Source organism: Anaerobacterium chartisolvens, assembly GCF_003337415.1.
Lineage (GTDB): Bacteria > Bacillota > Clostridia > Acetivibrionales > DSM-27016 > Anaerobacterium > Anaerobacterium chartisolvens.
In genome coordinates, this window is record NZ_QPJT01000004.1 from 173015 (window position 1) to 230685 (window position 57671).

Genomic DNA, 57671 nt, shown 5'->3' on the forward strand with positions numbered 1-57671 from the left:
AAGAAGATTTTTATAATAATAATTATCAAGGAAATAATCCGCTTCTTCATTAACTAAAAGCCCGCACCATATAGCAAGAAAGTTTGTCTGTAATGTAATGCTTTTAGAAGCAACAGTACCATTCATACAATCCACAAAAGCTTTCCTCTCTTGATCCCACAAATGACTCCTAATGGATTCTTTAAGCCTCTTCGAGGCCATTTCATATTTTTCCGCATCCTCCTTGAATCCCAATTCTCTTGACATCTCAATAAGATTGCTCAAAACCTTAAAATACAAAAAGGAAATAGCCGATACCTTGTCCTTTTTTTCAATTAAATCCGTCCAATCTATAAAGCACCACCATCCTTCACGGTCAGCGCGGCTGAACAAACCCGTTTCATCCACCTGCGCCTCAAACCATGCGGCAAGCTTTTTAATATTTGGCCACAATTCCTTTATGAAATCCAAATCTCCTGAATAATTCCAATAGTCATAAGCTCCGATCAGCCAATAAGCACAAAAATCCGGGAGCAGAAAATTGTTTTTTTCCGGGCCTGTCCCGGGAATAGATCCATCCTTGTTTTGAATCCTTGCTCCCTGAACCAGAGATTTTCTCAAAAGCTTTGTATCTCCAAACACATGATAAATTACCTTTGCCATAACCACCGCATCCACTACCCAAAGAGCTTTTTCACGCCATGGACAATCCTCCGGGTGGTCCTGACTGTTTAGTATGGTAGTATATTTGCTTGTTTCCCAAATTTGATTCAGAACAGACTCGCTGCTTTCAAAATATCCTTCCTGTCTGAATTTGTAGCTTACTTTTTCAAAGGTTAATGAGCTGAATTTTATGGGTGCAGGCGTTGCGGCAAAGGTTGTTTTAATGAATCGGCAAGCTCTTCTTCCAAATGGCATAAGTCTGTTTTTTCCCTTTTTAAATATAAACGTCTCCATATGCTGCAATTCTAAAGATTCACCGTAGGATACCTTCATTACACCGCCCTCCGGCGCTTCTATCTCAAAAATCGGCCTGCCTACAACCTCACGCTCAAAATCCCATACCAACGCAGGAAATGCCCCTGCTTTCGATGCGTCAATACTTAAAAAGGTATTTTGCGAAGCATTTTCCTTCAGTATCACCTCTAAATTGCTTATAACTCCAAAGTTATCCTCTGATCTCAGGATGCTTATGGGCTTAACCTGCTCATAATTTAAAAAAGAAATCTCACGTGAAATCAGCCTTGGCCAGGGACTTTTATCATTCTGTGCCTCTGATAATATTTTTGCGTTGTCCCATCCCCAATCATTATACGATAACCCCATCCATCCGTCTTCGTTATTGGCATCATAAATTTCCTTGTATCCTCCCCACCTATGCAGCCGCTCAGTTTTTGTCATATACGTTGGGGATATACGGCATTTCCAAGCTTCATCCGTTGATAGCACCGTCTCTTCATATTTGTTTATTTGGAGAATAAAACCGGCTTCACCCTGCATCTGATTGGTGACGATGTCTGTATTGCCAAAAAAGTAGCACATTACAGTGACAATATTTTTGCCGCATATAAGCATATCGTCTGTCAGCTCATATGTGTCATAATACTGCCAATCACTATCACATGGAGACGGCCCTCTTCCAATATGCCTTCCATTAATACTCACAACATATTCATTTCTTGCGGAAACATGAAGCTTCAACGCCTCTGTCGTATTTTCCAATTCAAATTCTTTCCTGAATTCCATGTATATGTTTTGGCTGTGTTCTTCTTTTTTATTCCATATCCAATTTGCATCCCACTTAACACACAATACGCTTCCCCCCTCATATGAAGATTGCCTTTTTAAAAACCGCCCGTTGAGTGTGTCCCCCCATACGTTTCCCGAGCATATTTTACGGTTGAATCCTTTTTGAAGTAGCTACGGTGATACACCTGAAATCATTGATTACTTTTTCTGTCCCGACCCCTTCCCGGTAATTTCCCACGGCGGTATAGAAATGATATAAAATACCGTTATGGTATACAACCGCCGGCTTGTGTGCATGGATTTCATCCAAATCACCGGGGCCGCCGTTGGGAATTATGGGGCTTTCCGCTTTCTCCCAATGGATTAAGTCATCGGATACCGCAAGCCCCTCCTGAGAGTGCTGACAGTCATAACCGAAATAAAACATGAGCCATTTGTCCTTATATCTTAAAACACAAGGGTCGGAATTAAACCTGCTGTCCCAGCCGTTTTCACTGATTCTCACTACGGGGTTGGAATCCAGCCTTTCCCAATGTACCAGATCGCGAGAGGTTGCCACACCTATCTGTTCAGTCCATGCTTCCTCACAATTCTTGGCATTGTAAAACATATGAAACCGATTGTCATGCTCTACGATGCACGATTTGTACAGCCCTCCTCTTTCCCACTCTGCCCCGTCCCTCCAGGTAAACACAGGTTTATCCAGCCTGTTCCATTTCAGAAGTGTTTCATCCTCCGTCCATGCAAATCCTATCTCGGCAGGCCCTGCCTCATACCCAGTGTCGGGATATGAGTGGTAGATCATCCAGTACCTATTGTCGATTTTCTTTAAAACAGGTACATCAAAAAGATTGTCTGTGTCTTTTATGATCCACGTACCCGCACAGCCGACATTATCCCAGCGATCAGAAGCTGTTCTTTCCAGAATCGTCCCCTTGTGCTTCCAATGGATCAAGTCAGTACTCGTAGCAAGGGCTGTTTGGTATCCTGTGCCATCAAATCCGACATACATCATATGAAACATATCTGAATGGTAGAATATGAAAGGGCAATCAACCGCTGCGCTGTCAAAGGCTCCGGCAACTCCCGAGCCTGCCAGAACCGGTTTGCCTAATTTATAGGGTGTTTGCAATTCCTCAAATTTAGTGGTTAACATATTTTGCATTTTAAAAGTCACTCCTTTTATTGATTATCATGATATCTACATAGCGATAAAGATTTTACATGGAGGATATAACTTAATGGAAGAAATTTTTTTGACCCGTAAGGAATACATCTAAGAAAAGTGCCTGATGACAGACCCGGGAGACATTTCCCCGCAAGGCATCTTTTCGTTGCTATTAAAAATTTCTGTAAGCAATTATATCCTCTATGTTTGTAAAATCTTTATCGCGTCCTATATAATATGTGTTTTTTTAGATGCTTTCAGGCTTGCAGCTCCCTGAATTCCGAGGCTGTTTTTCCGGTATACAGCTTGAACACCCTGCTGAAGTAAAACGGATCTTCATATCCCACCGCTTCGGCAATATCCTTAATTGACATCATCGACTTTTCTTTCAGCAGCTCCTTGGCCTTGTTCATCCGAAGTTCAATTATATAGTCATTGGGAGTTCTCCCTCTCACCTTTTTGTATTTCCTTCCAAGGTATTGGGGCGCAAAACCAAAAACATCCGATAGCATTTGCAGGTTAATTGGTACGGTAAAATTAATTTTTATATAGGCATCGATCCTGTCAATGGCATCATCCTGCTCGGTGTTTGGGCAAGCAGTTGTCGGCTTGCTGTAAAAAAGCTCCTCTGTCAGGCAGGATAGATTTTCAAAAATGCCCTCATAGCTGATCGAGCACGTGATTATTTCATTCAATTCCATATGAATGTCAACCATATGGTTGGTCAGATTCAGCTCAGGAATTTTACAGAACAGAGTGAAAATTTGCTGTAGTATTTTTTCAAGGATATATTGGCGGCATTTTCTGTCCTCACAAATAGCTAAAAGGCTTTTCAGATTGCTTTTAAAATTATCCGCCTGCAGCATTGCAATTGCAGTATGGAAACTATTTTCCCAGGAAGGGTGTAAAATATCGTGATCGCTCTTTTTGATTACCTCTGCCGCGGGGGACTCCTGTATATATTGAGAAAAGCCAAAGCAAATATCTCTTTTTAAAATACCCTGCAATTTGCGAATCCTTGCACCCACCTGCATTATATCCTGAAACACAAGCGATACAAGCGCTGTCACGGGAGTGCCGTAGGAAGCCAGCAAAAGGTAGATTTCTTTTGAAATCATGCTTATATCAATATTTGAACCGCTTTTTGAGCCCAATAATAATATTTTTTCATTATCATGCTCTCCGTCTGTAATCCAAAAACGGCATCTATCCTTCACATTTTTTCCAATGATCTCCTCCATATTGTTCCTTGCCCAAAATTCCTGTCCGGGAGTCAGCAGCGGGGAATGGTACGAGCAGTACGAGCCCGCGCATATCAGCATACAGGCGTAGCTCTGACCGGGAAAAAGATCCGTGATATACAGAGAAGGGGCTCCGTCTCCCCCGGAAGCATTGTTTCTTATAATTTGATCCAGAACGGTTGTCTCCCGGTCTTTTATGGTTTGATATATTCTATGGGCGATTCTGTTCAGCAGCTCCTCCAGAACGTCCAGATTAATCGGCTTAATAAGGTAATCGAAGGTACCATGCGAAAAAGCCCTTTTTGCGAATTCAAATTCCGCATATCCGCTCAGAACTACAGGAATAGGCGCAGGCTTCATGTGCATCAGCTTTTCAATCAGTGTCAGTCCATCCATTACAGGCATTTTAATATCTGTAAAAACAACATCCGGCTTCAATTTTTCGGCAAGCTCAAGGGCATCCTCCCCGTTGGGCGCCTTTCCAACAACGTGAAAATCTGAGTGCAGCTCTTCAATCATTTTTGCTACAGCGTTCAAAATCGGAGGCTCATCCTCTACGACAATGACTCGGATCAATTAATTCACCTTCTCCAGTCAGCTATTTTCCATTTAGCTATCCATTACTTGATTCATTTATTTTATAAGGGCCGCCGATTCTAACCGATGTTCTTATCCCCGGCTCACTGTTAATCTCAAATATTAGCTTGTCCTTGTAAAGCATATGCAGCCGGCAAAAAATGTTGGACAAGCCCATGCCTCCAATACTTAAGCCATACGGTGCCTTCCCCTTCTGAAATTCCGACCGGTATTGGGAGATTTGATGTTTTATTTCCATCAGCTCCCCCTCACAAAATCCAACGCCATCGTCCTCAATTTCCAGCGTCCAGAGCCCCTTTTCCAGCCATCCTCTGATGCTCAGGTGCCAGGGGGGTCTTTTACCTGAAAACCCATGGTTGTAAGAATTCTCCACCAGAGGCTGCACAATGAGCTTCGGCACCTCAATTCCGTGTAAGCCCTCTTCGACAAAGAGCTCATAATGAAGCTGGTCGGCAAATCTCCATTTGAGAAGCTCCAGATAATTTGCTGTGTGGGACAATTCATCCTTAATTGTAATACTCATGCTGTCCTCAGTTGCTATATATTTCATCATGTCTGCCAACTGCGTACATATCATTACAATTTTTCTGCTGCCGAGTTCAAAGCCCGCCGAGCTAATAACCATTAATACATTATAGATAAAATGCGGATTCATTTGTGCCTGCAGCGCCAAAAACTGTGCCCTGGCTTCATTTTCTTTCGCTTCTATGGTCTGCTCCATGGACTCCTTCATCCGGTTAAGCGTTCTGTTAAAAACATCATGAAACATCAGTATTTCATTATTTGTTTTATCGTTCAGAACGATGGAGAAATTCTCCAGAGACAGAGCGTTGAGCTGCTTGCGCATTTCTCTTATCGGTGTCGTCAGGTATTTTGAGATGAGGTACAGGATGCTCAGTGAAGCTAAAGCAAAGAGAATTCCTGCAATCAGGAAAATATTGCGGAACAGGTTTACAGGCGACATAAAAGTAGTTTCCGGCTGTGTCAGAATAACAGTCCAATTTGTATATTCGGAATGCTTTGTATAAACCAAGTTCCGGATTCCAGAGGCTGGAAACTCAACAACAGCTCCATTTTTACCTTTCAGGAGGTTGTAAAAGGACAGTTCGCCGGTGTCGTAACGTTGGTAAGGATAGATGGCATCTCCCTTTTCATTCAATATCACAATATCGAGATCCTGACCGTTATACGAGCTGCATAATTTTTCAATTTCCTGATAGGGAAGCTGCACTTCTATATACCCCAGATGCTTGTTTGCGGTATTAAACGTATTCATAAGATTTCTAATCAAGGATATTTTTAAGTCTCTCTTATCCTTTACCCACCAGTCCATGTGTGGCGGCAGAATAATGAACTTGTCCTGATACACAGCCAGCTCGTTAATCCACGAAGAGTCCTTTAAAGATTCCTGCAAGCCTGTGAAGGTTGCGGGATACGCGCCGGAGGATATATAACTCAGATTATTATTGAAAAGGGTAATCTTCCTGTCAAAAAGCTTGTAAAAATTATAGGAAACCAGTATATTCCTAATCTTCTTGGAGCTCTGTATATTATAGTCAAAATAATTACCGCTGTCTTTGCCGAATTCGAGAGCCTCCTGCATAATATCCTGAATGTCATTGTTAAAGTAGACCTGCATACACATTCTGTCGATTTCAAGCACCGAAGCATCCAATAACGAGGATATTTTATCAATGCTTTGCTCCATGTTCTTGGCGGACTGGCTTCTAAGGATGCTTGACATATAACTGTTGGAAATCAATATAAGGCAGGTCAGCAGAACAATAATGAAGCAGGAGTAGTACATGAACATTTTTTTCTGAAAGCTTATGTTTCCGAGCATGATATACTCCTTGAGCCTGTCGTTTTCTGATGTTTGGGCAATAATCCCGCCTACTATTATTATAGATACGGTACCGGATCAAGTCAATGGCCGTTCCTGGGTGCATAAAATAAAAGTGAAGAAAAAAGTTCCAGTAAATAATTAACTCACCCCTAGCCCCTCTCTTTGCAAAGAGGGGAATTGATTTTTCTTCTCCCCCTCTTTTGCAAAGAGAGGGGGCCGGGGGGTGAGTATTATACCATTTATTCCTCAATATTATTCACCTATATTATATACATCCCCTCAGGGATTAATTAATCCCTGAGGGAACTGTTCATCATGGGTACGCTTCAAACTCCGTGACACCACTGTAGGACCCACTCTGGTGTGTAAACACAACCCTTATTTTGTGGGTGGAGACAGATGTGAACCTTACCTCATTTTGTGCATTGGCTGCCGGCAGTGCAGGTGATTTGATCTGGCCTGCACAGTCCACCCAATCCGTTCCGTTCCAGTACTGAATATTATAGCTTGAAGGCACCTTCACTCCTCCGCCGTCGTCATACAGGCAAAGCTTTACCAAGCTTACAGCTTTTGCAGTGCCGAAATCGACCTGCAGCCAGTCTGTGGAGTTACCCGAGCTGTAACATGTCCATCGGTCACGGGTTGTGTCGTTATAGGATATTACCCCGTTAACAGCCTGCCAGATATTATCCTCATAATATGTGTATGACGCCGATATCGCGGGATATCCGCCACCTATTGAATTCAGCGCCAAATTATTTCCGTACACCTCAAATTCTGTAACACCGCTGTAGGACCCGCTCTGGTGTGTAAAAACAACCCTTATTTTCTTGGTTGAGACAGATGTAAATGTTACCTCATTTTCGGTATTGCCGGCCGGCAGTGCAGGTGCTTTGACCTGACCCGCGCAGTCCACCCAATCGCTTCCGTTCCAGTATTGAATATTATAGCTTGAAGGTGCCTTTACTCCTCCGCCGTCGTCATACAGGAAAAGCTTTGCCGAGCTTACCGTCTTTGCCGAACCAAAGTCAACCTGCAGCCAGTCTGTGGAGCTGCCGGAATTATAACGATAACATGTCCATCTGTCACGCGGTGTGTCGTTATAGGATATTACCCCGTTAACAGCCTGCCAGACATTATCCTGATAATATGTGTATGACGCCGATACCTCAGGATATCCGCTCCCCGCCGAATTCAGCGCCAAATTTACTGATACCGGCTCTGATACCGAATTGTTATTGCTTAAAGTGGTTGTAGGAGAATACGCATTAATAAAGCCAATCCCCGGCATTGGATAATAAGTGTTATTTGTTATGGCACCGTATCTGTAATCATGTCCGCCGTTATTGTCATAAATTTCATATCCGCTTGCAACATAAGCGTTTTGATTATTATTGTTAAATGTGCAGCTGTCAATGGTACAATAATCACTATACCAGTCGGTATTTGAATTGTGGAATAAATTGATGCCAACACCGGCATTGTGATGTATATTGCAATTAATAAGTGTCACATTATGACAAGATAATTCATAGTCTATGCCGCACCCGTCGGGATCGCTTCCCTGCCTCTGCTGATAACCGAATTCACAGTCCTTTATGGTATAATTCCACAGTACCCCCAGCATCAAAGCCGTTGAGCCGCAGGTTATTTGTCTGCTGCCGTTGTACAGGCATATACAGTCCTCCATTGTGCCGCCATCGGTTTCAGAGATGACATTGCCGTAAATACCGTTATATTCCATCAAGCATCCTTTGATATTAACGTTCTTCTTTATTACAGTCGGTCCCAGATTAATCAGGAAATTCTGACATGATACCATAAGTGAGCCCGCATCATAGGTACTGCAATCTGTTACCGTAACACCATCCACCATGATATAGTCGGGGCGTTCACTGCTTACGGTTCCTCCAATGGCTATGCCCGCCGAGAATTGTATGCCCAGAAAAGCAGAGGACGGGTGAAATTGATCAACACCGTATATGTCGTGGAAATGGCAATTATCAATTACCAGCCCGGCATGTCCGAAGGAATCGTTGTAATTGAACCATATCCCCATGGCGGAATTACCGATATCCAGATTGGATATTGTAAAATAGGATGCATCATTCACCTTGACACATAAATCCGATGTTGTGTTATTTCTTATTATGCCCGGCTTGCTGCCTGTGCCATAGGAAGAAAGCACAATCGGACTTCCAGGCGAACCCGAGCTGTTGCTTATGGTGAGTGTTTCATTCCAGACATCACCACAGCGCAGTAGTATCTGATCCCCTGCTCCGTATGTCATAGCGCCAACCTTTTCCAGGGTTTTCCACGGAGCGCTTGAGCTTGTACCCGCATTGCTGTCACTGCCGGTTGAAGAGCTTACATAATAGGTTGTGCCCATTGCATAAGCCTTATTCACCCCAAGCATGGCAAATAAGCCTACAGTCATAGTGAATAGCATAAAAAGACCCAGTACCTTTTTCATTACACGAACCCCCTATATTTTTATTATTTATCCAGTGAACAAAGCAGGCCGCACATTCCGTCACTCCTTTATGCTTTTATTGCACCTGCCGTCATCCCTGAAATAATATACTTTTGACCAAGAATATAAATAATAAACAAAGGAACCAATGTCACTACAATATCAGCAAATATAACATTCCATTCATTGTAAAGCGTCCCATAAAAGCTATACACCGTCATGGGCATGGTCCACTTATCCGGCGATGCAAAGTACAATTGATTTGTCACATCATTCCATACTCCAAGGAAGTTAAATATTCCGATTGTAACGGTAACAGGCTTCAACAGAGGGAATATTATTTTAAAGAACATATGAAAGCCTGAACACCCGTCAATCACAGCAGCCTCATCCAGTCCCCTTGGAACTGTGGAAATGTATCCGCAGTACAGAAAAACGCTAAAAGGAATAACACCGGCTGCGTTGACCAAAATCAGGCCATGATACGTATTAATCATTCCCATAAAGTTCAACACCAGATATGTGGGTATTACGGCACTGGGTACGATAATTCCCAACACAAAAATCACATACAGGATGCCTGCGATTTTTTTCCTCGACCTTGAAATGTAAAACGAAGCCATTGACGCAAAAACAACAGAAATAATTACGGTTGAAAAAGATAAAATAATTCCGTTTAACAAGCCTCTAACCGCTTTCGCTTCGGCAAAGACTCTTACATAATTTTCAAAATGAAATTGCTTTGGAAGCCAGATTCCAAATTCAGCTACCTCAGTAATGGACTTTACTGAGTTTACAAGAACCATCCATAAAGGCACCGTGAACAGTATTGCAATAAAAATCATTACTATTTCGAGAATATAGTTGCCTACACTTTTTTTCATTACAGTTCCACTTCCTTTTTACGCATCCATCCGATTTGAAAAAAGCTTACCAAGCTTATAAAAATTGTAAATACCAGACCTACCGCAGCGGTATAGCCTATCATTCCCTGACCGAAATATCTGAACAGGAAAGTTCCCACAACCTGCGTCGCATCATTCGGGCCGCCGTTTGTCAGCGCAAATATGCTTCCAAATACCTTGAGCCCCGCAATCAATCCCAATGCCGTATTTACCGTAAGAGAAGAAAATATTAACGGCAATGTTATTTTGAAGAACTTCTTAAACTCATTTGCTCCGTCTATTACCGCAGCTTCATAATAGTCCTTCGGTATTGCCTGAATGCCCGCAAGGAAGATTGCCATCAGCATTCCTGTTCCAATCCATATATCCATCACACAAGCGGCATTCATAGCATACTTCACATCTAAAAGCCATGGCTTTGCCAATGCTCCAAGCCCTATTCCCCTTAGAAACAAATTAAGAAGACCTCTTTCAGGGTGGTAAATGGCATTGAAAATCAAAGCAACAACAACAGTACTCACCATGATGGGAGAAAATATTATGGCTCTGTATATATTTGTAAATTTGAGCTTTCTATTTAATATTACAGCAAAAGCAAGTCCTAATGAAACCTTTAAAACTGTTGTTACGACGGTATAGTAAATGGTGTTCGTCAAAGCCTTAAAGAAGACCGGATCTGTAAACATCATCTTAAAGTTGTCAATGCCATTGAACTGTGGATTATTGAAAAAATCAAGAGACCAATCTGTAAACGCAACAAATATCTGAGCTATACAAGGCAATATGAAAAAAATCAGATATATTGAAAATGCAGGTACAACAAACGCCAGAGTATACTTACTATCTTCCAATTTTTTTATTCCCAATCCGCATCACCTTTCATGCCTTACATGCCTTGCCCATGCAAGGCATGTAAGCTGCCATTCAATTAATTTTTGCTGTTACCATCCGGGTGTTCTCTTTGATTTGTTCAGATCCGCCATCTTCTTGTACCACTCCTCATTAAGAGCAGACTTTATAGGTTTGCCCAAGAGCATAGTCTGTACACTATCCTGGAAGCCCGGTCCTACATCAAAGGAACCAAAATACTCATCCATTGTCTGGTTTTTCGTAGGAAGCCCTTGTTCGACGTAGCCTTCCATTTCCGAATCCCATGAGCTCTTTCTGGTATCCACGTTCAAAGGATACGTACCCGGAGCAACTTCTGCAACGGCACCTGCAACCACAGGAGTCATAACATATTTTATAAATTCCTTTGCTTCATTTATATGCTTGGACTTCTTGGGAATAGCGAAACCGTTTTGAGGGCCGGTACGTGTAACCGCCTGATAATCGTCACCCAGCGATATCGGCATAATTCCTAAGCTGGGCATTTTGTCGGCATAATCCTTGCTCAATATTCCGTAGCACCATGATCCATTGGCAAACATAGCCACTTCGCCGTTAGCTACCTGCTTGAGACCATCCATACCCGTTGCAGAAGCATAATCCGACTTAAAATACTTTTTCAAGTCAACAATACGCTGATAAGCGGCATTAATTTCCGGGCTTTCAGAAGGATTCAGCTTATTGGCAGCGATGTTTTTAGCTATATCAGGATTTTTCTCATACAAATAATGATCACCGATCAAATCCCATATAAAGGCGGCATTATCCTTATTCGCAGGCTGGATAGGGGCTACACCGATTTTTTGAATTGCTTCACACGCCGCAAGCAAATCCTCATAATTCTTAAGCGGGAGTGAAACACCGGCCTTTTTGAACACATCCTTATTATAGATTGCACCTAAATAGGATAAGGCTCCAACGGGTGCCACCACCCATTTCCCATCACTCTCTCTCGTACAAAAGCTATCTAAGCCCGGTCTAATCTGTGTTATCCACTCTTCGCCATCCAAGGGCTCAAGTAAATCCAAAGGTACGTTACCCTTACGGCTTGCATATGTGGCGATAAAATCAGGAACATCACCTGTCGCAAGCTTGGTCTTTATAACATTCATAAACTGATCATCGGGATATAACTGCTGCTCTACTTTATTCCCGGTTCCTTTTTCATAAAGAGAAATACCTATAGATACAGCGTTCTGGGCTGTTCCCCAGTTGTTAAAGGTGGAGAAAGTCAGGGTAATGGGTTCCTTTTTTTCCGTATCTGTGCTTACGGAATCGGTTGAAACGGAGGCATCTGTTGACGCAGTTGTCTGTGTTCCTCCTGAAGAGCTCGTATTGCCACAGCCTGCAAAAGAGGCTATCAGCACAGAACATAAAACTACCGATGTTACGGTCCTTATCAATCCATTTCTTCTGATAAACATATCCAAATCTGTTCCTTTCTCTAATAAATTTCTATTTATCTATACTTGTTAATGTAGAGATCTCTCATAGTTTCATTATAAAATGAATCAGCTTGAATAGAAATGGACTATTCATTCCAGTGTGCATGTATTTTTAATACATTATAATGTTGTTTTTTGGGTATTAATAGAAAATGGCAGTTTTTCAGATTAGCATAAAACTAATATGAAAAACCGCCATTTATTTTCGCCTTGTTGTTTTACATATTGTAAATCCTGTAAAGCATTATTGCCACTTCCGCCCTTGTGGTGGTTCCCGTAGGGTTCAGATTCTTTCCGCTTCCCTGAATAAAGCCAAGTCCCACAATGGTTGAAACGTCTTCCTTTGCATAAGAGGCAATTTGGGATGAATCCGCAAATTTACTCAGGTCTGCCGCTTTGACATTTTGTACGTTTATCCCCGCTGCTTTCAGTGTTCTTACGGTAAGAGCCATCATATCCTGTCTTGATATCTGCTTTTCAGGCGAGAAGGTGTTATTTCCGCCGCCCTGTGCTATTCCAAGCTTTTTGGCAATTCCCAGTGCTTCATACCATCTGTCTTCCTTAACGGTATCGGAAAAGTTGGTGTCAAATCCGGCGTTGAGGTTAAGGGTCTTAACCAGCCACATCATAAATTCTCCCCTTGAGATGTTCTGATCGGGAGCAAAGCCGCCGTCTGACGCACCTTCAATTATTCCCTTAGATGCAAGCACCTCTACGGGCTTTATAATCCATGGGTATTTCGTTATATCACTATAAGTCTTTCTGGTAAATCCGACTGCGTATTTGCTGAAATGTGTCGTCGTAAACGTGACCATTTTAGATTGTGGGTTGTATCTTCCATTAGGAACGGGAATTGCATTACCGCTGCCGTCTATGTACCATACCACTATGTGCTCGGGAGCCTTCAGCTCCTCTGCGGTGGGTACATAGGGTATGGATATTTCAACAGGCACGTCGGGGTTGCTCCATGAGATTACTTTGCCATCGGCATTAAGACTCAGATCGATAACGGGGCTGTCACCTATAAGTGACTGTGTTACGGAATCAATACCGTCCTTGCTTGCTCTGGACACTGTTAATGAAATATTCTTTGCACCTTTTATGTCGGAAGCATCAAGCATTCTGCAGGGAGCGGTAACAGCGCCGAAGCCTGTGATGATCTGCACAGTCTCATTTGCGGAAGCTTTAGTGAATACTTCGGCGGGGAGCTGCTGCACATATGCTTTTGCCTTTTTGTCTTCCGGTATCTCCAATACTATTGTTTTATTTCCATCGGCATTGGGCTTTGCCATCCCAAGTGCTTTTTTATAAGCATCCATATCAACGAAAGCCTTGCTTTCACCTGTAGCAGAGCTGTACTGAGCCTTTTGGGCAATCCTTGCCTCCCCGTTTTTACCAGGAGCTATGTCCGGCTGTTCAGCAGGAGGTACAACAGCGGGAGGAGGAGTACCGCCGACATTATCGCCGCCAATATAAGGCGGGTTACCCTCATCGGACTGATTTGAAATTGTTACCACAAGTGAAGCGGTTATACCTGACCCGTCTCCGGCTGCCGCCACTACCTTTACTTTGCCGTCGGATTTGGCTGTAAGCAATCCGTTTGTAGATATAGTTGCCTTATCGGTAATAGAGCCATTTTCGTTGGACACGGACCAGATTACCGACTTGTCGGAGGCATTATCCGGAAGTATATTAGCCGCAAGCTGAAGCGTGCCGCCTTTTGAGCTTATTGCGCTCCCTCCGCTTATGGTTATGCTTTGCACGCTTACTTTATCCGGAGCCTTTTGTACCCTGACCTGTACTGTAACAGGCTCAATTGGTATCAAAGAGTCCTTAACGCTGAAGGTGCATTGGTATGTGCCTTCTTCAGAGGGGAACGTTATAACTGGATTCTGCAGGTCTATATCAGGTATGGAGAGTACCGTTTTGTCTCCTGATTTGAATTCCAGAGTGTTTCCTAACTGTTTAGGGTCTTCTAGATTTAATATCCTATATACATTATTGTTATATGAGTCAAATATTCCTAAATTTCCTGTCAAATCCATTTGAGAGCCCGGGAGATAATATGGGCTATCTAAATTAAGAACAGACTTGAATTTAGCATCAAGGTAAATGTCATTATTTTTATTGGTATCCACAGGAATTGAATAAGTATAGTAATAGTAGCGAATAGTTCCTGAAGACCCACTACTTCCAGTAGAAGGAGGAATAATGTCTGAATCCTTATGATTTTCAATAAAAGGAACAATAATGTCTGAATCCTTATAATTTCTAGCAAGAGTTTCAATGCTGACACTTTGATTTCCAAGTTTACTTATGTATAAGGGTTTTTTTGTATCGGAAGTACTAGATAGACTAATGTATGAATCGCTAAACCCTTCTAAGGAAGGAAGGAAAATTGATTCTGCCCATGGTCCTTCATTATCCTCCCCCTGCATGTTTATTTTTAGTTCGGAGACATCTTGAGCTGTAAAGCTTATAGAATTTTGAGTGCTGGATAAGTTGCAATTTTTTCTGAACAAGGCATAAGTATGGCCTTGATCTTCAGCCTTTACCCTTATATTGTAGCTGCCTTGGGGAACTGATGGAACAGCACAGTGATACATTTCTTCGGCTAAAACACTCGATCCGTCATCGCAAATATAGTTTAATTGTATAAGGATCGTGTTGAAAAGATTATCTTTAAAATCTACATCTATGTTCAAATCCACAAAGCTTCCATCACGCTTAAGAACTATCGATTTTCCCGCATCGCGTTCTTTCACAGTAGCCTTGTGTAATGTGTAGCCATTCCATATCCATATCAGATAGGTATCTGCGATGTCCCAGTCCAGGCCGCTGATTACTACTGTGCTTTTAGCAGGCGAAGAATTTCTATCGGCATTTTCAATATGGATCATAGACTTATTCCAAATTTCAGATCTGTCTATGGCCGTATAGGAGGAATTTCCCTTCTTATAATATATTTTGACATTACTTATTGCTATCCCATGTAAATTATCCTGAGATTCAACTGTAAATGGAGCAACCTCATTAGAGTCCAAGTCAATAACAGCAAAGACATAACTATTCGGGGAAACACCTGAATATTTTGAAATATAGATATAATAGGGCTGTCCCTCCGTAAGCTCCTGTAATATGCTAAGTTCAGTTTTCTCTTTGATGCATTGTCTGTCTTTATCGTATATTGATGCTTTTAGATTTGTTGGGCCTGTCTTTTTTATTAAAAACTTTCCGCTTTTCTCCGGCACAAATCTGAAAACATCAATATCCTCTGAGATCTCAAAGTTACCACTGATATATTCGTTGCTTTTTATATCCGTGGCGGTATCAAATTCGTTTCCGTGATCATCTTCGGCATAAAAGCTTATGTTCAGAGTATATTTTGCAGTGCTGTATTGATCCTCCTTGAAGTATTGATCCCCAGCGTATTGTTCATCGTTGCATATCTTGATAAAATATTTTTTACTTTTCTTCAGACTGCTTGTTGTAGTAAATTGAAAATTACTCCACCTACCATTTGTACTATTAGTAACTAAGTTTCCTAAATCATCATATAAGTAAACATGTAAATATGAAGAGCTTTTACGTGTTGCTTGAATTTTATAATGACCATCCTCTAATGGTGAGAACTCAAAAAAGTCAATATCCGAATAAAAGTCCAGAAAACCCTCAATCTTGTTGTTTTCCTGCAACAGATGGGCGGTGTCTATATCATCACCAAAATCGTCTGTGACCTTTTTTACAGACAGAGTATAATTTAAAATCTGGCCGCGTGAGTATACTTTAATGTAATACTTTTTATTTTTATCTAAAGCCTTTACTATGGGAACATGCAGTTTGTCGGTTGCAGACACAATTTCAATACCGTTTTCATCGTATAAAGTGGAAGACATCCTATATGTATCTCCTCCAAAATCAATGCAATAATACCCCGCTTCTTCTGTTATAAAACTGAAATAATCGCGGTCAGACCAGGTCTCAAGATTGCCTGAAATTGACTGGTTCAGATTAATGCTCTGGGCGGAAGAAATGTCATTCCCATAATCATCCTCCATGTAATCAATAGCTATTTTATAATTAGCTGTGTCATAAATATTATTATTTACCAATTTAAAATATAAGGTTTGATTTTCGCTTAATGTGCTTATGGCATATATACTCTGGTAATTATATTCTATGGAAAAAGGAACTCCTTCATACTCATCATTGTAAAGCCTAAAGTCAAATGAAGCATTTTCGTCAGTTTCTATAGAAATTGCATAATAACCCTCCTTATCTGTCGTGAATTGAAAAAAGGCCTCATCTACAAATGGACTGAGTTGTCCTTCTATCTGGCTTCCGGGATCTATTATTTTGGCAGATGAGAAATCATTACCATAGTTATCGGGAGTTTGAATTACTTTTATATTATAAGACACGCTTTCTGTAGTAACAATAAGGGGATTTGGCACCTCTAAAAAATAAGTTACCCCTTTCTCTAGAAATACATGGTTCAAGTCCTTTTGATACACTCTATATTTATCGCTATCATAAACATTTACCGGGATATCCATAGAGTAAGGAAGTGTATATTGGATCTCAATATAATATTCGCCATCTTCTGAAGGCGTAAACATAAGATAATCCGTGTCGGAATTACCGTCCAAATTTCCAGACAGTTCAGTATCCAATTGTATGGGTGTGGCGGTTTCAAAGCTATCTCCGTAATCATCCTCTGCAAATGCATGTGAATAAAATAAAAAAGTAAAACAAATAATTAAAACTGCTAAGAATGAGTATGTTTTTTTCATTTTGTACCTCTTTTCGGAAATTTTTATAATTGTTAATGTTATTATATAACACATTTGCCTATTATTCTACAGTATATTGCAAAAAAACAAGCAAAGCAAACAGAGCAAGGCAAGAACCGTCCCTACTTGCTATGTAATAACTCCATGTATATAGTGAAATACTAATAAAAATTATAAAAGGAGATTATAAAATGGATGCAAAAATGACAATGCAAATTGTGGACTCCCCTGAAAAAATCGACGTGCTTTATGAGAACTCCCCGGTCTGGATACTGTCGGTAAAGGGCAATAAGGCAAAGGTGAGGTTTCTAGAAACGGGAAAGGAAAGCGAGGTGCCTGTAAACGGGCTTGTAACCATGCATTAAGGTGTGTCGGGGAGACGGCAGAGCGTGTGAAAACTTCAAAATTGCCAAAGAAATTGCAGCCCGCCACCGCTGCGGCATCATGGGGTACGGTTCCTCCGCTTTCCCTTCGGTCCTTCGCTACGCTGCGGAAGCGGACGAATCCGTCCCCAAGATTCCTCCGCTACATTTTTGCAAGAATTATAGCTTGAAATTTCACTCAAAATAGTTTTCACACAGTCTGATGGGGATGTTGACACGCTTACAGTGTGTCAACAGCGTCCCCTTGTCACCCTGTCATCTTTCCCATGGCCTGTACGAATTGGCAAAGTCCACTCTTTCCTGAAGCTCGGGGTGATCACAGGCCCAAAGCCTGTATACAATCCCGCTTTGGGGAATTGAAAGGCTTCTGTAATGCATTTTTATCAGCATCCTTGCCGCCGCCCTGTTGTTTTGCGTAAGCTCCAGAGCAAACCTGTCGGCCTCCCTTTCGGTATACCGCGTTATGGCATTGGAGGCAGGCGCTGAAATAAAAAGCACAAGATTTATCATTATAATTAGTAACGGCAGAGAGGCTATGTCATGAAGCTTCACAAAGCCCATAGAATTTCCGGCTTGGGACAATACCCAGCTAGACGACTTAATCACCGCAAACGCCCCCACTAGCACAATAATGCAGTTGACCAGAATGGATTTCCATACATGCCCCATTACATAATGTCCCGCCTCATGAGCTGTAACGTTTAAAATCTCGTTTGTTGTAAGCCCTTTTATAGTGGTATCCCACAGAACAATCCTTTTAGAACCGAAAATTCCTGTCATATATGCATTCATCTGATTTGTGCGTGAGCTCATATCGGACTCAAGGAGACAGCAGTTGTTTATAGAAGCGCGGTGGAGCTGGCTTTGGATTTCCTGTTCCAGAGCCTTATCCTTTAAAGGAGTGTATTGGTTGAAAAGAGGGTCTATAAAAATTGGAGATATGTAGTACATTAATATGTAAAAAGGCAGTGCGGCTATTGCTATATACTGCCAGCAACGCTTAGGAGCCTTTGTCATTACAGTGTAGCAAAACCATACAATTATAGTGTTGAAAACCACATCCATCACAAGCATCTTTAAGGAGTCGCTAAACCAGCTCCCCGGTGTCTGCCCCGAAAGCCCATAGCTGTGCAGCCTTATGAAGCCGCTGTAAAAATCAATTGGAAGGTATATAATGTAGCTTAACGCCGAGAAAGCTGTGCAGTACAGCGCAATTATCAAAAATCTTCTCTTAAATTTTCCTGCAACCCAGCTTCTTATGCCCGCTGACAATCCTGAAAACAGGAAAAACATGGGCACCGCAAATCCCATAATAAGCTTGACGCTCCATACTGCCACAGTATTCATACGGAATTCATATGCTTTTTCGGAAGGTGCAGGTACCGATATCATGTCCTGCGAAGCATTTGAGCCTGAGGAAAAATACCTGCTTTTAAGAATGCTGTTGTTTGAAGACTCAGTAGATGCGAGACTCAGCATAAAGCCTGCCAGAATAATTGCCAGAACGAAAATAGCTATCTTAAGCCCTCTCTTCATAGAATTAATACACATCCATCCATAACGCTTATAAGTATTAATATAAGCTATTCCGGAGAGAGCTGAAAAATACCTTGTAAAATTTAAAGAGCCTTAACCGTACAAAGCATACTAAATTTATCTAATATCCCTTGGTATTTTATTGTAGTAATCAATAACATTTCTTTGGTACTCTTGCTCCATCAATGGTGAGTTCAGCATAAAGTCTGCTGATGAACGGTTCATTGCAACGGGAATGTCATACAGCACCGCAATTCTTAAAAGTGCCTTTACATCGGGATCATGAGGCTGTGACGATAACGGATCCCAGAAGAATATCATAAAATCTACCTTTCCTTCTGTTATGCGCGCTCCTATTTGCTGATCTCCTCCCAGCGGCCCGCTTTTATAGCCCTTTACCGGTAACCCTGTCTGCTCGGTTATCATTGTGGCAGTAGTACCCGTGCCACATAGAAAATGCTTACAAAGAACATCATAATTGGATTTTGCCCAATCTATAAGATCCCTTTTTCTATTGTCGTGCGCTACTAAAGCTATGTATTTCTGTTTATTCAACATATTGCTGTCCATAGTCATCTCCTTTAATATTATTTACATTATAATTTTACCGTGCCTAAGGCATAATTGCAAGAGAATGTCGAAATACGTCGTTGCACGCGGAGCTATTTTTTGATTTTTTTGTAGAATAAACTCGTTTTATGTAGTATAATAATCCAATATGATAAAATATTGAAAATAGTAAACCCGTCGAAAGGCGGGGGCACAAAGCTACAAGTCTACGGTATAAATTATTTAACAATGGGCTGCCCGCCAATTTATTGTTAGGTAATAGCTTACTATGACGGTTGAGCCGCCAATATGTGATCTGTTTTGTGATATCTTGCAGGCTTTCTTGCTGCAGCCTAATTCGATAAAACCACATCTTGACGGGATAGATTGTTAGCCGGCCTGCTTTTTTATATTTTCATGTAAAATTTATAATGATGTTATGAACTATGGAGGGAATTGCAATGAAGCTCAAAACGAGTAACACTACAAAGTCGGCCACAGATAAGAAGACCCGTGGAATAGCGGGGGGTATTTCCAAGGGCATCTCAAGTCTCGCAAACCCGCTTAGAAACACCAAAATACAGATGCGTCTAATTGTCTCTTTTACTCTTATTTCAATTATTACTCTTGGCACCACAGGAATTCTTGCCTACAAAAAATCCAGTGAGGCAATTACAAAAAAGATCCAGTCATATTCTTCTCAAATGATAGGGCAGTTTTCTTCCATCAGTCAGACACATTTGGGCAAGTATGACTCAAGCCTTATGGATTTGGCCCTGTCAAGGGAAATACGGTATGGTATTGCAGATTTGGAAACAGGCGACAGTATGCAAGATGTGAGAATCACCAGCAATATCTCGCAGCAAATGTTTTCTAAATTTTTATCAACCCCCGAGGTTTTGTCGGCAGATATATTTAAGATTGGCAGTGATGCCGTCATCAGCTATAATCCGGGCCCCATGAGCAAAAACAAGGAGCTTAAGGACAAGTATATCAACCTCCTTTCCGAAAGCGGCAGTTCTGTTATATGGGCCTATTATAAAGCAACAGAGGACAACAGTTTTACAGACTGTATAATTTTAGGGCGAAAAATTGCTTCCTATTATTCTGCAAAGGATATAGGCTATATATTTGCATACCTCAAACCCAGTGCAATGGAAAGTGTGTTGAAAAATATCAACTTCGGAGAAGGCTCTGAAATAACGCTTCTGACTCAGGATGGATTTGTAATTTCCGGCTCATCCCCTGAGCTCTTCGGTACGGAATTTAAAGAAAAATCAATTATGCAAAATTTAATTTCGGGAGAAAGTGAAACCTTTCAATACACTATAAACAACAAAGACTGCCTTATAGCGCACTCTTATATACAGTCAGCGGGCTGGTACGCCATTGCGTCCATACCGTATGATTATATTAATGCCGACCCTAACACAATAAAGAATTTCATAGTGATGTTTTTTGTTGTTTCCATGCTGGTTTCCATAATATTATCCTTTATAATAGCTAAAAGTATTTCTATCCCTCTTTCCAGCCTGAGTAACTTTATGTCTGAGGCAAAGAACGGGAATCTGGCAATAGCGGTTAAGGACAACAGCAGGGACGAGATAGGTGAGGTAATCGGTAATTTCAATCAAATGCTTCAAAACATACGTTCGCTTATATCAAAGGTTCAGGCCTCAACCCATAGGGTTCTTAGCAGCTCTGAAAAAATTGCAGCCTCCTCCCAGCGTTCCTTTGCAGCCTCGGAGCAAATATCCTTAACAATACAGGAAATTGCCAGAGGCGCCTCCGATCAGGCATCTGAAATAGCGCAGGGAATGGAGCATATGGGAAGGCTGTCGGATGGCATAAACAAGGTAAGCAGTGATGCCGGAAACGTATCCTCCGTTGTTGACAATACCAGATCTCTGAGCAAGGGTGCTTTAGATACCGTCAAAATTCTCAATGACAAAGCTCAGGATACAAAAGCGGTTACTTCCAAAATAGTTGTTGACATCAACAGTCTGAATGATGATATGAAGGAGATCAAGAAAATAGTTAAGCTTATTGCAGATATATCAGAGCAGACAAACCTGCTGTCGCTGAACGCTGCAATAGAGGCTGCAAGAGCAGGCGAAGCAGGAAGAGGCTTTGCTGTTGTGGCAGACGAAGTGAAAAAGCTGGCTGAACAGTCTAAGGATGCATCGGTTACTATTAACAGAATATTAAACACCATACAGCACAAATCCGAGCTTACCGCAGAGGAGGCTAATTCTGCAAGCGACATAATACAGCAGCAGTCCGAGGCAGTTTCCCAAACCGATGAGTCCTTCAAGACCATACTTTACGCTATGGAAGGCATATCAGAGCAAATAAGGCATATGGAAGGCTCGGTAGAAGAAATATCAATATTCAGACAAAAAACCCTCAGCACAATAGAAAATGTTTCGGCTGTATCGGAGCAATCCGCAGCAACAGCGCAGGAGGTTTCCGCAAGCACACAGGAGCAAATTGCAGGAACAGAGGAGCTGGCAGCTCTGGCCAAGGATCTCAATGTAATGTCACAGGAGCTTGACACCGCTATATCACAGTTTAAGATATAGGCTGTAATAAAGCGCAGAGATTAATCGTCCTTGCGCTTTATTTTTGTACGGAACGCTATGCACGGGGGGCGGAACACCACGGGGGGTGTTCCCTACGATGGGGCTTAAATATCCTCGTACGGAACGCCCCCTGTGGCGTTCCGCGCCCCCTGTTCTTTCAATTTATAAGTTTATAAGCTTCTCAAGCGTGAGCTCCACGCCTAAAAGCTTTTTAAGCTCAATGTATTCTTTAAGAGCCTGCTCATTTTTCTTTTTTGTTTTTTGAGCTCTTATCATAAGATTTTTAGGTGTCTCAAGAGGAGAAATATACTCTACTATGGAGGTGCTGTACCCCGCAGCCTCAAGAAGAAGCATTCTCATTCCCTCTGTAAGTGTATCCGCCATTCTTGCCTTTAATATTCCATGCTTTAAAATCCCTTTGAAGGGAGGATAGGAATACTGTCCCAGAAGCTGCTTATGGCAGCATGGAACCATTACCATTGCCTTCACCCCATTATTGACAGCCAGCGCCATGGCCTCATCGGTTGCAGTGTCGCACGCATGAAGACTTATTGCAAGATCAATGCTCCTGTGGGAGGTGTAGCCCCTTATATCGGTTGCAATAAATTCCATGTTCTTGTATCCAAGATTCCCCGCCATTTTTTGAGAAGCCTCTATAACAGCCTCGGAGGAATCCAGCCCTATAAAATGGCACGGCCTTTTAAGCACCTCTTTTATGTAGTAATTCAATACAAAGGTTAGATATGATTTGCCGCAGCCGCAGTCTATTACAGTAATGGATGCACAGCTTTGGGACATATCCTCAAGTATTCCGCTTATGAGCTCTACAAAGTGGTCTATCTGGTTGTATTTACGGATCATGTCGTTTTTCAGCTTTCCATCCCGGCTTAAAATCCCCATTTCCTTAAGAAGAGGGTCAGCCTGACCCAGCCTTATAAGATAGTCCCTGCCCCCCGCCTGCGCCGGGGCTGTTCCTTTATAATGCTCTTGCCCGAAAGGGTTAGGCGTCTCAGCACTATTTTCACGGCTTTTCATTTTTACATTTTTATTGTCCGCCTCTATGCATATGGATGAGCCTCTTTCATCATATTCCACGGCAACGGCGTCATAGCTCCCGGCATAGCCCGCAAGCCTTCCTGAAAGCATGTCTGTTTCTATAACCTCACTGCTTCCGTTAAAGCTTATTTTCAACTTGTTATCTAATGGCACAACCTTAGCGGCAAATTCCTTTGTGCCCGATTTATATACTGCGGAAATGCCCTGAAAATAATCGTAGTTTTCAGCCGCTCTTTGTTCTATTCCTTTTAGAAGCAGTTCCAGCTTCTTCACATTTTGCTTGTTCATTTTCTTCTCAGCCTTCCGTAAATATTCTCCGCTATGCAAGCACGTCCTTAATAATAGCCTCCTCCTCGCCCGTGAGCTCTCTTGAGGCACCTGTCTTTAAATGTTCGTCAAGCCTTAAGCCTCCCATCTGTATTCTTTTTAAATACTCCACCCTTTTGCCTACAGCCTGAAACATTCTCTTAACCTGATGAAATTTTCCTTCATATATTGTAAGCTCAATTTTTGACTGCCTGCCTGCCTCAAGTATTTGCAGTTCCGACGGCATCGTTGTATATCCGTCGTCTATGGTTATGCCCTCCTTGAAGCTTAATACGTCCTCCCCCGTAACCTCTCCGTCTACTACGGCATAATACCTTTTAGACACATGCCTTCTCGGAGAAAGCAGCCCGTGGGCAAGCTGTCCGTCATTGGTCATCAGCAGAAGCCCTTCAGTGTCTATATCAAGCCTTCCCACAGGAAACAACTCAAATACCTTAAAGGAATCGGGCAAAATGTCCGCCACAGTTTTAAGCCGCTTGTCATAAGTAGCGGAAACCACCCCCGGGGGCTTATTCATCATAACATAAATATGTTTTTTGTAATTAACAGTCTCCCCTGCTATTTCTATCCTGCTTCCGTAAGGATCAACATGCATTCCGCTGTCGGAGACAAAAATACCGTCTACCTTTACCAGCCCGCTCCTCACCGCCTGCTTAATCTCCTTTCTGGTGCCATAGCCCAGATTGGACAAAATCTTATCCAGCCTTTGAGTTTCTTTCATCGCCTCTTTAATATCCTCCAAAGCTTTATGACATCCTTCTCCACCCTTTGGGGTAAAGATTTTTAAGCATGTAATCCATTTGCTTGGCCCATCCTAATGTATATCCGTTAACACATACCGCCTTCATGCCCTTTTCTCCCTCCAGCATAAGCGTTTCGCCCTTTAGATAGCTGGACAGCTCTTTTGAATCACATGCAAAATCAATTGTGTTTTTTAGATCCTGCTTATTCAAAGAGACAACCATAGAGTGTGACGGCTCAAATCTGTTCTTGCCAAACTCTCCCAGATACCATCCGAATTTCGCCACCCTTATTCCCTTAAGCTCGGGCACTCTCTCGGGAAAAGCATACAGATTGCTTCCCTTTATATCAAAGTATCCCCCGCCGCCAATATTTAAGTCCTCACTCAGGTTTTCCTCCGCAAAGCTCCTAAAAAAATTAAGCCTGACATCGTTCCGGCTGTCAGAGTCAGAAGGAATGTAAGCAGCCGCCCTGCTTTCCCCCGCTTTTTTCCTGAGCAATGCCGCAAAATGCCCCTCACCCTTAACTCTATGCGGCCAAAGCCTCACCGTACCGGCCACTGCTTGGTTGCCCTCCGCCCACCCGGGCCTGCCGCGCTCCATGCCCCCGACTGTGGATATTTCAACAACCTCATACCCGTTATTAAGGCTTAAGAAGGCCGATATCATTTTTTCGTTTTCCTCGGGCGAAAACGTACAGGTTGAATATATAATATATCCGCCCGGCCTCAGCATTTTATCCACCTGCTCCAGTATGTCCCACTGCATTGCGGAGCATTTTTCGCTTTTAAACTTTTCCCAGCTTTTTACAGCATCCTGATCCTTTCTGAACATGCCCTCCCCCGAGCAGGGAGCATCCACCAGTATCTTGTCAAAAAATTCAGGGAATGCACCGGCAAGCTTCTGAGGGGTTTCATTAGTAACTATGGCATTTCTTACTCCGCATAGCTCAATATTTTTTATAAGAGCCTTTACCCTGTCGGAGCTTATGTCATTAGCTACAAGAATTCCCCTTCCCTTCATGCCAGCGGCGATTTGCACCGTTTTCCCCCCCGGTGCCGCACACAGGTCAAGGATACGCTCACCCGGCTGTGAATCTACCACCTCACCCGGAAGCATAGCACTGGGCTCCTGTATATAGTACAGCCCCGCGTTATAATAAGGGTGCTTCCCCGGGCTTTCTCCTTCCCTGTAGTAAAATCCGTCCCTCACCCATGGAATGGGCTCCAGCTCGAAGGGAGAAATTTTTAAAAACTCTTCCACACTTATTTTAAGGGTGTTGATTCTTAGTCCATAGTACCTCGGCTTTTCATAGGATTGTATGAGACTCTCATACTCATCCTTCTCCATAAGCGCACTCATTTTATTTAAAAAATCCTCAGGTAATCTCATAAAGGCTCCAAACTTTAATTTTTATAGTGGTATTATAGCACATCACAGTGTTAAAGTTCCATTGCAAATTTCCATACCTCCAATTCATGATTTGACTGCATAAGTGGTTATCTTAAAGAAAATTATGGTAAATAATTAAATAAAAATTTTTTATTGTATTTTTATTATATCCATGTTATAATGTTTTTTGCAGTCAGATTTGCGGCCCATTGGTCAAGTGGCCTAAGACACCGCCCTCTCACGGCGGTAACAGGGGTTCGAATCCCCTATGGGTCACCAAAAGCCATTCCTTTAAAGGAATGGCTTTTATATTATATCTTATATAGGACGCGATAAAGATTTTACAAACATAGAGGATATAATTGCTTACAGAAATTTTTAATAGCAACGAAAAGATGCCTTGCGGGGAAACGTCTCCGGGTCTGTCATCAGGCACTTTTCTTAGATGTATTCCTTACGGGTCAAAAAAATTTCTTCCATCAAACTATATCCTCCATGTAAAATCTTTATCGCTACATATATAGTTCATATGTCATAATCATATACCGCTTTGATTTTTATTTTTGATTAAATTCATGCTGGCATTTTTCACATGCAGGTTGGTGAGCAGCTCGGCCCTGTCAGGATCCTTGTCAATTATGGCCTGCAATATGGCACGGTGCTCCTCCAGCACCTTTTTAGCCCTTCCGGGAGAGGAAAGGGAAGCATTTCTGGCACTTTGAACATAGTGATGAAAGGTGCTTAAGGTATGAATAAGGGGCTTGCTTTTGCTTGCCTTAAATATTATATCATGAAATCTTGAATCCAGCTCCAGCAGATGAGCCGTGTCATTTTTCACGGTATAAAATTCCTCCATATCAAACGCTTCCTTTAATTCCTGAAGCTCTGTCTGAGTAATTTTTTCAGCTGCCCATCTTGAGGCCAGACCCTCAATCATCATCCTTATTGTATATATATCCTCAATATCCTGATCGGATATCCCAGTAACAATCGCTCCCTTATTGGGTATAGACCGGACAAGCCCCTCAAGCTCCAATTGCCTTATGGCTTCTCTTATAGGGGTTCTGCTCACACCCAGATCCTCGGACAGCCTTGTTTCAATAAGGCTGTCCCCGGACTGGTACTTACCATTTAAGATATCGTTTTGCAACTGTATAAAAACCTTGCCTCTTAAAGAGCTTAAATTGTTTTCGTTTTCATTATGCTGAATTTTAGCCATATCCCTCTCCCTCTTTGAAGAGTACTCTTTTTTTATTTGCTCTGCTTCCTGGTGTAATTAAGCAGTCCTCCCGCAAGCAGCATATCCGTCTGCCTTCCTGAGACTGAGATGTTAACCCTTATGTCGGTATTTTTTGTGATATTGCGTATTGTCAGGCAATCCCCGGCCTTTATCTGCTCTCTCGCATTCTCAATTTCCAGCCTGTCTCCCTCATCTATTTTGTCATAATCCTCTTCATTTTGAAAGGTCATGGGGATAATACCCGAATTTATTAAATTTGCCATGTGAATTCTTGCAAAGGATTTTGCAAGCACTCCCTTTATCCCGAGCTGTAAGGGCGCAAGAGCAGCGTGCTCACGGCTGGAGCCCTGTCCGTAGTTTGACCCCCCTATTATAAAGCCTCCGCCCGATTCCTTTGCTCTTTTGGGAAATTCCGCGTCACAGGGCGTCAGGCAGAACTCGGCAAGATACGGAATATTGGAGCGGAAAGGCAAAAGCTTTGCGTTTGAAGGCATTATATGATCGGTGGTAATGTTGTCTCCGACCTTTATTAAGGCACTTCCCTCCACTCTTTCCGCCATCTCGCTGTTTATAGGGAAGGGCTTTATGTTGGGGCCCCTTACTACCTCGACCTCTTTGCCCTCGGGAGCCGGAGCTATTACCATATTGTCGTCAATTTCAAAGCTCGAAGGCATTTCTATAACGGGTGCCTCTCCTAAGTCCCGGGGATCTGTCAATACACCTTCAACAGCACTTGCGGCAGCAACCTCTGGGCTTACAAGGTATACCCTCGCAGATGCCGTGCCGCTTCTGCCCTCAAAATTTCTGTTGAAGGTTCTGAGAGATACCGCATTTGAGGCGGGTGCCTGCCCCATACCAATACATGGTCCGCACGCCGACTCAAGTATTCTCGCACCTGCCGACACCATATCAGCCAGCGCGCCATTCTTTGCAAGCATGGTGAGCACCTGCTTCGACCCCGGAGATATGACAAGGCTGACATCAGGCTTTACTGTCTTGCCCTTTAAGATTTTTGCAACCTTCATCATGTCCATATATGACGAGTTGGTGCAGCTTCCTATCGCAACCTGATCCACCTTTATTTTACCTATCTCGGCTACCGAAGCGACATTATCCGGGCTGTGCGGCTGTGCCGCCAGAGGACGCAGCTCTGTAAGATCTATTTCTATCTCTTCTTCATATGCAGCGTCGGTGTCGGGAAGCAGCTCTGTCCAGTCAGCTTCCCTTCCCTGTGCTTTTAAGAATTCCCTTGTTACTTCATCACTTGGGAAAATGGAGGTTGTAGCTCCCAATTCCGCTCCCATGTTTGTTATAGTCGCCCTTTCAGGCACGGTAAGGCTTTTTATTCCTTCTCCGGCATATTCTATTACCTTCCCTACTCCACCCTTTACCGACAGCACTCTTAAGACCTCAAGAATTATATCCTTAGCCGAAACCCACGGCTTTAAGCTTCCCTTCAAATTAACCTTACAGACTCTGGGCATCATGAGGTAGTACGGGCCTCCTCCCATTGCCACTGCAACATCCAGCCCGCCCGCACCTATGGCAAGCATTCCTATTCCGCCTCCCGTGGGAGTATGGCTGTCAGACCCTAAAAGCGTCATCCCCGGAGCTCCGAATCTTTCAAGCTGCACCTGATGACAAATGCCGTTCCCCGGCCTTGAGAAATATATGCCGTGCTTTGATGCCACAGTCTGTATATATTTGTGGTCATCGGCATTTTCAAAGCCCGCTTGAAGTGTATTGTGGTCAATATATGCCACCGACTTTTTTGTCTTAACTCTGGGTATCCCTATGGCCTCAAATTGCAGATATGCCATGGTTCCTGTTGAATCCTGCGTCAGCGTCTGGTCTATCCTTATGGATATTTCCTCTCCCGCTTTCATTTCCCCGCTTATAAGGTGATCCCCTATAATCTTCTGTGCCAGATTTTGTCCCATTATAAATCCTCCCTGTATATAATTAAATTAGTAAACATTGTTTACAATGAACATTGTTTGCACCGAACATTACTTGTAATGAACATTACTTGTAATGAATATTACTTGCCAAACCCCGGCATATCGGGCACTAAAAGACTTATGGCTTGTAAAAGCTCATCGTCGCCTATTGCCGTCACCCTGCCGTCCCTGTACTGCCCGTCAACCCATTCCTTAACTACCGCTATCCTCGCATCCTTTTTATCCAGCCTCTCACTCCCCGACAGCTCAAAATACGAATTTATCCAATGTGCAATGCCGGCAAGCCCTGAGCCCTGGTTTATTGCCACCCCTATCGGTCTTTTAAGTATTTTTGCCGTGTCAAATATATTATAAATTTCTTCATCCTTTAAAAGTCCGTCGGCATGTATCCCCGCCTGCGTCACATTAAAATACTTTCCTGCAAAGGGAGTTCTGGAAGGTATTTTATACCCTATTTCGTCCTCATAGTACCTTGCGATGTCGGTTATTACCGTGGTATCCATTCCATCAGTTGTACCTCTTAGCTGTGCGTATTCAATAACCATTGCCTCCAAAGGAGTATTCCCCGTTCTCTCCCCTATCCCAAGAAGTGAGCAGTTAACGCTTGAGGCCCCATACATCCATGCAATGGATGAATTTGAAACAGCCTTATAAAAATCATTGTGCCCATGCCACTCTATCAATTCACTGGGGAAGCCTGCATGATGACGCAGCCCGTATATTATGCCCGGCACACTTCTGGGAAGTGCGGCTCCGGGATAACACACACCGTATCCCATGGTATCGCAGGCACGGATTTTTATTTGCACTCCGCTTTCCTCCATAAGCTTTCTCAGCTCAAGGGCAAAGGGAACGACAAAGCCGTAAAAGTCCGCGCGGGTTATGTCTTCAAAATGGCATCTGGGCTTTATTCCCACCTCAATAGCACTTTTTATTATCCCCATGTAGTGCTCCATAGCCTGTCTTCTTGTCATATTAAGCTTTTTAAAAATATGGTAATCGGAGCAGCTCACTAAAATCCCGCTTTCCTTCATACCCATATCCTTGGCAAGCTGAAAGTCACTCTTTGTAGCCCTGATCCAGCTTGTCACCTCCGGGTAACGATATCCCCTCTCCTGACATTTGTATACCGCCTGCTTATCCCTATCGCTGTACAGGAAAAATTCACTTTGCCTTATTATCCCGTTTGGTCCTCCAAGCTTATGTAAAAGGTCAAACAAATGAACTATCTGCTCGACAGTATATGGAGCCCTCGACTGTTGTCCGTCTCTGAAGGTGGTATCGGTGATCCATATCTCGTCGGCAGGATGCATAGGCACCCTTCTGTGGTTGAAAGTACATTTCGGTATCTCATCATAGCTGAAAATTTCCCTGTAAAGGTTGGGCTGGGCTACATCCTGAAGTGAATATCTATACTGGGTCTGCTCTAAAGTATTTGTTCTTTTATTAAATTCTATCATATCTATCCCCTCACCAATCTCATTTTTATAAATTGCAGCCGCATCGCTTCTATATAGTAATTTTGTATATGTGTATAATTGTATACAATAGTGCAATCAATGTCAATAAAATACTTTAATACTAAAGTATTTTAGTATATTTCCCGCTCAAGGCTTATATACTTTAAAGTAGATAGAAGCGCATCCTTCCCCTATATCTGGAAGTTTTTCAAATTTAGCCGCTTAGCAATACGGGCAATATATAAAAATATCTCACTCTTTGTGTTATTATCTAATCGTTAAGCTTTTCTGCTTTCGTTAAACAAAAGATCAACAAAAAAAGAAGGAGTTTTAAGAATTTATGTCGAACCCTTATTTACCTTATAACAAATTGCAACAAAGCTCGCAACTCACTAATCGTTATTAAATTTGGAGGGAAACAATATGAAGGATACAGAAAAAAACAAGGTTAATGCTTTCAGTCTCTCAATTTTATTCTCATTATTGGCAGGTGTTGTTTGGGGAATTATATCAGGTTTTATAACAAAGCAATGGGGTTCTTTTATCTTCTTTCTGCTGGCAGGTGTTGTTTCACCTATTATTGCAAAATTATTTTTGGAATCCTCGCTTAAAAAACTGGTTATATCCTTTACAAACGAAATGGAATTAATCAAGAAGGGGGATTTTTCAAGGCTTGTAGACTCTAACAGCTATGGCATTTTTAAGGGCATGTCTACCAGTGTAAACTCTGTCCTAAGCGATATACGCACATTAATAGAAGGCTTCTTTACTCTGTCTCTTTCCATTATACAATCCTCAAGAAGGGTGAGTTCAACTTCTCAAGATGCTTCATCCGCCATGACTGAAATATCCAAAACCATAGACGAAATTGCAAGGGGAGCCTCCGAACAGGCTCAAGAAGCTCAACAGGGTGTAAGTATGGTTGAAAAGCTTTCCGAGCAGATTAATTTTGTCTATGAAAGCTACAATAAGATAACACAGGAAACCACGCGAATTAATGAGTTAAATAATGTAGGTCTTGAATCCGTCAATATTCTGAGGGATAAGTCGGAAGAAAACTTCAATACCTCTGAAAAGATATTTTCAGTTGTTGAAAAGCTTACAAATACTACAAAGGATATCGGCCTTTTTGTAGAGTCTATAGAAACTATAGCAGAGCAGACAAACCTTCTTGCATTAAATGCCGCGATAGAGGCGGCAAGAGCGGGAGAAGCAGGAAAAGGCTTTGCGGTTGTGGCAGAGGAGGTCAGGAAGCTGGCTGACCAGAGCAGGAAATCCACCGAGGAGATCAACAACCTCATGCAGAGCATACAGCAGGAATCGGGGCTTGCCATACAGTCGATGGAGATAATGAAAAAGGTGTCTCAGGAGCAGAATGCCGCAGTTAACAAGACAGACAGCTCCTTTAACGACATTGCAAACGCAATTAGGGCTATTGTAACTAAGATAAATGAAGTTAACGAGTCTGTCACAAAAATGCAGACGGATAAAAATGAGGTTATTGCGGCAATTGAAAATATCTCATCTGTATCCCAGCAGACTGCAGCCTCCAGCGAGGAAGTAGCCGCAACCACAGATCAGCAGCTTAAGGCAATAGAGGACATGAAGATTGATGCCGAAAGTCTGGATTCGCTGGTACAGGAGCTTGATAAGAAGCTTAAAAAATATAAAATAAGATAGTACATACCTTTGTTTACTGAATTCCTGTGGCCTGTGTCACAGGAATTTTTTATCACACTTTTTCAAATAAAAGTGTGATAAAAATCACTAAAATATAAATAATTCTGTGATTTTGGTTGTGATACATATCAAAATGGTATATACTAATTATATAGGACGTGATAAAGATTTTACAAACATAGAGGATATAATTGCTTACATTAAGTTATATCCTCCATGTAAAATCTTTATCGCTACATATATATAAATGTGATAGAGGTGTAAGATGGAACGGCTTATTTTAAATGATTTATTGAAATGGAAGCTCTCCAAGCATCGTAAGCCGCTGATTTTAAAGGGTGTGCGGCAGGTAGGCAAGACGTGGCTCCTTAAAGAATTCGGTAAGCGATACTACGAAAATGTCGCCTATTTTAATCTCGACGAACACGAGGAATACAGGCAGTTTTTTGAAACCACTAAGGACGTGGATCGAATTCTGCAAAATCTGATTCTGGCCAGTGCGCAGAAAATCCAAGCAGAAAATACGCTGATTATTTTTGACGAGATACAAGACTGTCCAAAGGTTATCAATTCAATGAAGTACTTCTGCGAGAATGCGCCCCAGTATCATGTTGCCTGTGCAGGATCGCTGCTTGGTATTGCGCTGTCCAAACCGTCCTCATTCCCAGTGGGTAAGGTCGATTTCCTTCAAATCAACCCCATGAGCTTCACCGAATTTTTAATGGCAAATGGTGATAAAAATCTGGCGCAGTATCTCAGCAGCGTTGACACTCCTGCCCCTATACCAGATGCCTTTTTTAATCCCTTGTATGAAAAGCTGAAAATGTACTATGTCACCGGAGGTATGCCCGAGCCGGTTCTGATGTGGACTGAGGATCGTGATGTGGAGGCTGTTCAGATAGCTCTATCCAATATTATAGGAGCCTATGAGCGGGATTTTGCCAAGCACCCCGAGATAAGTGAATTCCCGAAAATCTCAATGATTTGGAGATCAATCCCTTCTCAGCTTGCCCGTGAAAATAAAAAGTTTATATATAAGGCTGTGAAGGAAGGTGCCAGAGCACGGGAATATGAGGATGCATTACAGTGGCTGGTCGACGCCAATTTGGTTAGTAAAATTTATCGCTGCTCTGCACCCGGACTGCCTATCTCGGCCTATGATGATTTATCGTCTTTCAAGCTTTACCTTGTAGATATTGGTTTACTTCGAAGACTTGCACATTTGGCTCCTACCGCTTTTGGGGAGGGTAACCGCCTGTTTACCGAGTTCAAAGGCGCACTGTCGGAAAATTATGTGCTGCAGGCACTAAAAAATCAGTTCGAGGTAACCCCCCGATACTGGTCTCAGGTCAATCCTCCCTATGAGGTGGACTTCCTTATACAGCGGGAAAATGACATCCTTCCTGTAGAGGTTAAATCTGAATCTAATACCGAAAGCCATAGTCTCAAAAAATTTAAAGAGAAGTTTGGGGATGAAACCAAGCTAAGGATACGTTTTTCCCTGAATAATCTAAAGCTGGACGGAGATATGCTCAATATTCCTCTGTTCATGGCTGATTATACCGATAAGCTGATTGGGCTGGCACTAAAAAGCAATAGGCTATATAGGACGCGATAAAGATTTTACAAACATAGAGGATATAATTGCTTACAGAAATTTTTAATAGCAACGAAAAGACGCCCAAATTATATCCTCCATGTAAAATCTTTATCGCTATATATCACTTTTGACGACAGTCAAGGTTTAAATTTAAGGGAGGGTGCAAAATGCAGCCTCCCTTAAATTGTTCCGGCGTTTACCCAAACACCTTAACTCTCTCCTCCAGCGGACCGAACTCCTTCTCTCCCGCAGGTGCGGCTGGCTTCCCAAACGGCATCTGGGCAATCAGCTTCCAGCTCTCGGGTATACTCCACGCTTCCCTTACCTCACTCTCAATCAGTGGGCTGTAGTGCTGAAGAGAGGCTCCGAAGCCTTCGGCCTCCAACAACGTCCATGTTATGTATTGCAGAATTCCTGAGGAGTGCTGGGACCAGACGGGAAAATTGTCCTTATATAAAGGGAAGCTTTCCTGAAGTCCTTCAACAATTTTCTGATCCTCAAAAAACAAAATAGAACCATAGCCGTTTCGGAAGGAATTTATCTTCTGCTCCGTCTCTGCAAAGCTTTCTGCCAGAACAATTGCCTTCAGGGCTTTGTTGGTAATATCCCATAACCTGTCATGGTGGTTTCTCAATAATAGCACTGCCCTCCCCGTCTGAGAATTAAACGCGGAAGGCGTATGCTTTACGGCATACCTTATTATTTCCTGTATTCTCTCATCAGAGGTCACTGTTTCTTTATTTATTCCATAAATAGATCGTCTGTTTGCAATAGCCTTATAAATTTCCATACTCATTCTATTACCTCCTCGTTTTTTAAGCCTTCATAGGTTATTTTTACCCTTCAAATTTAAAGCTAAACTCAATATTTAAAACATATTGCATAGTTCAAAGATTTTGTTTATAGTATATACTATAGTGAAAATGCATATTATTTGCAGATAGTAAGAGGCTGCTGCAAAAGGCGCCATACCGCAAAGCAGTATTAAAGGGGGATTTTAAGCCATGAAAATAAAGGTTGACATTATTTCAGGCTTTTTAGGAGCGGGCAAGACCACCTTGATAAAAAAGCTTATTAAGGAAAAGCTTTTTTATGAAAAGCTTGTAATAATAGAGAATGAGTTTGGAGAAATAGGCATCGACGGCTCTCTTCTAAAAAAAACAGGTATAGAGATCAAGGAAATCAACTCAGGCTGCATATGCTGCACACTTGCAGGAGATTTTGAAAAGGCTGTCAGCGAGGTAATACAAAAATACTCTCCCGAGAGAATAATTATAGAGCCTTCGGGAGTGGGTAAGCTTTCGGATATAATAAAGTCCTGTAAAAGTCCTCGTCTTAAGGACTTGTTGAATATTAACATGCTTATAACCGTGGTTGACACCGAGAGGTACGCCATGTATCTTTCAAACTTCGGAGAATTTTTTAAGGATCAGATAAAATCAGCCAAAACCGTCATACTAAGCAGAACACAAAAATGCGGCAGCACGGAGCTGGAGCAAGCCGTATCTTCAATAAATGCACTAAACAGTACGTGCAATGTCATAACAACCCCGTGGGAAGACCTTAACGCAGAAATAATTATTTCCGCTGCGGAGCAGAATGCTCTGGAATTGCTTGAGAAGGAAATCAGAAATGCCTGTAAAAATGAGCATTCGCATTGCGGCTGTGGGCATGAGCATGGGCATTCGCATTCGCATTGCGGCTGCGGCCATGAGCATGGGCATTCGCATTCCGGCAGCGCAGACGATACCTTCACCGCATGGGGTGCCGAAACCCCAAAAATATATTCACAAAATCAGCTTGAGGATATTCTTAAGTCCATAAGCGAAAGCAAGTCATATGGAATGGTGCTTCGAGGCAAGGGTATATTACAGGTGCAGGATGGCAGGTGGGTACAGTTCGACTATGTATCGGGAGAGTATGACATTAAAAGCACGTCCTCAAGCTATACCGGCCGCCTGTGTATAATAGGCAGGGATTTAAAAAAAGACAGGCTATGTGAGCTGTTCAAGGTTAATACACAGGCGAGGTGAAGAATGAAACCGCAAATAGATATAGTAACGGGATTTTTAGGCTCAGGCAAAACCACCTTTATAAACCAGCTGATTAAAAGCAAGAGAATGTCAGGGCAGCGCATTGTGGTGGTCCAGTGTGAGTCGGGAGAAGAAAAGGCAATATCCCCTCCCTCCTCCAAGAACGGAGATGTATACATTAAAAGGGTGGATAGTGAAAGGTCAATAACCCCTCTTTACATATCGGAAATTATAAAAAAGCATCTTCCCCACAGGATTATTATAGAACATAACGGTATGTCAAGGGTGGGAGATTTGCTTTCGGTGCTGGGACATTACAGCCTAATGGGAACGTGCAGTGTCGATATGATTTTTCATATGGCGCACGCCTCCACGTTTGATGTCTTTATGAGCAATATGGGAAATATACTTGAAGAGCAGATTGTAAACAGTCAGGCAATTATTATCAACAATGCCGATAATGCTTCGAAATATAAAATAAATAAAATAATAAGCACCCTTTCCTCCATAAACAGCTCGGCGAGGGTAATTACAGTGTCCTTTAAGGATGATCTCAGCAAAGCCATTGACAGCGGCTCACTGTATCCACAAAAAACGGGCTTGATTTCCAAGCCCTCTGATGTGCTTTTTTTGCTGTTCGCCGTGTTTTCAGTTTCATATTTTCTATACACGGTATTCATAGCAACAGGGCTATTTAAGCTTGATTTCTCCCGGCTTCAGTTGTTCAACACAGTATTTATAAGCATTTTGATACAGGCCTTTCCCTTTATACTTGTAGGCGTGCTGATATCCTCCATACTTCAGGTTTTTGTAAGTGAAGAAACCATTATACGGATGTTTCCCCGTAATAATGCAGTGGCATTTGGAACCGCGGTAATTTCAGGAATATTTTTCCCGGTATGCGACTGTGCAATTGTTCCCGTAGTGGGAAGACTGGTGAAAAAAGGAGTCCCCCTCCCGGCGGCAATGACATTTATGCTGGCCGCGCCGATAGTTAATCCCATAGTTATCGCCTCCACCTTTTATGCGTTTCCGGGACAAGTTAAGGTGGTTCTGTTAAGGACGTTTCTGGGAATAGCTATTGCGGTAGCAGTTGGAATAGTATTTCTGATTTTCCCTCACAACAGCCCTTTAGCTGATGATAGAAGCATAAGGCGGGATGCATGTGCGTGCGGCTTCTGTGATAATGGATACGCAGGAAAAAAGGGATTTATGCCAAAGCTTGAGGCAATATGTATGCACGCTGCTTCAGAGTTTTTCGAGGTGGGAAAGTTTCTTGTGATTGGAGCGTTTATTTCCACCGTAATGCTTACCTTTGTCCCTAAGGAGGTACTCTCGGGTCTGGGAGGAGAAAATGCTGCATCCCTGCTTGTTATGATGGCTGCGGCCTTTATATTCTCAGTATGCTCCACATCAGATGCCTTTATAGCACGCACCTTTACAGGGCAGTTCCCCTTAAGCTCCATTATGGGCTTTCTGGTGCTTGGCCCAATGTTCGACATAAAAAACCTTCTCATGCTTTTAGGAAGCTTTAAAAAGAGCTTTGTAATTAGGCTTGTGCTTGCTATTGCCGTTGTCTCCTTTGCCGTGCTGTACTTATTAACACCGATACTGTTATAGGAGTGACCGTTATGTATAATGTCAGATATAGAAGATTTAATGTTGAGGCTTTAATTAAAGCTGCAATCATGTTGGGCTTTGCACTGTTTTTTTATATAACAATTCGTTCGGGAACTGTCCAGCTTTATGTTCATCCCAGAATTGTGCCTTATATGAAATTTTCAATTGCTGCTATGCTGCTCATAGCGGTATTCCTTGTAAGGTCAGCATTTATGCCCCAGGTAGCAAGGGTAAAAACAGCGTATCTGCTCTTTTTTATAATACCTCTTGCCGCTTCCTTTCTAATACCTCCAAGTGTTATGGATACCTCGGGATTATCAGGGAACAATTTTAAGCCCTCTCAGCAGCCCAAAGCCGCGCCTGCCTCAGACGGCAGCCTCTCGTCAGATTTTACGTCGCCTGATGATGTCGGCAGCCTTATTAACGAGTACCCCGGGACATCCGAAGAGCTTTATGAAATCCCCGAATATCAGGAGGACCCCATAGATATCCAGCCGCAGCTTCAGGGGGATAAGGTCATAGTTGACGATGCAAGCTTTGCTGTTTGGAATGACGAGCTGTACTATAACGTGGATAAGTATGCCGGAAAAGGCATTGAAATAAAAGGACAGGTTTTAAAGGATTCCCAGCTAAAGCCCGATGAATTTGTGGTGGTAAGACTTATGATGTCATGCTGCACGGCTGATCTTCAGCCTATAGGGATTATATGCCGTTATGACGATGCGGGCAAGCTTGCGAGCAACACCTGGATAAAGATAAATGGGAAAATCGTGCGGGATAGTTATGAGGGCGAGCTTTACCCCCTGATTGAGGTAGAATCTGTGGAAAATGCTTCTAAACCGGAGGAGGAATACCTCTACCCCTGATTGATTAAGCTATATTTTGGAAATACTTTGCTACAGGACATATATAAGTCTATTTCCCTTTAAGATAAAATTTCTTGCATATGCTTGGATTTTATACTATATTAATATATAATAATGCAAACGCAAATCATTTGCAAATATACTTTTAGGAGGATATACCGTATATGAAAAGAATTATGACAAGCTTTATATGCCTTGTGCTGACTTTGGGAATGGGCTTTCTTTCAGGCTGTTCCGCTAAACCGGCTGAAAACACCTCTGCAGGAGAGGAAAAAAAGCTTTCTGTTTTTGCAAGCTTCTACACTATGTATGACTTTACTAAAAAAATAGGAGGTGATAGAATTAATGTTACAAACATTATTCCCTCGGGAGTGGAAGCCCACCACTGGGAGCCGTCGCCCTCGGATATCGCAAGCCTTAAAAACGCCGACATGTTCGTATATAATGGGGTTGGTATGGAAGGCTGGGTGGACAAGGTTCTTGAATCCTTAAAAAGTGACAAGCTTGTAGCTGTAGATACCTCAAAGAGCGCAACTCTGCTGGAAAAGAGCAGTTCAGGTAAAGAGCATGAGCATGAGCACGAGGGTGAGCATGAGGAAGAAGAGCATGAAGCCGGACACGAGGAAGGCCATAATCACGGTGATCTTAAATATGACCCTCATATATGGCTTGATCCCATGAATGCCAAAAAACAGATGGAGGCTATAAAAGATGCGCTGGTAAAAGTAGATCCGTCAAACAAGGATTATTATGAACAGAATTATCAAGATAACGCCAAAAAGCTGGACGAGCTGGATAAAGCCTTTAAGGATGCCGCTTCAGGCTTTAAAACAAAGGATATCGTGGTCAGCCATAAGGCCTTTGGATATTTATGCAATGCATATGGACTGAATCAGGTTGCAATTGAGGGACTGAATGCCGAGTCGGAGCCTACTGCTGCAAAAATGGCGGAGATAGTAGACTTTGTAAAAAAGAACAATGTGAAGTATATCTTTACAGAGGAGCTGTTAAGCCCTAAGACGGCAGAGGCAATCGCAAAGGAATCGGGAGCGCAGGTAGCTGTTTTAAGCCCTGTCGAAGGACTTGAGGAAAAGGATATTCAGGCTGGACAGGAATATCTGTCGGTGATGCGGAGAAATCTGGAGGTTCTTAAAAAAGCTCTTGAATAAAAGTATTGGAAAGATGTGAAAATGGACAAATTAATTGAAGTACGAAATCTTAATTTTGGTTACAGTGACAAACTCATACTAAGGGATATCAGCTTATACGTTAACAGAGGGGATTTTTTGGGAATTATAGGTGCAAACGGCTCCGGGAAAAGTACCCTGCTTAAGCTTATGCTGAGAACCCTGACGCCAATCAGCGGGCATATAAGCCTGCTTGGCCAGAATATAAAGGATTTTAAGCGCTGGAGTAAAATAGGCTACATATCACAAAAGGCAACCTCCTTCAACGGAAGCTTCCCCGCTACCGTTGAGGAGGTTGTTCAGGCTAATCTGTTTTCAGACATAGGTCTTTTTAAATATCCTAAAAAAATACATAAGGAAATGGTTTATCATGCTCTTGAAAGGGTTGAAATGCACAATTACGCCAAAAGGCTGATGGGAAACTTATCCGGGGGCCAGCAGCAAAGGGTGTTTTTAGCGAGGGTTCTTGTTAATAGCCCCGAGTTGATTTTTTTGGATGAGCCGACATCAGGAATCGACGCCAGATCTGAGGAAGCGGTGTATTGTCTGCTTGCGCGGCTTAATCACGAGCTTGGCCTGACTGTTGTCATGGTTACTCATGACCTTGGAGCCATTATGGCCCATTCTAACCGGCTTATCTGTCTTGGAGAGAACGGCTTGCTGGAGCATGACCCGTCTCATGGACTGACAAGAGATGTTGTTACCCAAATATACGGGTATGACATAAACCTGCATTTGTCAGGCTCGGGCCACTGTAAAAACTGTACAAGAAAAGAGGGCAAATAATGCTGGATATCCTGCAATACGAATTTATGCAAAAGGCCTTTGCAGTAGGTCTTCTTATCGCGGCTATAACTCCGTGCATAGGGGTTGTCGTGGTTCTCAAAAGGCTTTCCATGATGGGAGATGCCTTGTCCCATACCTCGCTTGCCGGGGTAACGGCGGGACTGGTGTCAGGGCTAAATCCCATACTGGGCGCGGTGGTTTTTGCCGTTGCTTCCGCACTTGGTATCGAGCAGGTGAGGAAGGCATTTCCACGGTATTCCGAAATTGCGATTGCGGTAATTATGTCCACAGGTATAGGTCTTGCAGGTGTGCTGTCAGGCTTTGTTAAAAACAGCGCAAGTCTTAACAGCTTCCTTTTCGGAAGCATTGTAGCCATAACCGATTTTGAGCTTTTTATGGTTATAGTTCTCAGCATCGTAGTAATTTTATCGGTAATTGTGCTGTACAAGGAATTGTTCTATTGTACCTTTGACGAGGAGTCGGCAAGGCTTGCAGGCGTTCCCGTAAAAGCCGTAAATTTTATATTTACCCTGCTTACCGCCATTACCATTTCAATATCGGTAAGGACGGTTGGGACTCTTATTATATCCTCGCTTCTGGTTCTCCCTGTAGCCTCGGCTATGCAGCTTGCCAAAAGCTATAAGCAGACGGTCATTCTTTCTGTGCTTCTGTCTGTATTTTTCACCTTCTCTGGACTTTATATTTCCTACTATGCAAATTTAAAGCCGGGAGGCACTATAGTGCTTATAGGCGTAATTGCACTTATCTCTATACTTGCCTTTAAAAAAATATCCTCAAGACTCAGGATGAAAAAAACCTATATCAAGTCGGCTTGATAAAAATTTAAAAAATTTTTAAAAAAAGTATTGACACTACTCAAAACGAGTATTATAATTTGTTACATACACTGGTAATTGATGATTTATTAACGGTCCTTACTTTATTGGAATGTTGACTGTGTTTAAGAAGCTTTACATGACTTATATATTTGCAGTTATCTATATGATTATTAGTGCTTTTAAATGTACTTATAGGGCTGTGGTACATTTACACGGTGTTTAAAAAATGCATTGGTATAATTGTGCTTTGGGATATTTTTTAAGATATTCGGATAAGGCATGAGGCTGCTAATGCAAAAGGCAAAAAAGAAGCTCAAGCCGTAAATGCTTTTGTTTTCTTCGGATGCCGATGTTTTACTGATTTGTAAAAAGGGGAATATACAAATTGCTGGATGACAACATATCCAAACTAAGAGATGCACTAATTAACGAAGCACAAAAACGTAGCTTGGATACAGATACGGTTTTAGAATTGAGCGAAAGGCTTGACGAATTGATTTTAAAGGCATTGCAAAATCAATGAGCATTCCTTAAGCTAACGCAGCATTGTACAATATTTTATTTAGGCCTGTCAGCCTATATGCAAACAGTTGCGACCTGTTTAAATATATTTTGCTGATATATACTTAAAATAGGCGGCAGCATACTTACCTTTTACTACATATATTCTTCTTGTTGCAAACAAAACAGGAGAACGGTTATATTAACCCGCTTTGCGGGAAAATATAGCCGTTCTCTTGCTTTTACAGCACTTTCTATACCCTTACGTTCTTTTCAACTATTATAGGCCAATCAGCTTCTCCCTTTAAGCTTTTTCCCTGTGTCATAACCACATTCTTATCCAGTATGGCATAACGCAGTATGGCATTTTCTTCAATACATGCCCCCTGCATTATTATGCTGTCCTTCACGACGGCTCCCTTTCTAATGGTTACTCCCCTGAAAAGAACGCAATTTTCCACTGTGCCCTCAATTATACACCCATCTCCTATTATTGAATTTTTGACCTCCGCCTCATCATTATACTTTGCGGGAGATTCATCCTTTACCTTTGTATATACCTTCCCATTCTCTATAAACAGCTCTCTTCTAACCTCGGGATCAAGCATCTCCATGTTGCACCTGTAATACATCTGGACAGTGCTTAAGCTTCTCCAGTAAACATCATATTCATACCCGTATATATTAAGCGTTCCGAGATTTCTGATAACAATATCCTTTACAAAATCATAATTGCCATGGGCAACACTCTCCTCGAGAAGAGATATAAGAAGCTCACGTTCTATTATATATATTCCCATCGAGCCAGTTTTGGTCCACGGGTGGGGAGGCTTCTCCTGAAGATCCAAAATCTTTCCGTCATCTCCGATCTTTATCAATCCCAATAAAGAAAGCTCCTCTTCCCCAAAGTTGTTCATCTCCCTGTAGGCAATGGTTATATCGGCTTTATTTTCGATATGCTTTTCAAGCATACTGTCAAACGACACTTTATATATGCAGTTTCCCTGAGCTATTACCACATATTTTTCATTACTTCTCTTTAAGAAGGTTATGTTGTTAAACATTGCATCCGAGCTGCCTCTGTACCAACCCGTATCATTTTCAGAAAGGTATGGAGGAAATACAAAGAGTCCGTCATTTTTTCTGTCCAGATCCCATTCCTTACCCGAGCCAAGATGATCCATAAGAGAACGAAAGCTGTATTGAGTAAGCACCCCTACGTTTGTTATGCCTGAATTCACCATACTGGACAGCGCAAAATCTATAGCCCTGTATTTTCCCGCCACTGGCACCGCAGATATGGATCTAATTGAGGAAAGCTCCTTAAGTCTGTTGTTTTTTCCTCCTGTAAGTATAATTCCCATAACATTTTTCATTCGCATACACCGCCCTTGTATACATTTTTACCCGAAGAAATTTTAAAATCACAAAAGTCCTCTTGCGTCACCTCTATGTCTATCATTACGTTTTTTCCCACATGTGCTTCATCCGGAATATGCGCCGCCTCACCTATAACTGTAATCCCCGAGTTGTATATGTTTGGCTTATGCTCATTGGGGACTATTTCTCCAACGCCCAATTTCACATGCCTTCCCACATAGGCCCGCTCTCCCACAATGCACTGGTTTATAACCGCTCCCTCTCCTATACTTGCGCCCGACATAATAATGGAGTCTTCTATCACAGCGTTCTTCTCCACAATAACTCCTGGAAAAATTACGGAATTTTTTAATTTTCCATATATCATACATCCCTCAGCAACAATAGACTTTTTGATGCTTCCGTCAGGTCCTATATAATGAGCCGGAGCAACAGGGTTGGGCGTATATATCCTCCAGTTGGGGTCAAACAGGTTGAAGTCGGGTATTCTGCTTATAAGGTCCATGTTAGACTCCCAGAAGGCCTGTATCGTTCCGACATCCCTCCAATAGCCGGAAAATTTATATGCCCACATGCTTCTCCCATCCTCAAGCATCATGGGAATAATATTTTTGCCGAAGTCATATTGAGATAATGTGTTTTCATTATCTCTTATGAGGTACTGCTTTAATGTGTTCCAGTTGAATATATATACTCCCATAGAGGCAAGAGTGCTTTTAGGCTGTGCCGGCTTTTCTTCAAACTCATAAATCCTGCCGTCGTCGGAGGCATTCATAATTCCGTATCTGCCGGCTTCTTCAATAGGAACGTCTATTACAGAAATAGTTGCCTCGGCATTATTTCTTTTGTGGAAATCAAGCATTTGTGAATAATCCATTTTATAAATATGATCTCCCGAAAGTATTATAACGTACTCAGGGGAAATTTTGTCGACATAATGTATATTCTGAAATACCGCGTTTGCCGTGCCCTTGTACCACTCCCCTACTTCCTCCTTCAAATAAGGCGACAGTATAGTAACACCGCCATTTATTCTATCCATGTCCCACGGCTTTCCTATACCTATATGGGAATTGAGCTTAAGAGGCTGGTACTGGGTTAAAACACCGACAGTATCAATTCCCGAGTTTATGCAGTTGCTTAATGAAAAATCAATTATTCTGTATTTGCCTCCGTAAAGCACTGCAGGCTTTGCTATGGTTTTGGTCAAAACCCCCAGCCTGCTGCCTTGACCTCCCGCAAGCAAAAGCGCGACAATCTCCTTTTTTACCATTTAATTTCCCCCATTCATTCGTATAATTTTATTAACTCTAAGTCTTTTATCTATGTAGCCTTTCATACCAATCGCTTCACGGAACCGCTAAAAATGCCTCCGGCGGCAAGCGGTATTATATATATCCAGCTTATCATCTTTTTAAAATCAAGTAAATGCTTTGCAAGCCTCTGTTTGTAAAATTCAGGTTCATTCTATAGGACAGACTTTACAACTATATGCCCCGGCATAAGTATTTATACCCGAAGCAGTCTTTGAAATATATTTTTTCTTTTCAGGTGCCGTTATTAAATAGGAAAGACATTAAAGTTCATATTTTTATAAATATAATGGTAATTATAACTTTTTTGTCCTTTTTTGTCAACTCGTGAATTAACGGGTAATATGGAAGAAAGGGAAAATATATGGTATACTAAAACAGAAGACACAAGTGCATTATGGAGGGTAAAATGAGTCCGGCCAATAATAAGGAGCTTGCCGAAAGCAAGCTCATACTCCTTTATATTATAAACAAGCTTAACATTCCTGTGAGCAACCTTCAAATAACCAAGCTTGTACTGGAAAATAAGTTTATGAACTACTTCTTTCTTCAGCAGTTTTTAAACGAGCTGTGTGATAATAACATGCTAAGCTCACGCATAATTGAGTCCAAAACCTTCTACAGCATAACGGAAACCGGAAAGCAAACCCTTGGCTACTTCCCAAATATAATTCCCTTTGGGATCAAGGCTCAGATTGACAGTACATTGTCCTCATTAAAGAAAAATATGCGGAATGAAACACTTATAACGGCAGATTTTATACCTGAAAGTGAAAATGAGTACAGCGTGCGTTGCAGCGTAAACGAGGATAATTTTTGTCTGGTGGATTTAAAGCTAACGGTAGGTACAAAAAATGATGCCCGCATTATTTGCGACAACTGGAGGAAGAACTCTCAGACCATATATTCGGAGATAATTGACAGTGTTATGAAGAAAAGAAGCTAAAACAGAGGACATATATGTATTAACCAAGGACATAGGTATCCCTGGTTTTTCTTAGGATGTCTTTCGTTTATAGCTCCAGCTCCTTTAATTGGTCATTTTCCCACACTACACCCTTTCTTTTAGCCTCGTCAAGCAGAGCAGTCAGATGGTGCTTGGAAAACTCAAGCCTGAGCCTCGCAATTTTCAGCTTTCCGTAGTCATCCTCCGCTTCACTTAAAGAAATCTCACTTAATCTGTAAACCTTGCAGGCTATTTCGATTTTACGTATAAGCTCCCATTCCTCTTCCTGTATCTGGTTGCCGCTCAAGCCGCTTTCTTCCATTTCTGCTCCTCCATATATTTATAATTCAATTATATTATATGTAGGAGCAAATAAAATGATATTTCCCAAACAAATAACGCCCCTGTTTCTTTGTAATTTCCCTTAAGGAAGCTCTATGACCTTATTCTTTTTTGATTCCTTATATAAAACAAATTTACTTCCTATCACCTGCACCACCTCTGCGCCTGTGGCAGAAGAAATTTCCTCGCAGACCTCCCTTGCTTCCGAGTCCGAGTTTTTTAATACCGTTGCCTTTATCAATTCTCTGGCCTCAAGGGCATCCTCAAACTGCTTTACCGTATTTTCGTTAATTCCGCTCTTCCCCACTTGAAAAATTGATGGAATGCCGTTTGCCAATCCCCTCAAATAGCTTCTCTGCTTGCTTGTAAGCATTATTTTCCTCCCTCTTGTCTAATGAACCCGTCCTTCTAAATTTTGTTCTATCTCACGAAATCAAACTCAGTATCATACAGCTTTACGGTATCACCCTCATTTATACCCATGCTTTCAAGAGACTCTATAACCCCTCTGGATCTTAACGCCCTCTGGAAATACTGCATCGACTCATAATCGTTAAAATTGGTAGAGTTGACTATTTTCTTAATCCATACACCCTCCACTATGAATACCCCATCCTCCACACGGATTTCAAAGGGCTTCTGCTCCTGCGGAGTATATACAACCATGCCGTCTCCGGCAGCATCCTGCAAAACAGTATCAGGCAGCTCATCAAGCCTGCCCGACACATAGAACATCAGCTCATCAAGACCTTTATTCGTTGCCGCCGATATTGGAAAAACCTTAATTCCCCTGCCTTCAATTTCTCTGGTGAATTTCTGGAGCCTCTCCTCCGCTTCGGGAATATCGGTTTTGTTCGCCGCAACAATCTGAGGCCGTTCAGCCAAAACGGGGTTGTAGAGCTTCAGCTCTTCGTTTATAACATCAAAATCAGAAATCGGCTCTCTTCCCTCTATTGCCGCAACATCCACAATATGAATAAGAAGCTTGGTTCTTTCCACATGCTTCAAAAATTCATGCCCTAAGCCTACGCCCTGATGCGCGCCTTCTATCAGGCCCGGTATGTCGGCAATCACAAAGCTTTTTTCACGTCCCACACTCACCACACCCAGATTAGGCTCTATAGTAGTAAAATGATAATTTGCAATCTTGGGTCTGGCGGCGGAAACCATAGACAGAATTGTCGACTTCCCCACATTAGGGTATCCGATAAGTCCTACCTCAGCCAAAAGCTTAAGCTCAAGCAGCACCCATCTTTCTTCGCCGGGATCTCCGCTTTTTGCAAAGTTGGGGATCTGTCTGGTGGAGGTGGCAAAATGCTGATTCCCCGCTCCTCCCTTTCCTCCTTTTGCAATGGCTGCCATCTGTCCCGCCACAGTTAAGTCGGCCAGCACGCCCCCCGTCTCAGAATCCTTTATCACGGTACCCGGCGGCACCTTAATAACCAAATCCTGAGCACTTCTGCCGGTGCAATTTGCCGCTCCTCCGTTCTGGCCCGAATCGGCAGTATATTTTCTTTTATACTTAAAATCCGCCAGAGTACGTATGCCCTCATCAACTATGAAAACCACATCTCCGCCCCTTCCGCCGTCTCCGCCGTCGGGGCCTCCCTTAGCAATATACTTTTCCCTGTGGAAGGACACGCATCCGTTGCCGCCGTTTCCCGCCTTTATAAATATTTTTGCACTGTCAATAAACATCTCTTTACTCCTCTAAAAAAATAACGTATGTGCAGAAAAAAATAATCCCAGTATATACTGGGATTTATTTTTTGCTTTTTATGCGTTGACTATACTTACCTGCTTTTTGTCTTTACCCAATCTTTCAAATTTAACCTTGCCGTCAGACAATGCAAAGAGTGTGTCATCACTTCCCCTGCCTACGTTAGTGCCGGGGTAAATCCTTGTTCCCCTCTGCCTCACCAGAATGTTTCCTGCTAAAACAAACTGTCCATCGGCTCTTTTAACTCCCAGCCTTTTAGATTCACTGTCACGGCCGTTTTTGGAGCTTCCCATTCCCTTTTTATGGGCAAAAAACTGCAAATTTACTTTAATCATTGGATTACACCTCCTCATCCAAAATCGATATAAACTTTTTATAAGAAAGCTTTATCTGCCGAAGCCCTATAACCATGGTGTCAAGAATTATTTTAACCGTCTGCCTTTCACTGTCTCCAAGCCCGGAGGGAACAGAGCATTTTATATAACCCTCATTGTCGGTACAGGTATCTATACCGGCCATCTCCTCGAGCGCACCCAATGCTGTAAATACAATTGCAGTGACAGCGGCACACACTATATCCTTTCCATGCCTGGCATACCCTGCATGGCCCTCCACGGTAAACTCCCTGATAAACCCTTCTTTATCTCTGACTATGCTTACTTTTATCATATCCGCTTTTCTTTATAAAAGCCTCACCTTCTGTTACGCATTTATTTTCTCAATGGTAACCTTTGTATAAGGCTGTCTGTGTCCCTGTTTCCTTCTATAACCTTTTTTAGGCTTGTATTTGAAAACAATTACCTTCTTATCCTTGCCATGTCCAAGAACCTTTGCCGTTACGGTAGCATCCTTAACTAACGGAGCACCGAACTCAACGCTGCCTTCCTTTGAAACTGCAAGCACCTTATCAAAGGTCACCTGCAAGCCTTCCTCTGCTGCAAGCTTTTCAACAAAAACAACATCTCCCTCTTGAACCTTGTACTGCTTTCCGCCTGTCTCAATTATAGCGTACATTTAAAACACCTCCTCATTCCAGTCTCGCCGGATTTGATGCCCCCGGATCAATTAAAAAATCCCAAGAGCCTCCAAAAGGCAGCAATTCACATCAGAATTGCGTTTATAATGCCTTTGCCGTGCGGCTACCGATATATTTTAGCATACCAATGAATTAATGTCAATCTCCTTAATTTTTATATCCTCACGCGCCAAATCATTTGAACCCTTTACTACTATTTTTTTACCATGCACGCTTTCAAGCTCCGCCAGCTTGCTTCCGTCCTCTCCTTTTAAAATTGAAGCAACTGAAGGGTGTACCTCTACCTGAATGGCACGCGCAACAGACCTCTTAAAATACGCCGATATTTCCTTCTCTGCATCGCTGGCGACAGATTCGGGAGACAATATTTTGCCTGTGCCGTCACAGTAAGGGCAATTTACATTCATAATCGACGAAAGCACCTGCCGGACCTTTTTGCGTGTCATTTCAATAAGTCCTAAGCCCGTCATCCCCACTACAGTAGTTTTTGTCCGATCCTTTTTCAATGCCTGCCTTAAAGCATCCATCACCATATGCTGGTGCTCATGCTCATGCATATCTATAAAATCAATTATTATTATGCCTCCGATATCTCTCAGCCTGAGCTGCTTTGCTATTTCCCGCGCGGCCTCTATATTGGTGCGCAGCACAGTATCCTCAAGATTGGAGCCTCCTATATACTTGCCGGTATTTACATCAATTACCGTAAGAGCCTCCGTTCTATCTATTACAATATATCCCCCGCACTTTAACCATACCTTTCTGGCAAGAGCTCTTGTTATTTTGCTCTCTATTTGGTAATACTCAAACAAGTTATAGTTCTTGCTGAAGTATTCCACTCGCAGCTTAAGCGAAGGGGAAATCATATCTACAAGCTCTAATACCTTGGAATGCTGCTGCCTGTCGTTTATTATGAATTTATCCACATTCCATGTAAACAAGTCCCTTACCGACCTGTATATGAGATTTAAGTCCTTATGCATACATCTGGGCACGCTTCCGCTGTGCTCCTTTTGCTTTATAGACTCCCACAGCCTGAGCAAAAAATTGAGATCGTGCTTAAAATCCTCTACGTCCTTACCCTCAGACGCAGTCCTTACTATCAGCCCCACATCCTTTGGCTTGATTTCGTCTGCTATTTTTTTCAGCTTTATCCTTTCGGACTCATTTTCTATTCTTCTTGATATCCCTGTATAGTCTGCATTGGGAAGCAATACCAAATGCCTCCCCGGCAAGGTAATATGGGTGGTAACCCTTGGCCCCTTTGTTCCTATGGGCTCCTTTATCACCTGAACGGTTATTTCCTGCCCCGGCCTTAAAACCTCATCAATATTGTATTCCTTAAAATCCTTGTGTATATCATCCTCCTCTATAAACTCTCTCTGCGCAACAGCATCCCCAACATACAAAAATGCATTCTTTTCATGCCCTATATCTATAAAGGCCGCCTGCATACCGGGGAGAACACTGCTCACCTTTCCCCTGTATATATTCCCCACAAGCGTTTCGGGGTAGGGCCTTTCTATGTATATCTCAACAAGCTCCTTATCCTCCAGTACGGCAACTCTCGTTTCATTCAACCCAACATCCACAATTATTTCATTTACCATTACTTCCTCCTAACATTACTGATGCTTATTCTATAACCCCATTGTCAAGAGGGCTTGCCAAATTGCCTCCAAGGCTTGTGAACAGCTCTGTTCTGTGAATTTTTACAAGCCCTCCCCTCTGTCCTAAAAGCTCTAAAAATGCATCCGCAAATATTTCCGGCTTCAGGTTTTGAGAGCTTCCCGCGCTGAGCAGCACCGACAGGCAGAATATATTTTCGACAGGCCAGCTGGGCTCTAACAGCTTTGGGTCCGACAGCCCGTCGATATATTTCTTAAGCCACAGCCCTGAGTCGGAAACGGGCGGCTCCCCGCCAACACACAATCCCCCGTCTTTTCTTTGTTCACAATTATCGCCATTCAGCTCCTTAAAACTGACCCTGTGTATCATGGGCCTGATATCTACTTCCCTTATTCCTCTCTTGGATGTCTTTTTTACCGTTATTTCAGGCTTCATCAAAAGCTCTGTTATTTTGTCCTCAATAAAAGCTCTGCTTGTCTTGAGCTCGGAGGAGAGGAGAATATCATAGCATGCAGCAGCTATTGACGCCATAATATTATTTCCCGAACGCTTTTCTCCGGCCTCAATTATCTTCAGCCACGGCGGAAGCTCTTTATTTAGAGTGCCCATAAATTCCCCGGCGTTCATTGGCTGTGAGAGCTCAAAATCCCCGTATTCAGCCTGACTTGTAACACCAACGGACAAAGGAAGCCCGAACACCATATGGGGATGAGGATTAAAGCCCTGTGAATAAGCAATAGGTATTTCCGCACGTCTTATAGCCCTTTCAAAAGCCTTCATAAGGTCTAAGTGAGAAATATATTTAATCTCCTCACCACGAATAAACTTAGCTCTTATCACACTCAACAAAAATCCCCTCCCCCAAGCCCTGAAGCGCCACAATTCCGGCATTGTGTCCTGCAATTCGGAGTTAATTCCTCCTTGTAAGCCTTTTCATTTTCTCTTTTCAAAAACTCCTTTGAAACACCTACATCAATGTGATCCCACGGAAATACTTCGTCATATTCCCTTTTTCTGTTTGCATAAAACCCCGGGTCTATTCCGCATTCCTCAAATGCCTGTGCCCATTTGCCATAGTCAAAATGCTCCCCCCAGCTGTCAAACCGGCAGCCCTTCTCCCATGCCTTTACAAGCACCCTTCCCACCCTTCTGTCGCCTCTTGCAAATACAGCCTCCAAAAGGCTCAGCTCGGAATGGTGCCAACTGTATTTTATATATTTGCTTTTTGTGCGATCCTTTAGGATACTATCCTTTAAAAATTTTTGCTTTTGCAGCAGCACATCCATTGTATCCTGCGCTTCCCATTGGAAGGGAGTAAAAGGCTTGGGTACAAAGAAGGAGGTGCTTATGTTTATGTTTAAGCCCTTTGCCCTTTTTTCTCTGGGCACCCTCATGTAGGCATCCACAACCATGCCGCCCATACGCGCTATGCCCTCTACATCCTCTAGTGTCTCTGTCGGCAAGCCAAGCATGAAATAAAGCTTCACTCCGCTCCATCCCCCGTTAAAAGCCATTTCCACCGAATTTATGAGGTCCTGCTCTGTTACGCCTTTGTTTATAACATCCCTGAGCCTTTGAGTCCCCGCTTCAGGCGCAAAGGTAAGCCCGCTCTTTCTGACCTTCTGGGCCTTTTCCATGAGATCCAGTGAAAATGAATCGATTCTTAAGGACGGAAGGGAAAGATTAACCTTTTTATGCTCCATCTTATCGATCAGTCCCTCAGCAAGCTCCTTAAACCCTGTATAGTCGCTTGTGCTCAACGATGTGAGCGATATTTCCTCATACCCTGTGCAGCTTTCAAGCTTCTCGGCCAGCTCTAAAAGCTTTGGAACAGTTCTTTCCCTGACGGGTCTGTAAACAAAACCGGCCTGACAAAACCGGCATCCCCTTATACAGCCTCTGAAAAGCTCAAGCATTATTCTGTCGTGAACAATATCGCTGAAGGGAACTATAAGCTTATCGGGAAAATAGGCCTCGTCAAGGCTTTTCATTATTCTTTTTCTTACCTTCTCTGGATATCGGGAATGCATGGGTGTTACACTTTGCACGGTACCGTCGTCATTGTACTCTACCCTGTAAAAGCCCGGTACATACACCCCTTCTATGTTTACTATTCTATTTAGGAAATCCTCTCTGGTTGCATCCTCTTCCTTCCATTTCGAGTAAACGTCCATTACTTCATTTATGATTTCCTCTCCCTCTCCCATCATGAAAAAATCCACAATATCTGCAAGAGGCTCGGCATTATATGCACAAGGCCCTCCCGCACATACAAACGGGTGATCCTTTCCCCTGTCACTGCTGTATATGGGTATTCCCGCAAGATCAAGCATATTTAAAATGTTGGTATAGCACATCTCATACTGGAGAGTAAACCCCACAAAATCGAATCCCGCTATAGGCTCCTGCGACTCCAATGCAAAAAGAGGTATATTATGCTCCCTCATCCTCGACTCCATGTCAACCCATGGTGCAAACACTCTTTCGCAGTACGTGTCCCTCCTTTCATTAAGAATGGAATACAGGATTTTCATGCCCAGATGGGACATACCCACCTCATATAGATCAGGAAAGCAAAAAGCAAAACGTATTTTTACCGCGAGCGGGTCCTTGCGTATGCTGTTCCATTCATTTCCCGTATATCGTGATGGTTTTTCAACACTTTGTAATATTTCATCATTTACTCTGTATGACATTAAATCCTCCCTAAACATCTGACTCTATTTCATATATTACCCAATCACATCTTTTTTAGCAATATAATATTGAATAAAACGCCTTACAGACAGCAAAAAAGCCTCTATGAGACCATGTCATAATCTCCTTGGCTTTTTTACGCCTGCTTGCCATGGCCTTTAGAGGCAGCCTCCGGCAATTGAATTACTCTCCCTTTGGGCTGCCCTCAGTTTTTATATTTAAGCCTGCGGCCGATTTTCTCTTAATAATGCGGGTGGGAATAATTATATTCTGCCCGGCGTCCCCGGGATCGCCCATCCTGCTGAGTACTCTTCTTAACGCCTTTACTCCCATTTCCTCCTTCATAACCCTGACAGTAGTCAGCTCAGGTGTTATCCTTGCGGCCGAGGGTATATCATCGAAGCCTATGACGGAAACGTCCTGCGGTATGCGTATTCCCTTTAAGCCGCACAGCTTCACCAGCTCAATGGCATTTTTGTCATTACAGCATATAATGGCTGTAGGCATGGCAGCCTTCGGATTCCATGCTTCAGGGCTTTTAATATACAATGCTTCCCTGTGCTCAATATTGAAGCGTTTAAGTGCCTTTACATATCCCAGCCACCTGTCAAAAAAGCTCGGGGCTTCGTAAATATCCCCGCAAAAGCCTATTTCCGTGTGTCCCAGCTCTATTAGATATGAAACGGCCGAAAATGCGCCGTTTATGTTATCAGTGAGAACGCAATCGGCTAAAGCGTCCTCAAAATAGTGGTCAACAATCACTATAGAAATATTATATTTCTTGAGCTCACTAATATATGACCTTTCTATGCCGCCTACAACAATAACCCCGCACACCATCTTCTGCTTAAGGCTTAACGGAACCTCATACCCGTCCGAGCCTTCATCGCAGCAAAACACAATGCAGTTTATTTTATTGGCTCTGGCCTCCTTTTCTATGCCATACTGTATATATTCAAAAAAGCCTTCGGATTCCCTTACATTTTTGGATATGATAATACATATGTTTTTTATGTTATTCTCATCCTCGCCACCGGCTCCCCTTTTATACACATATCCCATATCCTCCGCCTCTTTAAGTATCCTGCTCCGCGTTTCACCGCCAATGCCAGGCAATCCCCTCATGGCAAGCGAAACCGCATATTTGGATACTCCAAGCCTTTTTGCAACGTCCTCCATGCTTACCCTTTGCGCCATTTTACTCCACCCTTTTGTTAGTATAAGCAATTATATCACATAAATCTTTATTTTCCAATGTAAATTTACTTTTTCTTATAAATCAATTTACTGAGTTTACTTATTTGCAGATGTAAATTTATTTATGCTTGATTTTAGCTAACAATTAAAATATAATAACGTTAAATATTAAATTAAAGCATGTTATTTTGAGGAGGTAAAATGTCTATGTCCCAAAAACAAACCATTATCGGAAATGCTCTGCCCAACATTCCGTGGGAGCCCAAGCCGCAGCAATGCTCCGACGTACTGTGGCGTTCAGAAATGAATCCTATAATTCAAAGAGATCTTATACCATGCTCCAATAGTATTTTCAACAGCGCGGTTGTTCCGTTTGGCGGTGAATTCGCTGGTGTATTCCGCTGTGACGACAAAGGGCGTTCTATGCGGCTACACAGAGGCGTAAGCAAGGATGGAATTCACTGGAATATAAACAATGACCCCATCAGCTTCATATGCGACGATGAGGAAATAGGAAAATTTGTCTATGGCTATGACCCCCGCGTCTGCTGGATAGACGACAGGTATTACGTAACGTGGTGCAACGGCTATCACGGCCCGACCATAGGCGTAGGCTATACATATGACTTTAAGGAATTTTACCAGCTTGAGAACGCTTATCTCCCTTTTAACAGAAACGGGGTTTTGTTCCCCAGAAGGATTAACGGAAAGTATGCAATGCTGAGTCGTCCCAGTGATAACGGACACACACCCTTCGGGGATATTTTCTACAGTGAAAGCCTCGATATGTGCCACTGGGGATGCCACCGCCATGTAATGTCAACAACATCAGAGGGCTGGCAGAGCACCAAGGTAGGGGCAGGCCCCATCCCGATAGAAACCACCGAGGGATGGCTTTTAATATACCATGGAGTGCTTACCTCATGCAACGGATACGTATACAGCGCGGGTGCGGCTCTGCTGGACATTGACAGGCCGTGGAAGGTATTATACAGAACCTATCCCTATATAATTTCGCCTCAGAAAATATACGAGTGTGTGGGAGACGTGCCCAATGTGGTATTTCCGTGTGCCGCTCTGCATGACGCTCCCACGGGCAGGATCGCCATATATTACGGAGCGGCCGACACCGTAACGTGTATGGCCTATACCACTGCAGACGAGCTCATAGCGTTTATAAAGGATAACAGGATGTAAGAAAGAGTGTTGGGGGGAATTGAGACGGAACGCCACAGGGGGCGTTCCGTACAAGCACAGCTTATCCCCTGTTTAGTTAAACATCTGAACAATGAAAACATTGGAATGGCTCTGTAAATCAAATTCAAACGGATGCTGCAGAGGCATCCCGTCCTTGTCGCTTATTATTTTTAAAATGGGCCGAAGCGGCATATTTTTATTTGAATCTGTCACTACGGCCACCTGATTTGTATTGAGAAGCACCTGGCACCCCTTTGGATATACCGCTATGTTTTCAAGAAATACCTTGGCAATTTTAGAGTCAATCGCAGAGTTGGATATACCAAGCAGGTATTCTGCTGCCTCATGAGGGAGAACCTTTTCGCGGTATACCCTGTCCGATGTCAACGCGTCATATATATCCGCTATAGCAACTATTTTAGAAAGCGTATCTATTTTTTCACCCTTAAGATGGCACGGGTATCCGCTCCCGTCGCAGCGTTCATGGTGCTGAAGGGCTATTTTAGCCGCATTCGGCCTGATACCGGGAATTGATCTTATAATGTCATATCCGTAAATGCAGTGCCTTTTTACTTCATCAAATTCACTCGGGGTCAAATCCCCCTTTTTCAGAAGAATGCTGTCCGGCACCTTGGTTTTACCAACATCGTGCAGCAGCGCACCCATTCCGAGCGTGACTGTTTCCTCATAATTCAGTTTCATGGCCTTTGCTGTTATAAGGCTGTAAATGCATACGTCAAGGGAATGTGCGTAATAGTAATCCCCCTTGCCTCTGAAGCCGGTGAGCAATAAAATGGAATCCTTGTTTGTAAATACTGTCTCAAGAATATTTTCCACAACGGGAAATGCATCCGATGCCGTTATGTTGTAATCGTTTTTGAGGTTATCAATCAATTTTGCCACACATTCATAGGTCTGAGCATAAAATTTTTGTACGGGGTTTAAAAATATGTCGCTGTATTTTTTCTCCGCTATAACCGCAACCTTGCTTACTCCCCTGGCTACTAAATTTGGTATATAGCTTGGCTTTATAACCATGCCCTTGGACAGAAGAAGGCTTCCATTATTTATAACATCCTCCCCCAATATCATTCCGGGCTTTATTTCGCCAATGTTAACATCAAAATTCATCTTCAAATTACATCATATCCTTTTAATAAATTTGCAAAAGCAATATCTATATAGATTAAAATAATGAGCTTCCTTTAGTTTTAAAAAACTATGCTGGTTATTTATATAGTGTAAAATATCATATTAGTATTCAGATTATGTAAAATACCTGTTAATACTTTGCAAATGGCAAAAATGAAGATTTTTAACCTCCTTTCTTATACGGCATTATGCTTACAGATATACTATACGCACCCCCCTCACAAGATAAATTTACATAGAATTATTCAAGGCCCTCGGCACCAAGCCATTTTATATTTTTCGACACAAATTATATTTATTTGTTGGTTTTATTTCCGATTTTAATATTATTAACCATTTATACAGTTATTTATTTTAAACTTAAATTATTATAATGTCAATAATTCGGAAATAAAGGTAAAGTGCGTTAATATTAAAATTCTCCGGCCCAAACGGTTCCGGAGAATTTTAAATGAAGCTTCTGTGGCTTATATGCAAATTTTCATTTCAAGCTCATCCCTTATTTTACAACCTTTATCTCAATATAGTTCTCAAAATCAAGGTTTCTTCTTTTGCAAAAAAGTATAATTCCCCACATGAGCTTTTTGCCCCCTCCCACATCTTTGGTCAGAAAGCGGTGCAAATGCCCGGGGTCTACGGAGATTTCTCGGGCAAAGCGGCTGTAGCTGCCTCCGCAAAGCTTTAAAAACAAATCCTCATACACTTTTTCCCTGTTTATTTTTACAGTACTCTTTTTCGCTTTTATATAGCTTATAACTGTGTTGTCGAGCTCCCTGCTTAAGCTTAAGATGTTTTCTGAGGACAGGTTTTTGTCGGTTACGGATTTGTTAAGCAAATTCTGCATTTCAGCTATGGTCTCCTTAAGCATAATAACACTCCTGTCTTTTTGCATTGTCATAACCGCGGCGTATCATGTGATGTACAACATGCTCAACGGCGTTTAATCTGCATTTTTTTATAAATCGGGATGTTTCAACACAATTATAGGTTTTATTCCCAGACATGTCAATATACTTCCAAAAATATTTAATGGGGTTAATATCTGTATAACCTAAAGAAGCTCAGGAAGAAAACCAGCTTTATTCCCTATTTCCGGCTTGCAGCTAAAATAAAAAAAGAAAAAAGGCGTTGCAGCCCTCCTGCAACGCCGTCCTTCATAGAAAATGGTAAGAGGTATGTTAAAAAAGTTTTCTGAAATATAAAGTTCAAGCCTCATGCCATATCCCTCTTCTCACATGCGCGGCATCGGTCCTGCATTGTGAGAACTTATATCAGGTGCAAGTTTCAGTGTACCGTCGGCTATCTCGTAAACAATATCTGCGGTATTCTCTATTAGATATTTATCATGAGAAATAAAGAGGATTGTCCCTGTATAGTTTTTTATCAATGCTTGAAGAGCCTCAACACTTGGTATGTCAAGGAAATTGCTTGGCTCATCCATCAATAAAATATTGTATCTTCCAAGCAGCATTTTTGCCATCTGAAGCTTGATAATTTCTCCGCCGCTCAATACAGCAAGCTCTTTATTGATGTCATTCTGTGAAAAACCCATTGAAGCTAATACTGAACGGATTTCAGATACTTGGTAATCACAATCGTTTTGCATATATTCCATGACTTTCTGATTATGATTGTATTTA

The 57671-nt window shown here is 42.3% G+C and carries 46 protein-coding genes, 1 tRNA gene and 1 riboswitch (2 of these 48 running past the window's edge); of the genes, 14 read left to right on the top strand and 33 right to left on the bottom strand.

Annotation, left to right across the window (positions count from 1 at the left end; all coding sequences use genetic code 11):
- The 9 genes from DFR58_RS04950 to DFR58_RS04990 all read right to left on the bottom strand — a co-directional run.
- Positions 1-1791: the 5' portion of an alpha-L-rhamnosidase-related protein gene (locus DFR58_RS04950; RefSeq protein WP_114296704.1), read on the bottom strand. 492 nt of this gene lie to the left of the window's left edge; only the first 1791 of its 2283 coding nucleotides appear in the window; the start codon lies at positions 1789-1791; its stop codon lies beyond the left edge, outside the window.
- Positions 1792-1873: 82 nt separating this feature from the next.
- Positions 1874-2893, bottom strand: a complete 1020-nt coding sequence (locus tag DFR58_RS04955; protein ID WP_114296705.1) for a glycoside hydrolase family 130 protein — start codon at positions 2891-2893, stop codon at positions 1874-1876.
- A 260-nt stretch (positions 2894-3153) separates the two neighbouring features.
- Positions 3154-4713, bottom strand: coding sequence for a response regulator transcription factor (locus tag DFR58_RS04960; protein WP_114296706.1), 1560 nt, complete (start codon positions 4711-4713; stop codon positions 3154-3156).
- 37 nt (positions 4714-4750) lie between these two features.
- Entirely contained in the window at positions 4751-6577 is a 1827-nt protein-coding gene (locus DFR58_RS04965) for a sensor histidine kinase (RefSeq protein ID WP_114296707.1), read from the bottom strand.
- Positions 6578-6893: 316 nt separating this feature from the next.
- Entirely contained in the window at positions 6894-9053 is a 2160-nt protein-coding gene (locus tag DFR58_RS04970) for a galactose-binding domain-containing protein (RefSeq protein WP_114296708.1), read from the bottom strand.
- A 68-nt stretch (positions 9054-9121) separates the two neighbouring features.
- The gene (locus tag DFR58_RS04975) at positions 9122-9937 is read right to left on the bottom strand and encodes a carbohydrate ABC transporter permease (RefSeq protein WP_114296709.1); all 816 of its coding nucleotides are present in this window, start codon (positions 9935-9937) and stop codon (positions 9122-9124) included.
- Positions 9937-10809 (bottom strand): carbohydrate ABC transporter permease, encoded by an 873-nt coding sequence (locus DFR58_RS04980; protein WP_147273143.1) that lies wholly within the window; start codon positions 10807-10809, stop codon positions 9937-9939. The genes DFR58_RS04975 and DFR58_RS04980 overlap by 1 nt, the downstream gene beginning before the upstream one ends.
- Positions 10810-10899: 90 nt before the next feature.
- Positions 10900-12249, bottom strand: a complete 1350-nt coding sequence (locus tag DFR58_RS04985; RefSeq protein ID WP_170138037.1) for an ABC transporter substrate-binding protein — start codon at positions 12247-12249, stop codon at positions 10900-10902.
- 260 nt (positions 12250-12509) lie between these two features.
- Positions 12510-17084 (bottom strand): S-layer homology domain-containing protein, encoded by a 4575-nt coding sequence (locus DFR58_RS04990; RefSeq protein WP_170138038.1) that lies wholly within the window; start codon positions 17082-17084, stop codon positions 12510-12512.
- 191 nt (positions 17085-17275) lie between these two features.
- On the opposite strand from DFR58_RS04990, the gene DFR58_RS04995 reads away from it, so the two are divergent.
- Positions 17276-17449 carry a small, acid-soluble spore protein, H family gene (locus DFR58_RS04995; protein ID WP_114296713.1) on the top strand — a complete coding sequence of 58 codons (174 nt, stop codon included), beginning with the start codon at positions 17276-17278 and terminating at the stop codon, positions 17447-17449.
- Between the two features lie 273 nt (positions 17450-17722).
- On the opposite strand, the gene DFR58_RS05000 is transcribed toward DFR58_RS04995, so the two are convergent.
- Positions 17723-19003: a M48 family metallopeptidase gene (locus DFR58_RS05000; protein WP_170138039.1), complete on the bottom strand. Its 1281-nt coding sequence runs from the start codon at positions 19001-19003 to the stop codon at positions 17723-17725.
- Between the two features lie 117 nt (positions 19004-19120).
- Positions 19121-19573: a methylglyoxal synthase gene (locus DFR58_RS05005; protein WP_114296715.1), complete on the bottom strand. Its 453-nt coding sequence runs from the start codon at positions 19571-19573 to the stop codon at positions 19121-19123.
- Positions 19574-19730: 157 nt separating this feature from the next.
- Positions 19731-19861: riboswitch (cyclic di-GMP riboswitch) on the top strand.
- A 152-nt stretch (positions 19862-20013) separates the two neighbouring features.
- Here DFR58_RS05005 and DFR58_RS05010 point away from each other — a divergent pair.
- Positions 20014-22134 (top strand): methyl-accepting chemotaxis protein, encoded by a 2121-nt coding sequence (locus DFR58_RS05010; protein ID WP_170138040.1) that lies wholly within the window; start codon positions 20014-20016, stop codon positions 22132-22134.
- Between the two features lie 162 nt (positions 22135-22296).
- Here DFR58_RS05010 and DFR58_RS05015 read toward each other — a convergent pair whose 3' ends face one another.
- The 3 genes from DFR58_RS05015 to DFR58_RS05025 are packed head-to-tail and all read right to left on the bottom strand — an operon-like array spanning position 22297 to position 25649.
- Positions 22297-23478, bottom strand: coding sequence for a class I SAM-dependent methyltransferase (locus tag DFR58_RS05015; RefSeq protein ID WP_114296792.1), 1182 nt, complete (start codon positions 23476-23478; stop codon positions 22297-22299).
- A gap of 31 nt (positions 23479-23509) precedes the next feature.
- Positions 23510-24238, bottom strand: a complete 729-nt coding sequence (locus tag DFR58_RS05020; protein WP_114296717.1) for a pseudouridine synthase — start codon at positions 24236-24238, stop codon at positions 23510-23512.
- A gap of 25 nt (positions 24239-24263) precedes the next feature.
- Entirely contained in the window at positions 24264-25649 is a 1386-nt protein-coding gene (locus DFR58_RS05025) for an RsmF rRNA methyltransferase first C-terminal domain-containing protein (protein WP_114296718.1), read from the bottom strand.
- Positions 25650-25852: 203 nt separating this feature from the next.
- Between DFR58_RS05025 and DFR58_RS05030 the strand changes: the two genes are divergently transcribed.
- Positions 25853-25928 (top strand) — tRNA-Glu (locus DFR58_RS05030).
- 259 nt (positions 25929-26187) lie between these two features.
- On the opposite strand, the gene DFR58_RS05035 is transcribed toward DFR58_RS05030, so the two are convergent.
- The 3 genes from DFR58_RS05035 to DFR58_RS05045 form a co-directional block, all read right to left on the bottom strand.
- A complete protein-coding gene (locus DFR58_RS05035; protein ID WP_114296719.1) occupies positions 26188-26868 on the bottom strand; it encodes a GntR family transcriptional regulator in 681 nt (226 codons plus the stop codon).
- A gap of 32 nt (positions 26869-26900) precedes the next feature.
- A complete protein-coding gene (locus DFR58_RS05040) occupies positions 26901-28829 on the bottom strand; it encodes an aconitate hydratase (RefSeq protein ID WP_114296720.1) in 1929 nt (642 codons plus the stop codon).
- Positions 28830-28930: 101 nt separating this feature from the next.
- Positions 28931-30310 carry a beta/alpha barrel domain-containing protein gene (locus DFR58_RS05045; RefSeq protein ID WP_114296721.1) on the bottom strand — a complete coding sequence of 460 codons (1380 nt, stop codon included), beginning with the start codon at positions 30308-30310 and terminating at the stop codon, positions 28931-28933.
- A 423-nt stretch (positions 30311-30733) separates the two neighbouring features.
- Here DFR58_RS05045 and DFR58_RS05050 point away from each other — a divergent pair, with 423 nt between their 5' ends.
- Both DFR58_RS05050 and DFR58_RS05055 read left to right on the top strand, forming a co-directional pair.
- Positions 30734-31990 carry a methyl-accepting chemotaxis protein gene (locus tag DFR58_RS05050; protein WP_114296722.1) on the top strand — a complete coding sequence of 419 codons (1257 nt, stop codon included), beginning with the start codon at positions 30734-30736 and terminating at the stop codon, positions 31988-31990.
- 265 nt (positions 31991-32255) lie between these two features.
- Positions 32256-33608: an ATP-binding protein gene (locus DFR58_RS05055; protein ID WP_114296723.1), complete on the top strand. Its 1353-nt coding sequence runs from the start codon at positions 32256-32258 to the stop codon at positions 33606-33608.
- A gap of 178 nt (positions 33609-33786) precedes the next feature.
- On the opposite strand, the gene DFR58_RS05060 is transcribed toward DFR58_RS05055, so the two are convergent.
- Positions 33787-34386 (bottom strand): nitroreductase family protein, encoded by a 600-nt coding sequence (locus DFR58_RS05060; RefSeq protein ID WP_114296724.1) that lies wholly within the window; start codon positions 34384-34386, stop codon positions 33787-33789.
- Between the two features lie 208 nt (positions 34387-34594).
- Between DFR58_RS05060 and DFR58_RS05065 the strand changes: the two genes are divergently transcribed.
- From DFR58_RS05065 to DFR58_RS05095, 7 genes are all read left to right on the top strand, one after another.
- On the top strand, positions 34595-35623 hold the full coding sequence (locus DFR58_RS05065; RefSeq protein ID WP_114296725.1) for a CobW family GTP-binding protein: 1029 nt from the start codon (positions 34595-34597) through the stop codon (positions 35621-35623).
- A 3-nt stretch (positions 35624-35626) separates the two neighbouring features.
- A complete protein-coding gene (locus DFR58_RS05070) occupies positions 35627-37243 on the top strand; it encodes a permease (RefSeq protein WP_114296726.1) in 1617 nt (538 codons plus the stop codon).
- A gap of 11 nt (positions 37244-37254) precedes the next feature.
- Complete coding sequence (locus tag DFR58_RS05075; protein WP_114296727.1) at positions 37255-38109, top strand: TIGR03943 family putative permease subunit; 855 nt, start codon at positions 37255-37257, stop codon at positions 38107-38109.
- A 164-nt stretch (positions 38110-38273) separates the two neighbouring features.
- Complete coding sequence (locus DFR58_RS05080) at positions 38274-39278, top strand: metal ABC transporter substrate-binding protein (protein ID WP_114296728.1); 1005 nt, start codon at positions 38274-38276, stop codon at positions 39276-39278.
- A gap of 21 nt (positions 39279-39299) precedes the next feature.
- Positions 39300-40082: a metal ABC transporter ATP-binding protein gene (locus tag DFR58_RS05085; protein ID WP_114296729.1), complete on the top strand. Its 783-nt coding sequence runs from the start codon at positions 39300-39302 to the stop codon at positions 40080-40082.
- Complete coding sequence (locus tag DFR58_RS05090) at positions 40082-40918, top strand: metal ABC transporter permease (protein ID WP_114296730.1); 837 nt, start codon at positions 40082-40084, stop codon at positions 40916-40918. The genes DFR58_RS05085 and DFR58_RS05090 overlap by 1 nt, the downstream gene beginning before the upstream one ends.
- Positions 40919-41306: 388 nt before the next feature.
- Entirely contained in the window at positions 41307-41444 is a 138-nt protein-coding gene (locus tag DFR58_RS05095) for an aspartyl-phosphate phosphatase Spo0E family protein (RefSeq protein ID WP_170138041.1), read from the top strand.
- A gap of 232 nt (positions 41445-41676) precedes the next feature.
- Here DFR58_RS05095 and glgD read toward each other — a convergent pair whose 3' ends face one another.
- Positions 41677-42798 (bottom strand): glucose-1-phosphate adenylyltransferase subunit GlgD, encoded by a 1122-nt coding sequence (glgD, locus tag DFR58_RS05100; protein WP_114296732.1) that lies wholly within the window; start codon positions 42796-42798, stop codon positions 41677-41679.
- On the bottom strand, positions 42795-44075 hold the full coding sequence (locus DFR58_RS05105; RefSeq protein ID WP_114296733.1) for a glucose-1-phosphate adenylyltransferase: 1281 nt from the start codon (positions 44073-44075) through the stop codon (positions 42795-42797). The genes glgD and DFR58_RS05105 overlap by 4 nt, the downstream gene beginning before the upstream one ends.
- A 449-nt stretch (positions 44076-44524) precedes the next feature.
- Between DFR58_RS05105 and DFR58_RS05110 the strand changes: the two genes are divergently transcribed.
- Entirely contained in the window at positions 44525-45061 is a 537-nt protein-coding gene (locus DFR58_RS05110; RefSeq protein WP_114296734.1) for a DUF4364 family protein, read from the top strand.
- 67 nt (positions 45062-45128) lie between these two features.
- On the opposite strand, the gene DFR58_RS05115 is transcribed toward DFR58_RS05110, so the two are convergent.
- The 10 genes from DFR58_RS05115 to DFR58_RS05160 all read right to left on the bottom strand — a co-directional run bounded on the left by DFR58_RS05115 (position 45129) and on the right by DFR58_RS05160 (position 53682).
- Positions 45129-45383: a hypothetical protein gene (locus DFR58_RS05115; protein ID WP_114296735.1), complete on the bottom strand. Its 255-nt coding sequence runs from the start codon at positions 45381-45383 to the stop codon at positions 45129-45131.
- Positions 45384-45485: 102 nt separating this feature from the next.
- Complete coding sequence (gene yhbY / locus DFR58_RS05120; protein WP_114296736.1) at positions 45486-45776, bottom strand: ribosome assembly RNA-binding protein YhbY; 291 nt, start codon at positions 45774-45776, stop codon at positions 45486-45488.
- A gap of 47 nt (positions 45777-45823) precedes the next feature.
- Positions 45824-47101 (bottom strand): GTPase ObgE, encoded by a 1278-nt coding sequence (gene obgE, locus DFR58_RS05125; RefSeq protein ID WP_114296737.1) that lies wholly within the window; start codon positions 47099-47101, stop codon positions 45824-45826.
- A 78-nt stretch (positions 47102-47179) separates the two neighbouring features.
- The gene (gene rpmA / locus DFR58_RS05130) at positions 47180-47458 is read right to left on the bottom strand and encodes a 50S ribosomal protein L27 (RefSeq protein WP_114296738.1); all 279 of its coding nucleotides are present in this window, start codon (positions 47456-47458) and stop codon (positions 47180-47182) included.
- Between the two features lie 4 nt (positions 47459-47462).
- A complete protein-coding gene (locus DFR58_RS05135; protein ID WP_114296739.1) occupies positions 47463-47792 on the bottom strand; it encodes a ribosomal-processing cysteine protease Prp in 330 nt (109 codons plus the stop codon).
- Between the two features lie 33 nt (positions 47793-47825).
- On the bottom strand, positions 47826-48137 hold the full coding sequence (gene rplU, locus DFR58_RS05140; protein WP_114296740.1) for a 50S ribosomal protein L21: 312 nt from the start codon (positions 48135-48137) through the stop codon (positions 47826-47828).
- Positions 48138-48275: 138 nt separating this feature from the next.
- Positions 48276-49769, bottom strand: coding sequence for an Rne/Rng family ribonuclease (locus DFR58_RS05145; RefSeq protein ID WP_114296741.1), 1494 nt, complete (start codon positions 49767-49769; stop codon positions 48276-48278).
- A 25-nt stretch (positions 49770-49794) separates the two neighbouring features.
- Positions 49795-50628, bottom strand: coding sequence for a TIGR03936 family radical SAM-associated protein (locus DFR58_RS05150; RefSeq protein WP_242987404.1), 834 nt, complete (start codon positions 50626-50628; stop codon positions 49795-49797).
- Positions 50629-50630: 2 nt separating this feature from the next.
- Complete coding sequence (locus DFR58_RS05155) at positions 50631-52484, bottom strand: TIGR03960 family B12-binding radical SAM protein (protein WP_114296743.1); 1854 nt, start codon at positions 52482-52484, stop codon at positions 50631-50633.
- 184 nt (positions 52485-52668) lie between these two features.
- On the bottom strand, positions 52669-53682 hold the full coding sequence (locus tag DFR58_RS05160; RefSeq protein WP_114296744.1) for a LacI family DNA-binding transcriptional regulator: 1014 nt from the start codon (positions 53680-53682) through the stop codon (positions 52669-52671).
- Positions 53683-53889: 207 nt separating this feature from the next.
- On the opposite strand from DFR58_RS05160, the gene DFR58_RS05165 reads away from it, so the two are divergent.
- Entirely contained in the window at positions 53890-54879 is a 990-nt protein-coding gene (locus DFR58_RS05165) for a glycoside hydrolase family 130 protein (protein ID WP_114296745.1), read from the top strand.
- A 72-nt stretch (positions 54880-54951) separates the two neighbouring features.
- Here DFR58_RS05165 and DFR58_RS05170 read toward each other — a convergent pair whose 3' ends face one another.
- The 3 genes from DFR58_RS05170 to DFR58_RS05180 form a co-directional block, all read right to left on the bottom strand.
- Positions 54952-56010 carry an HD-GYP domain-containing protein gene (locus DFR58_RS05170; protein WP_114296746.1) on the bottom strand — a complete coding sequence of 353 codons (1059 nt, stop codon included), beginning with the start codon at positions 56008-56010 and terminating at the stop codon, positions 54952-54954.
- A gap of 520 nt (positions 56011-56530) precedes the next feature.
- Positions 56531-56899 carry an aspartyl-phosphate phosphatase Spo0E family protein gene (locus tag DFR58_RS05175; RefSeq protein WP_170138044.1) on the bottom strand — a complete coding sequence of 123 codons (369 nt, stop codon included), beginning with the start codon at positions 56897-56899 and terminating at the stop codon, positions 56531-56533.
- A gap of 363 nt (positions 56900-57262) precedes the next feature.
- Positions 57263-57671 carry the 3' portion of an Msr family ABC-F type ribosomal protection protein gene (locus tag DFR58_RS05180; protein WP_114296748.1) on the bottom strand. 1094 nt of this gene lie beyond the right edge of the window, so the window shows 409 of its 1503 coding nt (coding positions 1095-1503); its start codon lies beyond the right edge, outside the window; its stop codon occupies positions 57263-57265.

Coding starts and splice junctions, on each gene's coding strand:
- DFR58_RS04955 (WP_114296705.1), bottom strand. CDS start 2,893: ATGCAAAATATGTTAACCACTAAATTTGAGGAATTGCAAACACCCTAT.
- DFR58_RS04965 (WP_114296707.1), bottom strand. CDS start 6,577: ATGCTCGGAAACATAAGCTTTCAGAAAAAAATGTTCATGTACTACTCC.
- DFR58_RS04970 (WP_114296708.1), bottom strand. CDS start 9,053: ATGAAAAAGGTACTGGGTCTTTTTATGCTATTCACTATGACTGTAGGC.
- DFR58_RS04975 (WP_114296709.1), bottom strand. CDS start 9,937: ATGAAAAAAAGTGTAGGCAACTATATTCTCGAAATAGTAATGATTTTT.
- DFR58_RS04990 (WP_170138038.1), bottom strand. CDS start 17,084: ATGAAAAAAACATACTCATTCTTAGCAGTTTTAATTATTTGTTTTACT.
- DFR58_RS04995 (WP_114296713.1), top strand. CDS start 17,276: ATGGATGCAAAAATGACAATGCAAATTGTGGACTCCCCTGAAAAAATC.
- DFR58_RS05000 (WP_170138039.1), bottom strand. CDS start 19,003: ATGAAGAGAGGGCTTAAGATAGCTATTTTCGTTCTGGCAATTATTCTG.
- DFR58_RS05005 (WP_114296715.1), bottom strand. CDS start 19,573: ATGGACAGCAATATGTTGAATAAACAGAAATACATAGCTTTAGTAGCG.
- DFR58_RS05010 (WP_170138040.1), top strand. CDS start 20,014: ATGAAGCTCAAAACGAGTAACACTACAAAGTCGGCCACAGATAAGAAG.
- DFR58_RS05015 (WP_114296792.1), bottom strand. CDS start 23,478: ATGAACAAGCAAAATGTGAAGAAGCTGGAACTGCTTCTAAAAGGAATA.
- DFR58_RS05020 (WP_114296717.1), bottom strand. CDS start 24,238: ATGAAAGAAACTCAAAGGCTGGATAAGATTTTGTCCAATCTGGGCTAT.
- DFR58_RS05025 (WP_114296718.1), bottom strand. CDS start 25,649: ATGAGATTACCTGAGGATTTTTTAAATAAAATGAGTGCGCTTATGGAG.
- DFR58_RS05035 (WP_114296719.1), bottom strand. CDS start 26,868: ATGGCTAAAATTCAGCATAATGAAAACGAAAACAATTTAAGCTCTTTA.
- DFR58_RS05040 (WP_114296720.1), bottom strand. CDS start 28,829: ATGGGACAAAATCTGGCACAGAAGATTATAGGGGATCACCTTATAAGC.
- DFR58_RS05045 (WP_114296721.1), bottom strand. CDS start 30,310: ATGATAGAATTTAATAAAAGAACAAATACTTTAGAGCAGACCCAGTAT.
- DFR58_RS05050 (WP_114296722.1), top strand. CDS start 30,734: ATGAAGGATACAGAAAAAAACAAGGTTAATGCTTTCAGTCTCTCAATT.
- DFR58_RS05055 (WP_114296723.1), top strand. CDS start 32,256: ATGGAACGGCTTATTTTAAATGATTTATTGAAATGGAAGCTCTCCAAG.
- DFR58_RS05060 (WP_114296724.1), bottom strand. CDS start 34,386: ATGAGTATGGAAATTTATAAGGCTATTGCAAACAGACGATCTATTTAT.
- DFR58_RS05065 (WP_114296725.1), top strand. CDS start 34,595: ATGAAAATAAAGGTTGACATTATTTCAGGCTTTTTAGGAGCGGGCAAG.
- DFR58_RS05070 (WP_114296726.1), top strand. CDS start 35,627: ATGAAACCGCAAATAGATATAGTAACGGGATTTTTAGGCTCAGGCAAA.
- DFR58_RS05075 (WP_114296727.1), top strand. CDS start 37,255: ATGTATAATGTCAGATATAGAAGATTTAATGTTGAGGCTTTAATTAAA.
- DFR58_RS05080 (WP_114296728.1), top strand. CDS start 38,274: ATGAAAAGAATTATGACAAGCTTTATATGCCTTGTGCTGACTTTGGGA.
- DFR58_RS05085 (WP_114296729.1), top strand. CDS start 39,300: ATGGACAAATTAATTGAAGTACGAAATCTTAATTTTGGTTACAGTGAC.
- DFR58_RS05090 (WP_114296730.1), top strand. CDS start 40,082: ATGCTGGATATCCTGCAATACGAATTTATGCAAAAGGCCTTTGCAGTA.
- glgD (WP_114296732.1), bottom strand. CDS start 42,798: ATGAAAAATGTTATGGGAATTATACTTACAGGAGGAAAAAACAACAGA.
- DFR58_RS05105 (WP_114296733.1), bottom strand. CDS start 44,075: ATGGTAAAAAAGGAGATTGTCGCGCTTTTGCTTGCGGGAGGTCAAGGC.
- DFR58_RS05110 (WP_114296734.1), top strand. CDS start 44,525: ATGAGTCCGGCCAATAATAAGGAGCTTGCCGAAAGCAAGCTCATACTC.
- DFR58_RS05115 (WP_114296735.1), bottom strand. CDS start 45,383: ATGGAAGAAAGCGGCTTGAGCGGCAACCAGATACAGGAAGAGGAATGG.
- yhbY (WP_114296736.1), bottom strand. CDS start 45,776: ATGCTTACAAGCAAGCAGAGAAGCTATTTGAGGGGATTGGCAAACGGC.
- obgE (WP_114296737.1), bottom strand. CDS start 47,101: ATGTTTATTGACAGTGCAAAAATATTTATAAAGGCGGGAAACGGCGGC.
- rpmA (WP_114296738.1), bottom strand. CDS start 47,458: ATGATTAAAGTAAATTTGCAGTTTTTTGCCCATAAAAAGGGAATGGGA.
- DFR58_RS05135 (WP_114296739.1), bottom strand. CDS start 47,792: ATGATAAAAGTAAGCATAGTCAGAGATAAAGAAGGGTTTATCAGGGAG.
- rplU (WP_114296740.1), bottom strand. CDS start 48,137: ATGTACGCTATAATTGAGACAGGCGGAAAGCAGTACAAGGTTCAAGAG.
- DFR58_RS05145 (WP_114296741.1), bottom strand. CDS start 49,769: ATGGTAAATGAAATAATTGTGGATGTTGGGTTGAATGAAACGAGAGTT.
- DFR58_RS05155 (WP_114296743.1), bottom strand. CDS start 52,484: ATGTCATACAGAGTAAATGATGAAATATTACAAAGTGTTGAAAAACCA.
- DFR58_RS05160 (WP_114296744.1), bottom strand. CDS start 53,682: ATGGCGCAAAGGGTAAGCATGGAGGACGTTGCAAAAAGGCTTGGAGTA.
- DFR58_RS05165 (WP_114296745.1), top strand. CDS start 53,890: ATGTCCCAAAAACAAACCATTATCGGAAATGCTCTGCCCAACATTCCG.
- DFR58_RS05170 (WP_114296746.1), bottom strand. CDS start 56,010: ATGAATTTTGATGTTAACATTGGCGAAATAAAGCCCGGAATGATATTG.
- DFR58_RS05175 (WP_170138044.1), bottom strand. CDS start 56,899: ATGCTTAAGGAGACCATAGCTGAAATGCAGAATTTGCTTAACAAATCC.